Below are 48,127 nucleotides of genomic sequence, written 5' to 3'. Positions count from 1 at the left end.
CAGCACGAGGCACATCGTCAAACTACACGGCTGTAACCTTAACTGAACGGTATTGGGGTTAGTTGCCCTTGACGTTGACGATCTGACGCAGGGTATGCACGACCTCGACGAGGTCCTTCGCGTCGTTCATGACGACGTCGATCGGCTTGTAGGCCTGCGGGTGCTCGTCAAGGAACGCGTCCGAGTTGCCCCACGCGATGCCCGACATCCACTCGTCCAGGTCCGCCCGCGTGAACCGCTTGCGGGCAGCTGAGCGCGAGAAGTTGCGCCCCGCACCGTGCGGCGATGAGCACAGCGACCCGACGTGGCCCTTACCGCGCACGACGTAGGACAGGTCGCCCATCGAGCCCGGGATGAGCCCGGGGATGCCGGCGTGCGCGTCGATCGCCCCCTTGCGCGACAGCCAGACCTCTCGGCCCAGGTGCGTCTCGCGCTCGGTGTAGTTGTGGTGGCAGTTGACCTCCTCGAGCCGCTGCACCGGCTCGCCCTGCCACGCCGAGAGGCAGTCGACGACGCGCTGCATCATCTCCTCGCGGTTGAGCAGCGCGAATCGTTGGGCCCACCGCAGAGCTGCGATGTAGGACCAGAACTCCGGGTCGCCCTCGACGAGGTAGGCCAGGTCGGGATCGGGCAGCCGGATGAATCGCCGTGCGCACTGCTCCTGCGCGATCTTGATGTGCTTCTGCGCGAGCTTGTTGCCGACGCCTCGCGAGCCCGAGTGCAGGAACAGCCAGACCGCGTCGTCCTCGTCGAGGCTGACCTCGATGAAGTGGTTGCCTGACCCCAGCGAACCGAGCTGCAGGCGCCAGCGCGGCCCGATCTCGTCGGCCTGCTCGATGCCCTCGAGCGCCTCCAGCTCGGCGACGCGCGGTGCTGCCGAGGCCACGACATGCTGGTTGTACCGCCCGGCCGACAGCGGGATCGCACTCGAGATCGCACGATGCAGTTCGGTGAGATCGCCGGTGAGATCCGCCCGCGCGAATTGCGTGCGGACGGCCATCATTCCGCAGCCGATGTCCACGCGGACTGCCGCCGGAATGATCGCGCCCTCGGTCGGGATGACGCTGCCGACGGTGGCGCCCTTGCCCAGGTGGGCGTCAGGCATGAGCGCCAGGTGGGGGCGCACGAACGGCATGCTTGCCGTGCGCTCGGCCTGGGCGCGGGTGGCGTCCTCGAGGATCGAGGCGAAGTTCGCGAGTCGGGTGATGGACATGTCTCTCATCGTCCGGCCGTGGCGCAAGCCATTAGCCCGTCCGCTGTTATTGTCTACCGGACGTATCGACAAACAAGAGTCGGTCGCCCTCCTGAAAGCAGGTATGCATGCTCTCCCGACGCGCTCGCACGCTGACCGTGTTCGCCGCCGTTCTGACGGCCGCCACCGGGCTGAGCGCGTGCTCCAGCAGCGGTAGCTCGAAGTCCGGCTCGTCGGCCGGCGCCGGCTCGACCAGCTCGTCGAACTCGTCGAGCTCGTCGGCCAAGTCCACGAGCCTCAAGCTGGTTGCCTACTCGGTGCCCAAGCCGGCTTACGACGCGCTCGGCACGGCCTTCGCCAAGACGCCTGCGGGAGCGGGCGTCTCGCTCGCCGGTGCCTACGGGCCGAGCGGCACGCAGGAGAAGAACGTCGCCGCCGGCCAGAAAGCCGACTACGTCGCGTTCTCTACCGGCTCCGACATGAACAAGCTCGAGCAGGCCGGCAAGGTCGCCGCGGACTGGGACGCGGGTCCCACCAAGGGCATCGTCGCCGACTCCGTCGTCGTCATCGTGGTCAAGAAGGGCAACCCGCTCGGCATCAAGGGCTGGGCCGACCTGATCAAGCCGGGTGTCAAGATCGTCACCCCTGACCCGGCGTCGTCAGGTTCCGCGAAGTGGAACATCCTGGCCGCCTACCAGCACGTGATCCAGACCGGCGGCACGCCGGCCCAGGCGCAGGCCTACCTCAAGAGCTTCTTCTCGCACGTCGTCAGCCGTGCATCCAGTGGTGCGGTCGCAACCACCCAGTTCACCTCGGGCACCGGCAACGTGCTGATCTCCTACGAGTCCGAGGCGATCCTCGCCCGGCAGAAGGGGCTCTCGCTGGACTACATCGTGCCTGACCAGGACGTGCTGATCGAGACGCCAGCCGCCGTGACCAAGGGTGCGCCCAAGGCCGCGAGCGACTTCCTGTCCTACGTCGAGAGCAGCGCCGGCCAGGCGATCTTCGCCAGCCACGGCTTCCGGCCGGTCGACACCAGCGTGAAGCCGACCGATGTCAAGGGCGCCAACGACCCCAGCAACCCGTACCCGGTTGTGCAGAAGCTGTTCACGGTCGGCTCGCTCGGCGGCTGGAGCAAGGTCAACGACGAGTTCTTCGGCGACAACGGCATCGTCACGAAGATCGAGAAGTAGGGGACATACCAGCCGTGACAGCAGTTCTCGACGACCAGCCGGCGGGCGGCGCGCAACGCTCCCGCCGGCTGCGGCGCACCCGCTCGGGGCAGCCGCTGCGGGGTTGGTCCGGTACGACGCTCGGCGTCTCCGTGCTGTGGTTGAGCCTGCTGGTGCTGTTGCCGTTGGCCGCGGTAGTGGGACGGTCGTTCGACTACGGCTGGAGCGGTTTCACTTCGGCCATCACTAACCGCGAGGCCGCCTCGGCGTTGAGACTCACGATCGGCATCTCGGTGCTGACCGCTCTGATCAACGCGGTCATGGGCCTGCTCGTCGGCTGGGTACTGGTACGCGAGCGTTTTCGCGGCGCGGGACTGCTTGAGATGGTCATCGACATTCCGTTCGCGCTGCCCACGGTGGTGGCCGGCATCGTCATGCTCACGCTCTACGGCGGTGACAGCCCCGTCGGTGTCCACCTGGGCGGCACACGCGTCGGCCTCGTGGTGACGCTGCTGTTCGTGACCTTGCCGTTCACGGTGCGCACCGTGCAGCCCGTACTGCTGCAACTCGACCGGGACGCCGAGCAGGCCGCGGCATCGCTCGGCGCGCCGCCGTCCGTCGTGTTCCGGCGGATCATCTTGCCGCAGGTGCTGCCTGCGCTGATCTCGGGCGCGACCCTGGCCTTCGCTCGAGCTCTCGGCGAATACGGCTCGCTCGTGTTCATCTCCTACAACCTGCCGTTCAAGACCGAGATCGCGTCCTCGCTCATCTACGGCAAGCTCCAGGACAGCGACAGCCCGTTGCGCGCGACCCAGCAGGCCAGCGCGATCGCCACTGTCCTGCTGATCGCCAGCGCACTGGTGCTGGTCGTGCTTGACCAACTCCAACGACGGGTGGCCCGCCGTGGTTGACATCGCCCTTGCACCGATTCCGCCGGTCGCTGCACCCGCGCCTGCGCCGGTGCAGCGCAGTTCGAAACCCGCGTCCTGGACGGTACGAACCATTGCCGTCCTATACGTCGCTGTCATCGCGCTGCTGCCGGTCGTCGTCATTCTCTACAAGACCTTCCAGCCTGGTCTGTCATCGTTCTTCGACGCCCTGACCAACACCCAGTCTGTGCACGCCTTCGAGGTCAGCGGCATCGTCGCGGGTATCGCGGTAGTGATCAACACGGTGTTCGGGGTTGGAGTCGGCATCCTGTTGGCCCGGCACCGGTTCCCCGGCAAGCGGTTGCTGAGCGCCTTCATCGACCTGCCGGTTGCGGTGTCGCCGATCGTCGTGGGGCTCGCACTGGTGCTGGTGTACGGGCACATCGGCTGGTTCGGCCCAACGCTCGAGGACCATGGCTTCCAGGTCATTTACGCGAAGCCCGGCATGGTCATGGCCACCGTCTTCGTCTCGCTCCCGCTCGTTGTTCGCGCGATCGTGCCGGTGCTCGAACAGGCCGGAACCGACCAGGAACTCGCCGCGTCGTCACTCGGCGCAAGCGCAGTCACCCGCTTCTTGCGCATCACGCTGCCGACCATCCGGATCGCGCTGACCTACGGCCTCGTCCTCACCATTGCTCGATGCCTGGGCGAGTACGGGGCGGTGCTGGTGGTATCGGGCAACATCGAGGGTCAGACCGAGACGGCGCCGCTACGCATCAGCAACCTGCTCGAGAACGAGCAGAACCCGAACGCCGCGTACGCAGTCACCTTCGTACTCATCGTTGTCGCGTTCGCCGCCATCCTGGCCGGGGCGTGGATCCGCCGTAGGGGAAGGGCCTGATCATGGGTATCGAGGTACACGGGATCGGCAAGCGCTTCGGCGACTTCGTCGCGCTGGACGACGTCAATCTGTCGGTGCGTTCGGGTGCGCTGACTGCGCTGCTCGGCCCGAGCGGCGGCGGCAAATCTACTCTGCTGCGCATCATCGCCGGGCTCGAGAACGCCGACGAGGGAACGGTGGAGATCGACGGACGGGACGCATCGCAGCTCCCGCCGCGGCACCGCGACGTCGGCTTCGTGTTTCAGCACTACGCCGCGTTCACCCACCTGTCGGTGTACCGCAACGTCGCCTTCGGCCTCGAGATCCGCAGGCGCCCGAAGGACGAGATCAGGAAGCGGGTGCACGAGCTGCTCGAACTCGTGCACCTGGAGCAATTCGCCGACCGTCTGCCGGCCCAGCTGTCGGGCGGTCAGCGTCAGCGCATGGCGTTGGCGCGCGCGCTCGCCGTCGAGCCGAAGGTGCTGCTGCTCGATGAGCCGTTCGGGGCGCTGGACGCCAAGGTGCGCAAGGAGTTGCGCGACTGGCTGCGTCGCCTGCACGACGAGGTGAGCGTGACCACCGTGTTCGTGACGCACGACCAGGAGGAGGCCCTCGAGGTCTCCGACGAGATCGTGGTCATCAACGGTGGCCGCATCGAGCAGGTCGGCAGCCCGGACGACCTCTACGACAAGCCGGCCAACGACTTCGTCATGTCCTTCCTCGGCCCGGTCACGACGCTCGGCGGGCGCATGGTGCGCCCGCACGACATCGAGATCTTCACTACGCCGCAGCCGGACGCGGTGCCGGCACGGGTGACGCGGTTGCAGCGGGTCGGCTTCGAGGTGCGGGTCGAGCTTGCCGGCGACTCGGGGGACCCCGGCACCTGGGTACAGCTGACCCGTGGCCAGAGCGAGTCGCTCAACCTGCGCGAGGGCACGCCGGTGTGGCTCGTGGTCGTCCAGAACAGCACGACCCTCGCAACGCCGGCCTGACTCGACCGACACCAGCCCTACCAGTGCGAGGATGGCGGCGTGCAGATCTCGGCCAAGACCGATTACGCCGTCCGGGCGTTGCTGAGCCTGGCCGCCCGCGAGCCCTCGCTCGTCAAGATCGACACCGTCGTCACCGAGCAGGGCATGCCCCGCAAGTTCGTTGAGGCCATCCTGGGTGAGCTGCGCCGGGCCGGCATTGTGCGCAGCCAGCGCGGTGCCGAGGGTGGCTACGCGCTGGCCCGGCCCGCGAAGGACATCGCGCTCGGCTCTGTGATGCGTGCCGTCGACGGCCCGTTGGCCGAGGTGCGGGGGTTGCGCCCGCACGAGACCACGTACGCCGGGGTCGCCGAGCACCTGCCCGAGGTCTGGGTCGCGGTGCGCGCCAGCCTGCGTCAGGTGCTGGACGAGACCACCCTCGCCGACGTGCTGAGCGGTCAGCTGCCCGCGCACGTCAAGGCACTCAACGACGCACCGGACGCCTGGCTGCCCCGGTGAGGTCGGCGTACCGTCTGTGATCATCCCCGGCCGGGCGTCCGGGTCGGATGGTCGAAAGGAGCAGCGGCATGGGTGACATCGGATCCCGGCAGGTGCGCTTCGAGGTGCTGCCCACCCTGGCGCAGCCCGAGCAGAACGTGGCGTCGGTCGAGACGCCCGCGCTGCTCGACGTGCTGGTGCCGGCCGTACGTGAGCGGGTCGTCGCCCGAGCCGAGCCCGCCCGCTCCTGATGCAGCCGTTCGCCGGCGCCGAGCCGCTCGTCGGTGAAGTCATCGCCCTGCGCACGTTTCGCGTGGAGGAGTCCGGCCTGCTCCTGCCGTTGTACTCCGAGCAGTGCTGGTCCAACGACACCAACACCGCCGCCTGCCCACGGGCGTCGCACGAGGCGCCCGCCGACGACTGCGACTGCGGGTTCTACGCCTACGGCACCCCCCAGGCCGCCGCACAGAACCGGGGCATGCGGCACGTCCAGGCCGTCGTGTCGTGCTGGGGCGGCGTCGTCGCCGGCACCCAGGGCATCCGCGCCCAGCACGCCCGCATCGACGCACTGTGGCTGCACCCGGTCGCCCCGGAGTGGTTGCGCAAGCGGGTCGCGGCTCGATACCCGTTGGTCCGGCTCTACGACGACGTCGAGCAGATGCGCGCCGCGCATCCGCTGTCGGTGCTGCCGAGCTACGACCCCGCACCGACGCGCAACCATCGGGCGTGGGCGGGGGTGCTCGCCGGGTCCGCCGTCGGCCTCGCGCTCGGCGCGCTTCCCCTGGACGTCCTGCGCTCTAGTCCTGCGCTGTGGACGGCGTGGCTTGCCGCCATCGGCATCGCCGGTGCGGTCACCCTGTGGTTGGCGCTCGGCGCGCGCTTCCCGGGCCACTTCGTGGCGGCCGCGATCGGTTTCGGACTGGTGAGCTGGTTACTGGCGCCGCTGTTCGGATTGGCCGGCTGGCTGCTGCGCATGCCGGTACTGCGTGGCGTTCTCGTCGCCACCGGCACGTACCTGTGGTCGCTGCGGCCGCGGCACTTCCCGGTCGTCGTTCCGAAGCGGGAGCGCGTCTACTACGGCGCCCGCGCCTGAGCGATCCGGCCGGGTCCGTAGGATCGCGGGATGACTTCGTCCCGTCCCGCCCAGGGGGCTGTCGTCGGCCGGGCCGTCACACGCCGCCTCGAGCGCGCCACCGGTGGGGGCGTCATCACCCGCACGACTCTGCCCGGTGGCCTGCGGATCGTCACCGAGGGCATGCCCGGCGTGCGCAGCGCGAGCGTCGGCGTGTGGGTGCCGGTCGGGTCCCGTGACGAATCGCTGTCGCTGGCCGGCACCAGCCACTTCCTGGAACACCTGCTGTTCAAGGCCACCACCTCGCGCAGCGGCCTGGACATCGCGCGGGCAATGGACGCCGTGGGCGGAGAGTTCAATGCCTTCACCGAGAAGGAGCACACCTGCTTCTACGCAACGGTGCTCGACCGCGATCTCGAGGTCGCGATAGACATCGTCAGCGACGTCGTGCTGAACGCGACGGTCACCGCGCAGGACGTCGACGTCGAGCGAGGTGTCGTCCTCGAGGAGATCTCGATGCGCGACGACGACCCGAGCGACCTCGTCCACGACGAATTCTCCACCGCCCTGTTCGGCGACGTGCCGCTCGGTCGGCCGGTGCTCGGCACGGAGCAGTCCATCGCTGGGCTGACCAGACGGCAGATCCACGGGTACTACCGTCGGCGCTACACGCCCGACGCGATGGTGGTGTCGGTGGCTGGGCACGTCGAGCACGGCGAGGTCGTGCGGTTGGTCCGGCAGGCGTTCGCCGACCGGCTGGATCCGGGCCTTGCACCGCAGCCGGTGCGCCCGGGGGGCGAACCCGCGAACCTCGTCCCCGATCGTGCCGTGCAGGTCGTCGAGGACGACACCGAGCAGGCCAACCTTGTGCTGGGCACGCATGGGCTCTCGCGCCACGACCCGCGGCGTTGGGCGCTCGGCGTCGCGTCGTCAGCGCTGGGCGGCGGCATGAGTTCGCGGCTGTTCCAGCGGGTGCGTGAGGAACGCGGCCTGGCCTACTCGGTGTACTCCTACACCACCAGCTACGCCGACGCCGGCCAGTTCGGGGTGTACGCCGGCTGCCAGCCCGGCAAGGCGGACGAGGTGCTGACGATCATGCGCGAGGAGCTGGACTCCGTCGCCGCCGGCACGCTCAGCGCCGACGAGATCGAGCGGGGCAAGGGGCAGATGCGCGGCGGCATCGTCCTCGGCCTCGAGGACGCCGGCTCCCGAATGACCCGTATCGGCAAGAGCGAGATCGCCTACGGCGACATCCTCGGGTTGGACGAGGTCCTCACGCTCATCGACGCCGTCACACCCGACGATGTCGCCGAGGCCGCGCAGCTGGTGCTGTCGCGCCCGCGTTGTCTGACCGTCGTCGGCCCCTTCGGTGAACACGACTTCGACGGTGCGGCGTGAGGAGACGACGATGACGACGAGCGAACCGATCCGCGTCGGGGTGCTGGGCGCCCGCGGTCGAATGGGTCAGCAGGTGTGCCGGGCGATCGACGCCGCCGACGATCTGGACCTCGTGGGCATGGTCGACGCGGGGGACTGGCTGTTCAGCGTCGCCGACGCCGGCTCGCAGGTGCTGGTGGACTTCACCCACCCCGACGTCGTCATGGACAACATCCGCTTCGCCATCGACCAGGGCATCCACGCCGTGGTGGGCACGACCGGGTTCACGCCCGAGCGGCTGGACACGGTGCGGACCTGGCTGCAGGACACGCCGGACCTCGGCGTGCTGGTGGCCCCCAACTTCGGCATCGGCGCGATCCTGTCGATGCGTTTCGCCGAGCTCGCAGCGCGCTTCTACGACAGCGCCGAGGTCATCGAGCTGCATCACGCAGGCAAGGCCGACGCGCCCAGCGGCACCGCGGTGCACACCGCCCGGGTCATCGCCCAGGCCCGCCGTGCGGCCGGGATGTCGCCGAGCCCCGACGCCACCAGCCAGACCCTCGACGGGGCGCGGGGCGCCGACGTCGAGGGTGTGCACGTCCATGCGCTGCGGGTGGCGGGCATGGTCGCGCACCAGGAGATCGTGTTCGGCGCCGAGGGCGAGACCCTGACCATTCGCCACGATTCCCTCGATCGCGTCTCGTTCATGCCCGGCGTGCTGCTGGCCGTCCGCCACGTCGTCAGTCGGCCGGGACTCACCGTCGGCCTGGACGCCCTGCTCGACCTCTGAGCTGAGGCTTCTCAACCGCTGTGCTGCCCGACCTCCTACGCCCTGGCGTCCGCGTGGTGATCGCGGGGACGATTGCAGCCTGGGACCGCGCTGCGCGCTCGCACTACTACGACAGCCCGGGCAACAAGTTCTACGTGCTGCTCCACGAGTCCGGGCTCGTGCCGCAGCTGTTGGCGCCGGACGAGGACGAGCGGGTCCTCGACTTCGGTGTCGGCCTGACCGACATGGTGCGCGTACGCGAGTCCGAGCCGGGGGAGCCACCGGTCTTCGACCGGGTCGGGTTCGAACGCAAGCTCCGCCGCGCGGCGCCGCAGGCCGTGGCGTTCGTCAGCAAGACAGCCGCGAATTCCTACGCCCGCAACGCCGGCCAACGGCAGGTGCGCGACTTCGGTGCGCCATCCTGGTCGGTGGGGCGGATCCCGGCGTTCGTCCTCCCCGGGCCCTCCGGGGCGAACAACGGGATGCCGTTGCCGCTGCGCATCGCTCTGTGGCGAGACCTCGGCGACTTCCTCGACACGCTGGGCTGAGAGCGCGCAACGACCACCCCTGCCGGCCGCTTTGCTCTGCTCACTCTGACTGAGCACATGCTCATTCACACTGAGCAGAGCAAAGGAGCGACGATGAGTACCTGCCGCGCGGCGCCTCAGTCGTGGCCGACGTGCGTGTCCAGCCAGGCCACGAGCGGAGCCATCGACCGCCACGCCTTGGCGATCTCGGTGCGCGCCTGCGGGGTGCTGAGCCACTCCGGCGCGCCGACCTCCTTCGACGCTGTCAACGATTTGTGCTTGAGCAGGTCGGCGCGCGGGTGACCGCGGTCGTAACCGCTGGGCACGCGGGTCAGCTGCTCGCCACCGATCCGGAACCCCTTGCGTTGCAGCGAGACCACGACCTTCTCGAGCTGCGGCCCGACGATGTCGTCGTCGATCGCTCGGCGAAGCCGGCCGACCTGGGCCGAGGAGGTGCCCCAGTACCCGGCGGCCAGGAACAGTCCGGCCGGGCCGACGTGCAGGTAGCACGATGTCTCGCCGAACCACATGCCCTGATGGGTCTTGTAGAGCGTCTTGTCCTTGCTGAACCGGACGTCGCGGTACGGCCGGAAGAATTTCGCCGACCCGAACTTCGGGCCGAGCTCCTCGGCCAACCCGAGCAGCGGCGCCTTCACCTGCTCGTCGTAGACGTGCTTGTGTTCGGACCAGAACGCCTTTGAATTGTCATTTTCCAGGTCTTCATAGAAGTCCAGGGCAGCCAAGGGAATGCCAGCAAACGCCATGACACCGACTCTATGGTTCGAGCATGGACGCTTTCGAGGCCCATCAGACCGAATGGGAGCAGCTGCATCAGCTCGCCGGTCTCATCGGCGAAGAACTCCGTGGGCTGGACGTCGAGACGGCGTCGGCGACAGTTGCGCTGCATCCAGGTCTGTCCATCAGATTTGTTGAAGTGAACCGACCTGTTTCTGATGAACTAGTCTTCGGGCGTATCACGGCGCGTACCCGAAACGATGTGGTGGTCGACGCGTCGGCGGGCTAGGCGGTTGTGCAGCTTGTCCTACAACGCCTTCGAATTGTCATTTTCGAGGTCCTCGTAGAAGTCGAGGGCAGCAAGCGGGATCCCGTCGAACGCCATGCGGCGAAGCCTACGATCCGACGCCCGGGTCCTCGACGAGCGAGGTGTGTAGCCGGATCTCGCGCAGTTCGCCGGCGCCCGTCTCGAGCGCGCGCACGAGTCCGTCCGGCGCCCAGCCGGTGGACAGCAGGAATTCGCGGGTCGGTGTGTCGCCCTCAGGGATCCACGCGATCGCGCGCGTCATGCCGTCCTCGCGGGCCAGGTCGACTGTCGCCGCGAGCAGCCGCGAGCCGTGACCCCGTCGACCCCATCTGGGTTCGACCAGTACCGGGCCGACGGCCACCGTCGTGGCGGGCTCCGGGTCGTCGTCCTCGACGTCCTCTGCCGGCCCGAAGGCGACGAAGCCGACGCGCCATTGCTGCTCCATCGCGACCAGCACGCGGTGCCGGGGCGTGGGGGCGGCGGTGATGGCCTGCTGCCAGGAGGCCTCGGCCTCGGCGAGCGACAGACCAGCCAGCACGGGCGCGGGCAGGATGTCGGCGTAGGCGAGCCGCCAGGTGTCGATCTGGATCCGTGCGAGTTCGCTGGCGTCACCACGGACCGCTGGGCGCACGCTGACATCTGCCATGTTATCGACCCTAGGTCAAGAGTCAGGTCGCTGGGCCCGTGGTCGCGGCGTCCGGGTCGCCCGACAGGCCCTGCTCGTAAGCCAGTTCGTCCGCGCGTTCCCGCTTGCGCTTACGCAGGTGCAGGGCGACGTAACCCACGACGACCACGGCCAGGATCGCCAACGGCGCCCACGTCAGCGTCGAACTCACGACGTCGAGAGCCGACGCAAAGGCATACCCCAACAGGACGCATCCGGGCGCCCAGATCAACCCGCCGGCGGCGTTCCACACCAGGAAGGTGCGGTAGCGCATGCCGCTCATCCCGGCCATCGACGGCATGAGTGCCCGCAGCAACGCGGTGAGCCGGCCGAGCAGTACGGCCTTCCCGCCGTGCTTGTGGATGACGCCGTCGACGGCAGTCCAACGTGGCTCGCCTACCCACGCGCCCAGGCGCGAACGACGCAGGGCGGGTCCGAACTTGCGACCGAACTCGTAGCCGACGGAGTCGCCGGCGATGGCGCAGAACGCAGCGATCACCATCATCACGTAGAGATTCAGGTGACCGTACTTGTGATTGCAGAAGACGCCCGCGACGAGCAGCGCCGTCTCGCCCGGCAGCACCATGCCGACGAGGATCGCTGCTTCGGCGAAGGCAAGGCCACCCGCGATGAGATAGAGCCACAAGCCCGTGGCGTCGCCGATGCTGTGCATGATGCTCTCGAACACGCGGCGATGTTCCCACGGCTGGCTGTGCGCCGCCCGTGTGGTGTCGTCGGTACCACCTCGTAATGTCCCGGGCATGGGCGGAGCAACAGCACAGCTGAGCCCCGCAGCGGCCCGTCGGATCGCCCTGGCCGCGCAGGGCTTCGCCGATCCCCGCCCGGCCGGCCGGGTGGACGTCCGCCATCTGCGTCGCGTCCTCGAGCGCGTCGGACTGCTGCAGATCGACTCCGTCAACGTCTTCTCGCGTAGCCACTACCTGCCGGTCTTCGCGCGGCTCGGGCCCTACCGGCGAGAGCTGCTCGACGAACTCACGGCCTACACCGCCAGGCCCCGGCGTCCCGAGATGTTCGAGTACTGGGCACACGCCGCGTCGCTCGTCCCGCTTGCCTACCACCCGCTCCTGCGCTGGCGCATGGCCCGCGCGCACCTCGACCCGTGGCAGAGCATCCGCCGCATTGCGCACGACAACCCGACGCTGGTCGCGGACGTCGAGCAGCTCGTCGTCGACCGGGGGCCGGTCGTCGCCGGTGACACCGGCATCCCTCGTCCGCCGCCACGGCCGGGGCACATGTGGAACTGGCACGACGGGAAGATCGCGCTTGAACACCTCTTCTGGACGGGCCGGATCACCACTGCCAAGCGCGTCCATTTCGAGCGGTACTACGACCTCGTCGAACGCGTCCTGCCGGCGGAAATCCTTGCCCTGCCGACCCCGAGCGAGCACGACGCCAAACGCGAACTGGTGCGGATCTCGGCGCGTGCCCTCGGCGTGGCGACGGAGCCGGACATCCGCGATTACTTCCGCATCCCCAGTGCCGACACCAAGCAGGCGATCGGCGAGCTCGTCGAGACCGGCGAGCTGGTGCCGGTGCAGGTCGCCGGCTGGGCACTGCCCGCCTGGCTGTGGCACGACGCGCGTCGGCCGCGCACGGTGCAGGCCCGCGCGCTGCTGTCCCCCTTCGACTCGCTGATCTGGTTCCGTGACCGCACCGAACGGCTCTTCGACTTCCACTACCGCATCGAGATCTACGTGCCCGAACTGCAACGGCGCTTCGGCTACTACGTGCTGCCTTTCCTGCTCGGCGACACACTCGTCGGGCGCGTCGATCTCAAGTCCGATCGTCAGGCCGGCGTGCTGCGGGTGCAGAGCGCCTGGATCGAGCCGGGCCGCGACCCGCGCCATGTCGCCACCGAGCTCGCCGCCGAGCTGGCCCTCGTGGCCCAGTGGCAGGGCCTCGGCGCCATCGACGTGCGCCCGCGCGGCAACCTCGCCTCGACGCTCGCCGGCGTGCTGTGACCACGACATGTTGTGCGCGTGGCGGTCCGGCACCACGACCGGTCGCGGTTAGAGTCGACCACCACCCACCAGATCACGGAGTTTGCCCATGACCGGTCCCACCCCGTTCCAGGCTGTCCCGCTGAAGGTCCAAGCCATTGCCTGGACGCACTTCGAGCCGCCGGCGGACGTGCCGTGGGAGACCGACACCGACGGCGGCGAGGCGCTCGCCGAGTTCGCCGGCCGGGCCTGCTACCAGTCGTGGAAGAAGCCGAACCCGGCCACGGCCACGAACGCCGGCTACCTGCACCACATCCTCGAAGTCGGTCACCTGTCGGTGCTCGAGCACGGCAGCGTCACGTTCTACCTGTCGGGCATCTCGCGGTCACTGACACACGAGCTGATCCGCCACCGGCACTTCAGCTACTCGCAACTGTCGCAGCGCTACGTCCCGGAGAAGGACGCGGCGATGGTGGAGCCCGACGTCATAGCGTCGGACCCCGACCTGCACGCCAAGTTCGTCGCCGCGTCCGAGGCGGCGGTCACCGCGTACACCGAGCTGCTGGAGGGCCTGGAGAAGAAGTTCGCCGACGTCTCGCACGCCACGCTGCGGCGCAAGCAGGCGCGGCAGGCCGCGCGGGCGTTGCTGCCCAACGCCACCGAGACCCGCATCGTGGTCACCGGCAACTACCGGGCCTGGCGGCACTTCATCGCGATGCGCGCGTCCGAGCATGCCGACGTCGAGATCCGCGAACTGGCCATTGCCTGCCTGCAGGAGCTGCGCCGCATCGCCCCGAACGCGTTCGCCGACTTCGAGATCACCGCGCTGCCCGACGGCACCGAGGTCGCGTCGAGCCCGATGGTCAGCGAGGGCTAGCAGGTAACCTGAGCGCCATGCCCGCCGATCCGCAGCGGCCCTTCGGCCGCGTCCTGACCGCCATGGTCACGCCGTTCGGCTCGGCTGGCGAGCTCGACCTCGCGACCGCGGTCCGGCTTGCTGAATACCTCGTCGACACCCAAGGCAACGACGGTTTGGTGCTCAACGGCACCGGCGGCGAGGCGCCCACCACCAGCGACGCCGAGAAGGCAGACTTGGTCAACGCGGTGGTTGACGCGGTGGGCGATCGCGCGCATATCGTGGCCGGCGTAGGCACCTTCGACACCGTGCATTCCGTCCACCTGGCCGAACAGGCCGCGAAGGCCGGCGCGCATGGGCTGCTGCTGGTGACGCCGTACTACTCCCGGCCGCCGCAATCCGGGCTTGTGCAGCACTTCCGGGTGGTCGCCGACGCCACCGACCTGCCGGTGCTGCTCTACGACATCCCCGGGCGCACCGGCACGGCGATCACCACCGAGACGATGCTGACGCTTGCCGCACACGAGCAGATCGTCGGTGTGAAGGATGCCAAGGGCGACTTCACAGCGTCTGGCCAGGTGCTCGCCGAGACCGATCTTGCCTATTACGCCGGTGACGACTCTGCGACGCTGCCGTTGTTGTCGCTCGGCGGCGTCGGGGTGATCGGGACCTCGACGCACTTCTGTGCCGCGCCGACCAAGGCCCTGATCCAGGCCTTCGAGCAGGGCGACGTCGCCGAGGCACGTCGCCTGCACCGCCTGCTGCTGCCGATCTACACCGGCATCTTTCGCACCCAGGGCACGATCCTGGTCAAGGCCGGGCTGCGGCTGCGCGGCCTCGACGTCGGATCGGTCCGGCTACCGCTCGTCGACGCCACCGATCACGAGATCAGCCACCTGCGCGCCGACCTCGCCGCCGCCGGCCTCTAGGCAGGCCGCGCGCCTCCGCGGCAACCCTCAACCTGACCGTTAGTTTTGTCCGGTGGCAGGAGCAACCAGAACTCGCAGCCGTCCGCCCGCGCGCAAGCCGGGCACTCGCAGCACGTCCAAGCGTGGGTCACGCGGGTCGTCGAGTCCCCGCAGCAGCGGCCCGGCGCCGCTCGCCACACCCTTGGTTGGCGCCGGCCGCGCAGTTGGCACGATCTGGCACGCGCTGGCCACCATGGCCGGCAGCAGCGCGCGGGCCGTCGGGCGCAATGCGGCCACCGCCCGCGAGCTGCCGCCCGAGCACCGTCGCGACGGTGTGGCGCTCGGGGTGTTGGCGCTCGGTCTGATCAGCGTCATGGCGGTGTGGTTCCGCGCCGCAGGACCGGTCGGGGTGTGGATCGACACCGGCTACCGCTTCGTGGTCGGCACCGGCGCATACCTGGTGCCCGTGGTGCTGCTGGCCATCGGCGCGCACATGCTGCGTCAGGCGCCGGAGCCGCAGGCACGTGGACGGCTGATTGTCGGTTCGTTCGCGATCGTCTTGGCGGTGCTGGGCCTGTTCGACCTCTGGTCCGACAACCCGACGACCAGAGACGGCCGGGCACACTCCGGCGGCATCCTCGGCTACGCGATCGGCAAACCGCTGTCGACGGGGTTGTCCCAGACGATCGCCATTCCCTTGCTGGCCCTGATCGGCTGCTTCGGCATCCTCGTCGTCACAGCCACGCCGATCAGCGTGCTGCTGGAGTTCGTCCGGCGTCCGTTCACGCGCGACGGCCTCGCTGTCGACGAGCAGCCTGCCCGGGACGGGGCGCGCAGCCGCCGCCGTCGACCCCCGGTCGCCGAGGCCGACCCGGACGCTTCGACGTCGGAGATTCCGGCCGTCGAGCCGCCTTCCGACCTGGACGTCACCCTCGACGCGGAGGAGCTCGACGAGGCGCCGGTGAAGGTGCGCAAGCCGCGGCAGCCGAAGGTTGCACCGCCCGAGCCCGATCTGCCGCCCATCGACCGGCCGATCCAGCTCGAGCTGGCCGGTGGTGGCGGCATGTACACGCTGCCTTCGATCAAGGACCTCGCGTCCGGGCCACCGCCGCTGGCACACACCAAGGCCAACGACGAGGTCATCGCCGCCCTGCAGCAGGTGTTCGCCGAGTTCGACGTCGACGCGTCGGTCACGGGCTTCAACCGTGGCCCGACGGTCACCCGGTACGAGGTGACGCTCGGGCCGGGCGTGAAGGTCGAGCGGATCACCAACCTGACCCGCAACATCGCCTACGCGGTGAAGAGCGCCGAGGTCCGCATCCTGAGCCCAATCCCGGGCAAGAGCGCGGTCGGCGTCGAGATCCCCAACGCCGATCCCGAGGTGGTCATGCTCGGCGACGTGCTGCGGAGCAACGTCGCGCAGCGCGACCAGCACCCCATGCTCGTCGCGCTTGGCAAGGACGTCGAAGGTGGCTTCGTCGTCGCCAACCTGACCCGGATGCCGCACCTGCTCGTCGCCGGGGCCACCGGTGCCGGCAAGTCGAGCTGCATCAACACCCTGATTCTGTCGATCCTGACGCGCGCAACGCCCGACCAGGTGCGCATGGTGCTCATCGACCCCAAGCGCGTCGAATTCGCGGCTTACCAGGGCATCCCGCACCTGGTGACGCCGGTGATCACAAACGCCAAGAAGGCGGCCGACGCCCTGCAGTGGGTCGTGCGCGAGATGGACATGCGTTACGAGGACATGGAGACCTCGGGCGTGCGCCATATCGATGACTTCAACCGCAAGGTGCACAGCGGCGAGCTCAAGCCGCCGCCCGGGTCCGAGCGGGTCTACCAGGCCTACCCGTACCTGCTGGTGATCATCGACGAATTGGCCGACCTGATGATGGTCGCCCCGCGTGACGTCGAGGACTCGGTCGTGCGCATCACCCAGCTCGCGCGTGCCGCCGGCATCCACCTCGTCATTGCGACGCAGCGGCCGTCCGTGGACGTCGTCACCGGGCTGATCAAGGCCAACGTGCCGTCGCGGCTGGGTTTCAAGACCTCCTCGGTCACCGACTCGCGGGTCATCCTCGACCAACCAGGTTCGGAGAAGCTGCTGGGCAAGGGCGACGCGCTGTTCCTCCCGATGGGGGCGTCGAAACCCGCGCGCATGCAGGGCGCCTACGTCACCGACGAGGAGATCAACCAGATCGTCGAGCACTGCAAGAAGCAGCTCGAACCCACCTATCGCGAGGACGTGACTGCGCCGCAGGCGGTCAGATCAGAGATCGACGAGGAGATCGGCGACGACCTCGACCTGTTCCTGTCGGCCGTCGAACTTGTCGTGTCGACGCAGTTCGGCTCGACGTCGATGCTGCAGCGCAAGCTGCGCGTCGGCTTCGCCAAGGCCGGTCGGCTGATGGACCTCATGGAGTCGCGCTCGATCGTCGGCCCGTCCGAGGGCTCGAAGGCGCGCGAGGTGCTGGTGATGCCCGACGAGTTGGCCGGGCTGCTCTACACGCTGCGCAACGGCGGGACGGCCGACGACCTGGTGTCGTCCGACGATGACGAAGACAACGAGAAGCCGATGGGTGACAACCGCCCGGTCGGGCCGGTCACCGTCGAGCCATTGCCCACCGGCACCGAACCCTTCTGAGGGACGGCAACGGCCTCCCGTCCAGTTGGGCGGGAGGCCGTGATCAGGTGCGGGAGGCTCAGTGCGAGCGGTGTCGGGCGGTATAGAACATTCGGTGCAGGGAGAAGGTCTTGCCCGCATCCGATCGGCGGTGGCGCCCTACGTAGGTGTCGTCCTCGGTTGCGATACCGGCGGACGACGGCGTCCAGGCCGTGTACCCGGTATCGATCCGGTCGATTGTCGCCATGACACTCACCTCCGTGCGCGAGACGCTAGCGCGGTGGTCGGCGGTGGTCCGGAAGGCGCGCGGTGGCGGCGTGTTCTTGATGGCAGGTCGGGTTAGGTCAGGTCGAGCAGCATGCGTGCGTTACCCAGTGTGTTGGGTTTGACGTACTCCAGGCCGAGGAACTCCGCGACGCCCGGGTCGTACGAGCGGCGCAGCGCGTCGTAGGTGTCCGGGTCCACCGGCGTGCCCTCGATCTCGACGAAGCCGGCGCGGCCGAAGAAGTCGGTGTGGAAGGTCAGCGCGAACAGCCTGGCCAGCCCCAGTTCTCGGGCGACGTCGATCAGCGCGTCGAGCAGCTGACGGCCGATGCGCCGTTCGCCGTATTCGGGGTGCACGGCCAGCGTGCGGATCTCGCCGAGGTCGGCCCACAGCACGTGCAGCGCACCGCACCCGACCACGCGTCCATCCACCTCTGCCACGAGGAAGTCCTGCACGTCCTCGTAGATCGCCACGAGCTCTTTGGCCAGCATCTTGCGCCCCGACCCGGCATACAGGTCGACGATCGCCTTGATCGCCGGCACGTCCGCCGTGCGGGCGCGGCGGATAACGGCAGGCACCGGGTCAGGTTATCGAACTGTTCAGCAGGTCAGCCGCGGCAGGTGTGCGGTGTCGAGGACGATTGATGTCGTTGGTGCCTGGCTAGCGGCCTGGGTGCCCAACACCATGCGGGTGCCCAGCGTGACGCCGGCCCCGGTGGCGTCGACGCCGGTAGCGGCCAGCGCACCGGTACGGGTGTCCAGCACGTAATACCGGGGCGCTTCGTGCTCGTCGGGCAGGAGCACGACGAACGGTCCGGAGACCGCGACGACATCTGGTTTGCCCGGGACCGATCCGGCAGCCAGCGTCCAGCTGCGTGCGTCCCCGCGGGTGTCGGTCCAGACGACTTGGTTCTGTCGATCTATCGGGATCCAGGCATAGTCGATGCCGTCCGTCACGACGGACCCGTACGTCCTCGAGATCGAGTGGTAGTCGTCGGAGCGGGTGGACGGCACCGCGGCCGGCACGCCGCGACGCGCGACTCCGCCGCCGTCCCACATGACGCCACCCGGGTCGTCGGGCTGGGCCAGCAGCCCGTGGGCGTGCGCTACGACGGTCGCTCGGTGCCGGCGCAAGTCGTAGGCGACGACGGCCCCGACAGATTGTCCGGGGTCCGTACCGTGCGGTATGGCGATCCAGTAGACGATGCCGTCGAGTACTGAGGCGGCGCGATCGGCTACCGCGGTGTCGGACAGTGTCCCGGTCAGGGGAAGGAGGTGTCGCACTGTCGAGGTGCGCAGGTTGATCGCCACGATGTCCTTGACGTTCGGGCCCCTCGCGACGGGCCCCAGGCTCAGGACCAGATCGGCGCCGTCGACGCTGGTTTGAACGGTCCAGCCGGCTGGAACTGTGTAGAGCGTTCGCACCGTTCCTCCCACCGGACGCAGGCCTATCCCGGTCGTGGTGTCCGTCTGAACGTCACCCCACACCACCACATCGCCGTACGCGGTTGCCGCGACAACACTCGCCGAAAAGCCCGGAACGGTCGAGCGAGGTGCTGCGAACGCGTCGCTCCACGCCTTCGGCAGCATCGCAGGACACGATTGCGCGTAGCCGCCGCCGGCGTGGTCCTGGCCATTGCTCCTTCCGAGGCCCCAGACCGCTACGCCACCTGCGGCCACCAGGACCGTTGCGACAGAGGCCGCGACGAGCAGCCAACGGGACCGGTCGGCGCGCCGCGGGGTGGTTTCGAGGTGCGGTGCCTCGGTGATTGTCGCGGCGCGTGCGTGCAGGGTGTCGCGCAGCAGCTGGTCGAGGTCAGTCATGACCGGAGTCCTCTCGCTTGGGCGAGGTCGGGGTGTCGGCGCAGTTCGGCGACGGCGCGGGAGGCGAGGCTGCGCACGGTGCCCTCGCGGCAGCCGAGGACCGAAGCGATCTCGCGGTCCGATAGGTCGAGGTAGTGGCGCAGCACAAGCACGGCCCGCTGCCGCTCGTTGAGACCGGCGAGCATCCGCCACATCTCGTCCTGCGCGCCGTGATCCACCGCGTCGGTGGCGGGCGCGTCGGGAAGATCGGCGAGTGTCACCTCCCCGGCCGCGCGCCGTCGGCGCTGGGAAATGTGCAGGTTCACCAGCGTCCGACGTGCGTAGGCCAGCGGCGCCGCGACGTCGAGCCGGTCGCCGAAACGCTGGTGCAGCTTGAGATAGGTCTCTTGGACGAGGTCATCGGCGGTGGCCCGGTTGCCGCAGAGGAGGTAGGCGAACCGGGTGAGGGCGACACCGTGCTGGGCGGCGAACTCGTCGAGCCCCGTGCCGGAAGCCTCGTCAGCCACGCCGGTCTCCTCGTCTGCGACTTGTGGTCGCTGCAGTGCGTGCATACCTGCTCAACGCGGTGGGCGGGCGGATCCGCTGCGAAGCGCGATGGCATGTCAGGGACCGGCCCGCGGGTACCGTGTGGACGTGCCTCAGTCCGTCCGCAGCGTTGCGCTCGTCACCTTGGGGTGCGCGCGCAACGAGGTCGACTCCGAGGAGCTGGCCGGCCGGCTCGGCGAGGGCGGTTGGTCACTGACCGAGGACGCCGACGAAGCAGACGTGGTGGTCGTCAACACCTGCGGCTTCATCGACGCGGCCAAGAAGGACTCCATCGACACGCTGCTCGCAGCCGCTGACACCGGACGCAAGGTCGTGGCCGTCGGCTGCCTGGCCGAGCGCTACGGCGAACAGCTGGCCGCGGAGCTGCCCGAGGCCGACGCGGTGCTGGGCTTCGACTCCTACGCCGACATCGCGGCGCGACTGGACGACGTCGCCGCGGGCCGGGCGTTGACCCCGCACGTACCGCGCGACCGGCGCACCCTGCTCCCGGTCGCCCCGACCCACCGGCCCGCGGCCAGCGTCGACGTCGCGGTGCCGGGGCACGCCTGGGTTCCGACGACGGCCGTCCGCACCCGCCTCGACGACGCGCCGGTGGCCTACCTCAAGCTCGCGTCCGGCTGCGATCGGCGCTGCACGTTCTGCGCCATCCCGTCCTTTCGCGGCTCGTTCGTCTCGCGCCCGCCGGCCGACGTCCTGGCCGAGGCGGCGTGGCTGGCCGCCACCGGCGTGCGCGAGCTCGTGCTCGTCAGCGAGAACTCGACGTCCTACGGGAAGGACCTCGGCGACCTGCGAGCGCTGGAAGTCCTGCTGCCCCAGCTCGCGGCCGTCGAGGGCATCGAGCGCGTGCGGGTGTCCTACCTGCAGCCGGCCGAGCTGCGTCCCGACCTGCTGCGGGTGCTGGCCACGACGCCGGGCGTCGCGCCCTACTTCGACCTGTCCTTCCAGCACGCCAGCCCGACGGTGCTGCGCCGGATGAAGCGCTTCGGCGGAACCGAGTCGTTCCTGGACCTGCTCGCCCGCGCCCGGGCATTCGCGCCCGATCTCGGCGCCCGCAGCAATGTCATCGTCGGTTTTCCGGGTGAGACCGAGGACGACGTGCTCGAGCTCGAGCGCTTCCTGTGCGAGGCCCGCCTCGACGCGGTCGGCGTCTTCGGCTACTCCGACGAGGAGGGCACCGACGCCGTGGGGTTCGCGGACAAGGTGCCGGTCGAGGTGATCGCCGAGCGGGTCGAGCGGATCAGCTCACTGGCGCACGAGCTGTCCAGCCAGCGGGCCGAGGACCGTATCGGCACCCGCGTCGAGGTGCTGGTCGAGGACGTGTGGTCCGACGAGCCGGGTGAGATCGAGCTGACCGGTCGCGGAGCCCATCAGGGCCCGGAGGTCGACGGGATCGTCCGGCTCGTCGGCGGCGAGGGCATCGAGCGCGGCCGCATCGTCGAGGCGTTCGTCACCGACTCGGAGGGGGTCGACCTCATCGCCCAGCCGATCGGCGATTCGCGATGAGCGCGGCCGAGAACGTCGACCGTGCAGTAGCAAACGGTGTCGCGAACGACGCTGTACGGCCCGGGTCGGCGAGGCCCCGCCCGACCATGCCGCGACTGACCGAGGACCCGATCGGCCACCCGCCCAGCCCGGCGTCGGCCTGGAACATCGCCAACGGGTTGACCGTCCTGCGGCTCGCACTGGTCCCGGTGTTCGTCGTCGCGCTCTTCGCCGAGGGCGGGCACCACGTCGGAGCCCGGGTGTTGGCCTGGGCGGTGTTCGCGGTCGCCTCGGTCACGGACCGCATCGACGGCGAGATCGCCCGCAAGCGTGGGCTCGTCACCGACTTCGGCAAGCTCGCCGACCCGATCGCCGACAAGGCGTTGATCGGCGGGGCGCTCATCGGCCTGTCCGTCCTCGGTGACCTGCCATGGTGGGTCACCGTGGTGATGCTGGCTCGCGAGATCGGTGTGACCCTGCTGCGCTTCTGGGTCCTACGCCATGGCGTCATCCCGGCCAGCCGGGGCGGCAAACTGAAGACGCTGCTGCAGGCCGTTGCCACCGGATTGTTCGTCCTACTGCCGATCGGTGATTGGCTGCGCCCCGTGGCCTGGGTGGTCATGGTGGCGGCGATGGTGGTCGCCTTGGTCACCGGTGCCGACTACGTCGCACGCGCCGTCCGGTTGCGCCGCGGGTCGCTCGCCGCCCGCTGACCGTCGCCGACTCGGCCCGGGAATCCAAGAGTGGTCCCGTCCGTTGGACCCGGTGTTCGCTTTGAGCGGACATCCGGGCCCGCACCCGTTGCTGTCGGCCGCTGCGGGTACCGTGAACCACACGCAATTCACCAGGCACGACGTCACCTGTACTAGGGGGTCAGCACATGCCCGTACTTCGACAGGTCGTGGGCGAGACCCTGCGTGGCCTGCGGATGCGCCAGCGTCGCACCCTGCGTGAGGTGTCGGCTAGCGCCCGCGTAAGCCTGGGTTATCTGTCCGAGGTCGAGCGTGGGCAGAAGGAGCCGTCGTCCGAGCTGCTCGCGGCCATCTGCGGTGCGCTGGACGTCGAGCTGTCCGACCTCTTCGGTGAGGTCAGTCAGACTCTGCGCCGCGAGGAGAGGTTGGCGCTGATCAATAGCCGCGTCGCCATCATCCCGGGAGCCGGTTCTGCGCGCATCTCGCCGGCTCCGAACGCCGAGCAGGCCCATGCGGCCGAGGTCAGCACGCTGTCCACTGTCGCTGCCTGAGCCAAGTCACACTCGTCCCAGCAGACTCATTCGTTTCAGATCGGGCGACCCGCCGACGTACCTCCCTCCGGTCACCCGCACGCTCGACAATTCTGGGTCGTAGCGGCGGCCCGTTCCGGCAGGTCGGCGCCGGCCCGCAGCATCGCTGCGGCCACGACGCCTAGGAGGCCGTGCCGTCCGATGAGCAGCCCGCTGTTCGACACCCTCTTCCGCCCGACGACGCCCGCCCCACGAGCGAGCACCGATGCGGCAACCGAACTGCCGCCGGCCTCCGCACGGCCCGCTGCAGCCATCGCGTCGGCGGCCCCGGTGCGCACCACCGGCACCCGCACCCGGGCGGGCAACGCGATGTCGCGCACCCGAAGCGCGCTCCTCAGCGGTGCGGCGCAGGCGGTCGCGGCGAGCGGCACGCGGATCGCCATGGCCCAGGTGGCGACCGCGGCCGGCGTGGCCAAAGCGACGCTGTACAACCATTTCCGCACCCGGGAGGCCGTGCTCGACGCCCTCGTGACCCACGAGGTCACCGCCCTGATCGAAGCGGCTGCGGGGAAGCCGATCGAACGGGCCCTGATCGACACGGCCATGGCCATCTCGCGGCACCCGGTCCGGCAAGGGCTTGCCGCCGTGGAACCGGCCGCATTGGCACGCCTGTCCGCTATCGACGACGATAGCGAGGGTTGGTGTCTCGCTCGAGCTGCGGTTGCTGAGCAGCTGGCGCAATCCGGTCGAGGCGGTGCCGACACGGTCGTGCGGTGGCTGGGTTCGTTCCTGCTTAGCCCGGCGTCGTCCAGCGCGATCGTTGCCGACGTGGTCATTGTGGTGGCTGGTCTGCCCGTGCTGCCAGCCGCCGACGGCTCCGTCGCACGCTCGGCCTGACCGGTCGCTACCTGACCGTTCGCCACTGGCACCACGTGCCGGTGACGACCACCATGGACTCATGGCCTGGTTGCGACGCGAACCCGACGACGCCTCGGCCGGGCAGACCGCCGATCGCATTCGGGCAGCGATCGTCGACCTCACCGAGCGGCGCGACGAGGCTGCTACCGCAACCTCAGCCGCGCTGTTGGGTCAGGTCGAGGTGCAGCACGCGCTGCGCGATCAGCACCGGCGCCTACAGCTGGCTTTGACCCAGCTCGACCATGCGCTGACCCTGGCCAGGCGGGTGGCCGAGGACACGGCCCGGGACGAGGGAGAGCTCGCCGCCCTGCCGTTCCGCGGCAACGTCGAGGGCCTGGGCGTCCAACGTGACGTCGTCGTCGCCGCGATCGCGCAGCTCGACCAGCTGCAGGACGCGTCCCGGTCTCATGTCGGAGCTGCCCGCGACGTGCTGGGGCGCTCCCGCGCGGCCTTCGACCTGGCGCTGCGCGAACAGCTGCGCCTGCTGGTCGCGCTGGAGCGGCTGGAACGTTCGCGCGTGCTGTTCGCGGCTCGCGCCGCCCGGGGGCAGGAGCGGCCATGACGGACGGTCTCGTGCGACTGGACCCCGCGTCGGCGAGCGCGCCGTTCGATCAAGTGCGCGGCCAACTCGCCGCGCGGATCACGGACGGCCGGCTGGTCGCGGGCGCCCGGTTGCCGACCGTCCGTGGCCTGGCTGAACAATTGGGGATCTCGGTCAACACCGTGGCTCGCGCGTACCGCGAGCTCGAGACGGCCGGGCTCATCGAGACCCGTGGTCGCGCCGGCACCGTCGTCTCGGCGCGCGGTGACGTTGTGCGCGCACGTCTGCAGGCTGCAGCGCAGCGCTACGCCGCGCAGGCCCACGCCGCGGGCATCAACGTCGACGAGGCGCTCGCGATCGTCCGGGCCGCACTGGGCTGACCTCAGCGCGCTGCAGGCTGGCAGGTCGGGCACCAGTAGGTGCCGCGAGCGCGTGGTGATTTGCCCTGATCCGCGCGCTGAATGGGTGTGCGGCAACGCAGGCACGGCGCGCCGCTGCGCTCGTAGACCCAGTGCTCGCGCCCGCGACCCAGCATGCCCGTTGTCGACTGCTCGGGGTGGTCGCGGTTGACGCGCAGCAGGCGCTGGGCGGCGTTCACTAGGGAGGTGAGATCGCGGACCTTCCCGGTGGGTGTCCACGGGTGGACGTGCTCGACGAAGAGCACCTCGCACTTGTACATGTTGCCGACACCTGCCAGGTTGCGCTGGTCCAGCAGCGCCTCGCCGATCGTCTCGTCCGGCGCGGCCAGCAGGTTGGTCACTGCCTGCTCCGGGTCCCAGTCCGGACCGAGCAGGTCCGGTCCCAGGTGGCCGACCAGGGTGGCCTCGCCACTCCGGGTGACGATGCGCAGGTCATGCACGCGGTACCCGGTCGCCGTCCACTCCTCGTTGCCGACCCGTGCGCGGATCATGTGCTCCGGGTACCGGCGTGGTCGAGGCCCGCCGGTTCGCGACAGGTACCAGGAACCGTCCATGCGCAGGTGGCTGTGCAACGTGAGGTCGTTACCGAACCGCGTCAGCAGGTGCTTGCCCCGCGCGAGCACTTGGGTGACCGTCTCACCCTTGAGGTCGGACGTGGCCAGTTCCGGCACGCGGAGATCGAAGATCGTGACGGCTCGGCCGGCCAACGCCTGATGCAGTCTGCGGGCGGTCAACCACGCAGTGTCACCCTCGGGCACGCGGTTTCAGCCCGCCGTCAGGCGCGCAGACGCAGGCCGCGCGGCGTCGGTCGGAACCCGGCCGCCGCGAGCGCCTCACCCAGCGCCGAACCAGTGACCGGAGCGCCGTCGGCCTTCTCGACGGCTAGCTTGCCCAGGGCTCCGTCGCGCACGGCCAGGGCGAGTGCATCGGCTGCCGGCTGCAACACCTGGACGTCGTCGGTGAACGACAGCAGCGTGCGTCCACCGCGCTCGACGTAGAGCACGAGCGCACCGTCGACCAGGACCACGAGTGCGCCGGCCTTGCGGGCCGGCTGGTGCCCGCGGCCGCCCTTCTCGGTCGCGGAGGCGTCGGGACGGGGGGCCTCGGGCCAGGGCAGCGCCCCGCCGTAGGGGTTGGCCGGGTCGGTGGCGGCCAGCACCAGCGCGGCCGAGCTGTCACCCGAACGCGCATCGGCAGGTCGGCCCTCGGCCCGCAGCCGGTCGACGGCGCCGGGCAATGCGAACTGCGCCGCGCCGAGGCCTTCGACGAAGTAGCCGCGCCGGGCCCGGCCGGACTCCTCGGCCGTCTTGAGCACCGGGTACACGGCCGAGAAGCCGCCGGTGATCCGCTCACCGGCCACCGAGCCGCGGGTGACCACGCCGTAGCGGTCGAGTAGTACGTCGGCAGCGGCCAGTGCCCGGCGGGTGGGGTCGAGGTCGCGGGCCGGCACGGCCGCCCAACGCCCGCCCATTCCGTACGGCGTAGGTCGCAGCGCCGAGGCCGCACCGCCCGGCGCCCTCAACCCGGCGTACCGCCCGCGGCGCCGCGGCGGTGCCTGCGGCTTGCGAGCGTGCGCGGTCTTGCCGCCCGTGAGCCGAGCTCGGATCGGCGCGAGCGTGTCGTTGGTCAGCAGGCCGGCCCAGACGAGTTCCCACACCGCGCGGGTGATCGCCTCATCTGTCTCGAATCCGCCTTCGGCCGTTGCGCGGGTCACCAGCGAGGTGAAGAACAGTGCCTCGTCGCCGGCCAGCGCATCGCGGACCGCACCGGCGAGCGGGTCGTCGACCTCGTCGGCCACCGGCAGGATCAGCCCGGCGATCTCGGCCGGCGCCAGCGTGATCCAGCCGTCGTTGCCGGCCAGCGATCCGGCGCCGGCCCACACGACTTCGCCGGCAAGGGTCAGCTCATCGAGCAACGCGGGCGAGTAGCCGGCGACCCGGCTCGGCAGCACCAGCGTCTCGAGCGCGCTGGCGGGCACCGCCACGCCGGCCAGCTGCTCCACCGCGCGCAGCAGCGCGTCGACACCTCGCGACGAGCGCAGGCCGAGCCCCTGCCAGGCCGGGATGAAGCGGGCCAGCGCCTCGTGCGGAACGGGTTCGACCTCCTTGCGCAGCGCGGCCAGTGAGCGACGCCGGATCGCGCGCAGCACCTCGGCGTCGCACCACTCTGTCGCGATGCCACCGGGTCGGAACTCGCCCTGCACCAGCCGGCCCGACGCACCGAGTCGGGCCAACGCCGTCGAGACCACAGCCACCCCGAGACCGAGGCGCCAGGCCACCTCCTGCGCGACGAACGGGCCGTGCGTGCGGGCGAAGCGTGACACGAGGTCGCCCAGCGGGTCGCGGACCGGCTCGGTGAACGCCTCGGGTACGCCGACCGGCAGGGCAGCACCCAGCGCGTCGCGCACCCGACCGGCGTCCTCGATGGCCAGCCACCGTTCCTGGCCGGCGATGCGAACGCGGATCACCCGACGCGACTCCTCGAGCCCAGCAAGGTCCTGCGCGGTGGCGCCGCGGGCCATCGCCTCGTCGGTGCTCAGGTCGCCGATCGCGCGCAGCAGGTCGTGCACACCGTCGGGCCCCCGCGCGTGCCGGTCCTCGGTGAGCCGGGCGATGTCGGACTCGACCTGCGCGATCGACTCGGGGTCGAGCAGCTCGCGCAGGTCGGTGGCCCCGAGCAGCTCGGCCAACAACGCGGTGTCGAGCGAGAGCGCCTGCGCGCGCCGCTCGGCCAGCGGGGCGTCGCCCTCGTACAGGAACAGGCCGACGTAGCCGAACAGCAGCGAGCGCGCGAACGGTGAGGCCGACGGCGTCTCGACCTCCACCAGCTTCACCGTGCGGCCGGCGAGGTCGCGCATCAGCCCGATGAGCCCCGGCAGGTCGAAGACGTCCTGCAGGCACTCGCGCATGGCTTCGAGCACCACCGGGAAGTCGCCGTACTCGGCCGCCACCTGCAGCAGCTGATTGGCGCGCTGGCGTTGCTGCCACAGCGGCGTGCGTCGACGCGGGTCGCGACGCGGCAGCAGCAAGGAGCGCGCCGCACACTCGCGGAAGCGGGACGCGAACAGGGCCGACCCGCCGACCTCAGAGGTCACCAGCGCCTCGATCTCATCGGGCTCGAACACCGCGATGTCGCCGGCTGGCGGCTCGGCGTCGGTGTCGGGCAAGCGCAGCACGATGCCGTCGTCGGAGTGCATGGACGACACCTCGAGCCCGTACCGCTCGCGCAACCGGGCCGAGATGGCCATCGCCCACGGGGCGTTCACCGGAGCGCCGAAGGGGGAGTGCACGACGAGGCGCCAATCGCCCAACTCGTCGCGGAAGCGCTCGACGAGGATCGTCCGGTCGTCGGGCAGGTGGTGGGTCGCTGCCTTCTGCTCGGCGAGATAGGTCAGCAGGTTCGACGTACCCCAGTCGTCGAGCCCCGCAGCGCGGGCCCGCGCCTCGGCGACGCCGGGTTCGGCGTGCGCGACCTCGCGAAGGAACGCTCCCAGGGCCCGCCCGAGCTCGGCCGGCCGACCGGGCTGGTCGCCCTTCCAGAACGGCATCTTGCCGACCTCGCCCGGCGCCGGCGTGACCAGCACCTGGTCGTGGGTGATGTCCTCGATGCGCCACGATGACGAGCCGAGCAGGAAGACGTCGCCGACCCGCGACTCGTAGACCATCTCCTCGTCCAGCTCGCCGACCCGCCGGCCCGGCCCCTCGCCCGAGGCCAGGAACACGCCGAACATGCCGCGGTCGGGGATGGTGCCGCCGCTGGTGACGGCCAGGTGCTGCGCCCCGCGACGTGCGGTGAGCTCGCCCGTCACGCGGTCCCAGACCAGACGTGGCCGCAGCTCGGCGAAGGCGTCGGACGGGTACCGCCCGGCCAGCATGTCGAGCACGGCCTCGAGCGCCGACCGGGGTAGCCCGGCGAAGGGGGCCGCACGGTGCACGAGCTCCTCCACCTCGTCGACGGTGACCGTATCGAGCGCGACCATCGCCACGATCTGCTGGGCCAGCACGTCGAGCGGGTTGCGCGGATAGCGCATCGACTCGATGAGCCCATCGCGCATCCGCTCGGCCACCACTGCGCACTCGAGTAGGTCGCCGCGGAACTTCGGGAAGATGACACCGCGGGAGACGGCACCGACCTGGTGCCCGGCCCGGCCCACGCGCTGCAACCCCGCGGCGACCGATGGCGGTGACTCGACCTGCACCACGAGATCGACGGCGCCCATGTCGATGCCCAGCTCGAGTGAGGAGGTGGCCACCACCGCAGGCAGCAGACCGGCCTTGAGTTCCTCTTCCACGATCGAGCGTTGCCCGCGGGACACCGACCCGTGGTGGGCACGAGCCACGACGATGTCGCCGGCCGGGCGCCCGGAACCCGACTGCGCCATCAATTCCGCCGGTGCTCGCCCCGATTCGTCGGCAGCGACGCCGGCGCGTTCGGTGGCCAGCTCGTTGAGCCGGGCCGTGAGCCGTTCGGCCAACCGCCGCGAGTTCGAGAAGACGATGGTGGAGCGGTGCGCCTCGACCAGGTCGAGCACCCGCTCCTCGACGTGCGGCCAGATCGACGCGCGGCGCTGGGCACCGGCCGCCGCGCCGGTGAGGTCGTCGGTGGGCTCGCCGATCGCCGACATGTCCTCGACGGGCACCACCACCTGCAACTCGATCGTCTTCTGCGACGTGGGTTGCACGATCGTGACGGCCCGACCGCCGGCCAGGAAGGTAGCCACCTCGTCGACGGGACGCACTGTGGCCGAGAGTCCGATGCGCTGCGCCGGGCGCTCGAGCAGGCCGTCGAGGCGTTCGAGCGAGACCGCCAGGTGAGCGCCGCGCTTGGTGGAGCACACCGCGTGCACCTCGTCGACGATCACCGTGTCGACGCCGCGCAACGACTCGCGAGCCGCCGAGGTCAGCAGCAGGAACAACGACTCTGGGGTGGTGATGAGGATGTCGGCCGGCCGCCGGTTGAAGAGACGACGCTCATCGGCCGGAGTGTCGCCGGAACGCATGGCCACGGTGATGTCCGGTTCGGGCAGACCGAGCCGCAAGGATGCCTGTCGGATACCGGCCAACGGCCCCCGCAGGTTGCGCTCGACATCGACGGCCAACGCCTTGAGCGGGCTGATGTACAGCACCCGGCAGCGGCGCTTCGGATCCTCGGGAACCGACTCGGCGGCCAGCCGGTCGAGCGCCGACAAGAAGGCAGCGAGGGTCTTGCCCGACCCGGTCGGCGCAACCACCAGCGTGTGATCACCCGACGCCACGGCATCCCATGCACCCAGCTGTGCGGCTGTCGGCGCGGCGAACGCGCCGTCGAGCCAGGCCTGGGTGGCGGGGGAGAACTGGTGCACACTGCCATCCTGCACTCGCCCACCGACAACGTCGGTCGTTTGGGCGTCCTCCCTGGCGCTGTTACCCTGGGAAGGCGACCAATCCCCGGCCAGCCGGGGATGTGCAAGCGGAAGCTCTCGAGCCTCCCACCCGAGCCGTCTGCCTCATTCGACGAGCCGGGTCCGGTCACGGTATCCGGCTTCGGCCGGGCGCCGTGCGTTGCCCTCCTCGGGTGACGTCGACCGGTCGGTGAGTCAACGACGGCCCCGTGTGCACGAAGCGCAGCGGGGCCGTTCGTCATGTTCGGGCCCGAGCAGCACCGACAGAGCACTACGTACGAGACCCAGGGAGGTCCCATCAGCTCCGAACCCAGGATCAACGACCGGATTCGCGTACCAGAAGTTCGACTCGTCGGACCCGAGGGCGAGCAGGTCGGCATCGTGCCGATCGGCAAGGCCCTCGAACTCGCCGCCGAGAACGACCTGGATCTGGTCGAGGTCGCCCCGATGGCGCGTCCGCCCGTCTGCAAGCTCATGGACTACGGCAAGTTCAAGTACGAGAGCGCGCAGAAGGCTCGCGAGGCGCGACGCAATCAGGCGTTGACCGTCATCAAGGAAATGAAGCTGCGCCCCAAGATCGACTCGCACGACTACGAGACCAAGAAGGGTCACGTCGAGCGGTTCCTGAAGGCCGGCGACAAGGTCAAGATCACGATCATGTTCCGTGGCCGCGAGCAGTCCCGCCCCGAGCTGGGGTTCCGGCTGCTGCAGCGATTGGCCGAAGACATCACCGAGCTCGGTTTCGTCGAGTCCTCGCCGAAGCAGGACGGCCGAAACATGGTCATGGTCGTGGCCCCGCACCGCTCGCCCGGCAAGACCGTCCGGGTCGGACGCCCCGAGCCGACCGAACCGACCGAACTGACCGAATAGCAACGAAGGATTCCGATGCCCAAGAACAAGACGCACAGCGGCACCAAGAAGCGCATCAAGATCACCGGCAGTGGCAAGCTGCGCTCGCAGCACGCCGGCATGCGCCACAACCAGGAGCACAAGTCCTCGACGCTCACCCGGCGCCTCACCGGCACCAAGGGCATCGCTCCCGCCGACGTCCCGCGCGTGAAGCGCCTGCTCGGCCGCTGACCCTCTACCTACCTCGCGCGCCGCGTCAGCGGAGCGCCCCGAGAGCAAGGAACACACCGTGGCACGCGTCAAACGGGCAGTAAACGCCCAGAAGAAGCGCCGGAGCGCCCTCGAAGCCGCCAGTGGTTACCGCGGCCAGCGTTCGCGGCTCTACCGCAAGGCCAAGGAGCAGCTGCTCCACTCGGCCACCTACCAGTACCGCGACCGCAAGCAGCGCAAGGGCGACTTCCGGCAGCTGTGGATCACCCGCATCAACGCGGCGGCCCGCGCGAACGACATGACCTACAACCGTTTCATCCAGGGTCTGCGCCTGGCTGAGGTCGAGGCCGACCGCAAGGTGCTGGCCGACCTCGCCGTCAACGACCCGGCGGCCTTCACCGCCCTCGTCGAGGTCGCCCGCGCAGCCGTGCAGGCAGAGGGCATCGGCGGCGCGGCTGCCCAGTCCCCGGTTGCCTGAGGCCCGTCCTGCTCAGTAGCACCAACGCCCGGCTCGTCGCCGCGCGCCGCCTCACCCGGCGGTCCGCGCGGCGTGACACCGGGCGTTTCCTTGCCGAGGGCGCCCAGGCCGTACGAGAAGCGCTGGCGGCCGGCGCGGTGCTCGAGTCGTTCGCGACCGCCGAGGCCCTCGCGCGGCACCCCGAGCTCACCGCTGACGCGGCCGAGGTCTCGCCGAGGGACGCCGCGTCGCTGTCGGAGACGGTGACGCCGCAGGGTCTCGTCGCGGTCTGCCGGCTCGAACAACCGGCGCTGTCCACGGTCCTCGACCGGGCTCCGACCCTGCTCGCCGTGCTCGTCGAACCCGCCGAGCCGGGCAACGTGGGCGCGATCATCCGCACCGCCGACGCAGCCGGGGCCGACGCGGTAGTCCTCGTCGGCGGGGTCGACGCGTACAACGGCAAAGCCGTCCGGGCCAGCGCCGGAAGCCTGTTCCATCTGCCCGTCGTGCACGTCACCGACCCGCCCGCCGACGTCTTGGTCTCGTTGGCGACCCGGGTCGCCACACTGGCCACGACGGGTGACGCAAAGGTCGACCTCGACACCCTCGCCGAGGACGGCACGCTCGACGGGCCGACGGCCTGGCTGTTCGGGACCGAGGCGCACGGCCTGCCGCGCGACGTCCTGGCACGCGCCGCGCAGACCGTCCGCGTGCCCATCCACGGCCGCGCCGAGAGCCTGAACCTCGCCGCGGCCGCGGCGATCTGCCTCTACGCCAGCGCACGGGCGCAGCGACGCAGCCGGTAAGGTGCGGTCGTGACCTGGTGCAGCTCTTCGCCCTTCGGCGCGCGGCTTGCGGCCGCTCCCACCGCGCTCGCTTGATCACCCGGCGCGCGTCCGCCCGCCCCACCGCTCACGCAAGGACCTGACGACGCATGCCTTCGCACAACTTCGACCCGGTCGAGGTCGCCGCACTGCAGCCTGAGAACGTCCAGGCCGCGGTCGACGCCGCGCTCGAGGCGTTCACAACCTCCACCACCCTCGACGACCTGAAGACCGCGGTCCTCGCCCACGACGGTGACCGCTCGCCGCTCGCCCTGGCCAACCGCGAGATCGGCGCCCTGCCGCCCGCCGCGCGCAAGGCCGCGGGGCAGCGCATCGGTCCGGCGCGCGGACGCGTCAAGCAGGCCGCCGCAGCCCGGCAGTTCGAGCTCGAGGCCGAGCGAGACGCGCGCGTGCTCGTCGAGGAACGCGTCGACGTCACCCTGCCGACGACGCGCCGACCGGTCGGTTCGCGGCACCCGATCACCACCACCATGGAGCGCATCTGCGATGGCTTCCTAGCCATGGGTTGGGAGATCGCCGAGGGCCCGGAGGCCGAGGGCAGCTGGTTCAACTTCGACGCGCTGAACACGCCCGCCGAGCACCCTTCACGCGATCTGACCGACACGTTCTACGTGGGCGCCGAGGGCAGCCACGTCGTCCTGCGTACGCAGACCTCGCCCGTCCAGATCCGCACCATGCTCGAGCGCACGCCGCCGATCTACATCGTCTGCCCCGGCAAGGTGTTCCGCACCGACGAACTCGACGCCACGCACACGCCGGTGTTCCACCAGCTCGAGGGGCTGGCCGTCGACGAGGGCCTGACGATGGCCCACCTGCGCGGCACCCTCGATCACATGGTCGCCGACATGTTCGGGCCGGGCATCGCCACCCGGTTACGGCCGCACTACTTCCCGTTCACCGAGCCGAGCGCTGAGATGGATCTACAGTGCTTCGTCTGCCATGGCGAGTCGGTGGGCAATCCCGAGCGTCCGTGTCGCACCTGCAAGAGCGAGGGTTGGATCGAGTGGGGCGGCTGCGGCATGGTCGACCCGCGCGTGTTGACCGCGTGCGGCATCGATCCCGTGCGCTACAGCGGTTTCGCGTTCGGCATGGGCATCGAACGCACTCTGATGTTCCGCAACGGCGTCGAGGACATGCGCGACATCGTCGAAGGCGACGTGCGCTTCAGCGCCGCGTTCGGAGTGGAGGCGTAGTGAAGATCCCGATCAGCTGGCTCGCCGAGCGCGTCGAGCTGCCGGCCGGTCTCACCCCGCGCGAGCTCGCCGAGGCGCTCATCCGCGTAGGCATGGAGGTCGAGGGAGTTGAGTCGGCGGCCGACGGGTTGTCCGGCCCCATCGTCGTCGGACGCGTGCTGTCGGTGCAGCCCGAGCCGCAGAAGAACGGCAAGACGATCAACTGGTGCTTGGTCGACGTCGGGCCGCAGCACGCGACTGACGAGGGCGGCCCCCGCGGCATCGTCTGTGGCGCGCACAACTTCGGGGTCGGCGATCTGGTCGTCGTCTCGCTGCCGGGCGCCGTGCTGCCCGGCGGCTTCGCCATTGCCGCGCGCAAGACGTACGGCCACATCTCCGACGGGATGATCTGCTCCGTCCGCGAGCTGGGGATCGGTGACGATCACGACGGGATCCTCGTGCTGCCCGTCGATTCGGCGCTGCCCGGCGCCGACCCCATGGCGTTGCTCGGCCTCGACGACGCGGTGCTCGACGTCGCCATCACCAGCGACCGCGGGTACTGCCTGTCGGTGCGCGGCCTGGCCCGCGAGGCGGCTTGTGCGCTCGTCGTCCCGTTCCATGAAATCTTCGCTGATGTGCCCGAACCCGACGGCGGCGCCTACGACATCCACGTCGACGACCCGACCGCGTGCGACCGGTTCTCGGCCCGCGCGGTGACGGGCCTCGACCCGACCGCGCCCACCCCGGAGTGGCTCGCGACGCGGCTGCGGCTGGCCGGCATGCGCTCGATATCGCTCGCCGTCGACATCACCAACTACGTCATGCTCGAGACGGGCCAGCCGCTGCACGCCTTCGACCGGGCCCGCCTGTCGGGCCCGATTCGCGTGCGTCGCGCTCGACCCGGGGAGAAGCTCACCACGCTGGACGATGCGGTCCGGGCGCTCGATCCGAGCGACGTAGTCGTCGCCGACGACTCCGGGGCGGTGGCGCTTGCCGGCGTCATGGGCGGTGCCTCGACGGAGATCGGCGCGACGACGACCGACATCGTGCTCGAGGCCGCGCACTGGGACCCGGACACGGTGGCCCGCACGGTGCGGCGGCACAAGCTGCCCAGCGAGGCCGCGCGGCGCTTCGAGCGCGGCGTCGATCCCGAGATCGCGGGCGTTGCGCTGGCGCGCTGCGTCGAACTGCTCGTCGTACACGGCGGTGCCGGGGACGCCGGCGGGTACACGGTCGTCGGCGAACGGGTGCCGTTGTCGACGATCGAGCTACCGGTCACCCTGCCCGAACGCACGGCCGGTATGCCGATTGCGCCGGCCGACGTGGTTGCGCACCTCACGGCCGTCGGTTGCTCTGTCGAGAACGGCGACGTCCTGCGCGTGCGGCCGCCCTCGTGGCGCCCCGACCTGCTGCTGCCCGCCGACCTCGTCGAAGAGGTCGTCCGCCTCGCGGGTTACGAGAACCTGCCGTCGGTGCTGCCCACGGCTCCCGCCGGTCGCGGGCTCACCGCACGCCAGCAGCTCGAACGTGACATCTCACGTGCCGTCGCCGCCTGGGGTCTGACCGAGGTGCTGACGTACCCGTTCGTGTCACCGGCCGTGCACGATGCTTTCGGGCTGGACGCTGACGACCCGCGCCGCCGCGGCTTGCGGCTTGCGAACCCGCTGTCCGAGGACGAGCCCGAGCTGCGCACGTCGTTGCTGCCCGGGTTGCTGTCGACGGTCACCCGCAATCTCGGGCGGGGCACCCGCGACCTGGCGATCGTCGAGACCGGCCTGGTGTTCCTGCCGCACGACGCCCAGCAGGCTGCGGAGCTGCCGGGCATCGCCGCCCGTCCGAGCGACGCCCAACTCGCGGCCCTCGACGCGGCCCTGCCCGCTCAGCCCAAGCACCTGGGAGCCGTGCTCGCCGGAGCGCTGGAGCCCAAGGGCTGGTGGGGCGACGCACGCCCCGCGACGTGGGCCGACGCGGTCGAGGTCGCGCGCGTCGTGGCCCGTGCGGCCCGCGCCGAGCTGACCGTGCGGCCCGCCGAGTACGCACCCTGGCACCCGGGACGCTGCGCCGAACTGCTTCTCCACGAGGCCGTGATCGGGCACGCCGGCGAATTGCATCCGCGAGTGACCGCGGCTCTCGGCCTGCCCGAACGCACGTGTGCGGTCGAGCTCGACCTCACGGCCTTCACTGCGGCCGAACCGGCGCAAGCGCCCGTCATCTCCGGCTACCCACCGGTGCTGCTGGACGTCGCGCTCGTCGTCGATGAGGGCGTCGCGGCGGCCGACGTGCAGACGGCGCTGGTCGACGGCGCCGGCGAACTGCTCGAGGACGTCCACCTCTTCGACGTCTACGGCGGTGACCGGCTCGGCACTGGCGTGAAGTCGCTGGCGTTCGCGCTGCGCCTGCGTGCCCCCGACCGCACCCTCACCGTCGAGGAGGCCACCGTCGCCCGCAACGCCGCAGTAGCCGCCGCGACCGCCGCTACCGGAGCCCAGCTGCGCTAGTAGGACTGTTCTGTCGGTAGCCGCTCCTAGCCTTCTGATTATCAAACCAGGAGGCACACATGTGCGATTGCTGCGACTTCATCGCCGCCCGAGGCGGCCGTCCCGACGACCCACGACTGGTCAACGAATACCAGCGCGTCTGGCGCGCGGGCACCAAGGCGAAGATCCGCGAGCACGGGCGCTCGCTCGTGTACGTAGAGACCAGGCCGACGCTGACCTACACCATCGGTTTGTGGTCCGCCGGCCATGCTGAACTCGCCGTCTTCGGTCTCGAGCCGCACGTCGCCGGGCCGCTGCTCAACACCATCGGCGATCAGCTCTCCGCGCGACGCGAGACGCTGGGCGCGGGATCTTTGCTCGTCGAGTCCGGTTGGGAACTGAAGGCGTTCCAGCTGCCCCGCCCGTACGAGGTTGCGCCCCAGATCGATCACTTCTACCGGCGGCGCCCGCAGCAGACCGTCCCCGTCCTGCAACTCGTGTACCCCGACGTCCATGGTGTCTGGCCCTGGGAGCCGGGATGCCACCAGTTCCCGGGTCAGCAACCGATGCCCGGCACCTGGGTGGCATGAGCGACCCTGCTTCGTATGAAATTGCAGTCTCGTGCATAATCGTGCGCATGGGAGTCAGGGTTGCCGTCGCCGGAGCCAGCGGTTACGCCGGGGGAGAGCTGCTGCGTCTCGTGGCGGCGCACCCCGATCTCGAGGTCGTCGCGGTCACCGCGCACGCGAACGCCGGTCAATCGCTCGGCGCGGTGCACCCGAATCTGCGTTCGCTGGCGCACCTCGTCTTCGGCGAGACATCGCCCGAGACCCTTGCCGACGCCGACCTGATCTTCCTCGCGCTGCCACACGGCGCGTCTGCCGACCTGGCTGCGCACCTGCCGCAGTCCGTGAAGATCGTCGATCTCGGCTCCGACCATCGCCTAGCGGACGAGGCGGCGCACTCGCGCTACTACGGCGGCGATTACCACCAACCCTGGACGTACGGCCTACCCGAGCTGGCCGGTCAACGGACGGAGATCACCGCCGCACAGCGCGTCGCGAACACCGGCTGCCACGCCGTGGCTGCCATCCTGCCGATCGCTCCGCTGGTTGCGGCTGGCCTGGTCGAGCCGGCGGACGTCGTCGTCACCTCGGCCAGCGGGACGTCCGGGGCCGGCCGATCCGCCTTGGTCAATCTGCTCGGCAGCGAGGTTATGGGCGACCTGTCCGGTTACAAGGTCGGGGCGCACCGCCACGTGCCCGAGATCAAGCAGGCGAGTGGGGTCACCAGTCTGACCTTCGTGCCGGTGCTCGCGCCCATGCCTCGCGGCATCTTGTCCACCGTGGCCGTCCGGCCGGTGGCCGGCGCCACCGAGGTCGACGCGCGCGCCGCGTTGGTCGCTGCGTACGCCGACGAGCCGTTCGTCTACCTGCTGGACGCTGGTCAGCAACCGCACACGTCCGCCACCGCAGGCTCGAACAGCGCGCACCTCCAGGTCGTCACCGACCAGGACTCCGGCCGCTTCGTGCTCACCTGCACGATCGACAACCTCGGCAAGGGCGCGGCCGGCCAAGCGCTGCAGAATGCCAACCTCATGCTGGGCCTCGACGAGACCGCAGGACTTTCGGCGAACGGAGTGAGCCCGTGAGCGTCACCGCGGCCAGGGGTTTTCGGGCAGCGGGCGTGGCCGCCGGACTCAAGGCCCGCGGCGGACTTGACGTTGCGCTCGTCGTCAACGACGGCCCGCGCAGTGACGCCGCCGCGGTATTCACGAGCAACCGGGTGAAGGCCGCGCCAGTGCACTGGACTCAGCAGGCCGTGTCCGACGGACGCCTGCGCGCGGTCGTCCTGAATTCCGGCGGGGCCAACGCGTGCACCGGCCCCGACGGCTTCGCCGACACACACCGGACGGCCGAGTACGTCAGCTCTGCGGTCGATGTCGATGCAGGCGACGTCGCGGTCTGCTCCACCGGTCTGATCGGCGAGCGGTTGCCGATGAAAGAGCTGCTCAGCGGGGTCGACGCGGCCGCGGCTGCCTTGTCTGCGGATGGCGGCGCCGACGCAGCAGAGGCAATCCGCACCACCGACACGCGCGCCAAGCAGGCCGTCGTGCACGGCGACGGTTGGATCGTCGGCGGCATGGCCAAGGGCGCGGGCATGCTGGCGCCGGGCCTGGCCACCATGCTCTGCGTCCTCACCACCGACGCGCTGGCCGACAGCCACACGGTCCGTGTCGCGCTGGAGGACGCCACCCGCACCACCTTCGACCGCATCGACGCCGACGGCTGCATGTCCACCAACGACACCGTCGTCCTGCTGGCCAGCGGCGCCTCCGGCGTGGCCCCACGCCCAGAGGAGCTCGCCGCCGCAGTGCAGGCCGTGTGCACGGACCTCGCTGCCCAGCTGCTCGCGGACGCAGAGGGCGCTACCAAAGAGGTCCGCATCGAGGTCGTCGGCGCTGCCACCGAGGCCGATGCCGTCGAGGTCGGGCGCAGCATCGCCCGCAACAACCTGCTCAAGTGCGCGCTGTTCGGCAGCGACCCCAACTGGGGGCGGGTGCTCGCCGCGGTGGGCACGACGCAGGCCGTCTTCGAGGCCGACGAACTCGACGTCGCCATGAATGGCGTGCAGATCTGCCGCAACGGCGCCGCGGGTGACGACCGCGACCTCGTCGACCTCACCGGCCGCGACATCCACATCTTGGTCGATCTCAACGCCGGCCGGCAGACGGCGACGGTGTGGACGAACGACCTCTCGCACGCCTACGTCGAAGAGAATTCTGCGTACTCGTCATGAGCGGCACGACGGGTCTGACACGAGACATCGCGCAGGCCAAGGCTGCTACGCTCGTCGACGCATTGCCGTGGCTGCAGCGGTTTCACAACAAGATCGTGGTCATCAAATACGGCGGCAACGCCATGATCAGCCCGGACCTGCAGGCGGCATTCGCCGAGGACGTCGCGTTCCTGCGCTATGCCGGCCTGCGCCCGGTGGTGGTGCACGGCGGTGGCCCGCAGATCACCGAGCACCTGACGCGACTCGGGATCGAGTCGGAGTTCCGTGGCGGGTTGCGGGTCACCACGCCGGAAGCCATGACGATCGTACGGATGGTGCTCACCGGCCAGGTGAACGCGGACATCGTCAACCTGCTCAACGACCACGGGTCGATGGCCATCGGGCTGTCCGGTGAGGACGCCAGCCTACTCACGGCCGAACGTCGCGGCACCGTCGTCGACGGCGTCGAGGTGGACCTCGGGCAGGTCGGCGACGTGGTGGCCGTCGAGCCGTCGGCGGTGCACGCCCTGCTCGACGCGGGCCGCATCCCGGTCATCGCCACCGTCGCCCGCGGGCTCGACGGCCAGACCTACAACGTCAACGCCGACACCGCCGCGGCCGCGATCGCGGTGGGACTCGGGGCGGAGAAGCTGATCGTGCTCACCGACGTCGAGGGCCTCTACGCCGACTGGCCGGCCAGCACCGACATCGTGCGCGAGATCGACACCGACGCACTGACCGCACTGTTGCCCGAGCTTTCGAGCGGCATGGTGCCCAAGATGGCGGCCTGCGTACGGGCGGTCGACGGCGGCGTCCCGCGCGCCACCGTGCTGGACGGTCGCCTCGAGCACGCGATCCTGCTCGAGATCTTCACCAGCGAGGGCATCGGGACGATGGTCGTCCCGGCCGAGGGAGTGCAAGCATGACGTTCGACAGCCGCTGGCAGGCCGTGATGATGAACAACTACGGCACGCCGCCCATCGCCCTCGACCACGGCGACGGCGTCCGCGTTTGGGACACCGACGGCAACGCCTACCTCGACTTCGTCGGCGGCATTGCGGTGTCGGCTCTCGGGCATGCCCACCCGGCCATCGTCGCCGCGGTCACCGAGCAGGTCGGCAAGTTGGCGCACACGTCCAACCTGGTCATGCACGAACCGGGCATCACGTTGGCCGAGCGCCTCGTGCACTTGCTCGGGATGCCGGCGCGGGTGTTCTTTGCCAACAGCGGTGCCGAGGCCAACGAATGCGCGCTGAAGCTCGCTCGCCTGCACGGCAACCGTTCCGGCCGCAGCACGATCGTCTCCTGCACGAGCAGCTTCCACGGCCGCACCCTCGGCGCACTGTCGGTCACGGGCAACGCGGCGAAGCGCGAGCCGTTCGCGCCGCTGCCCGGTCCGGTCGTGTTCGTCGACTACGGCGACCTCGACGCGCTCGCGGCCGCCGTCGACGACACGACCGCCGCCGTCATCGTCGAACCGACCCTCGGCGAGGGTGGCATCGTGCCACCGCCGTCGGGGTTCCTGGCCGGCGTCCGCTCCCTCTGCGACGCCGCTGGCGCGCTCATGATCGTCGACGAGGTGCAGTCCGGCATCGGCCGCACCGGCAACTGGTTCGCCAGCCAGGCCGAGGGCGTGCGTCCTGACGTGATCACGCTCGCCAAGGGCCTTGGCGGCGGGCTGCCGATCGGCGCCTGCCTCGGCATCGGGGCTGCCGGCGAGCTCTTCGCACCGGGCGATCACGGGAGCACCTTCGGCGGCAACCCGGTGTCGTGCGCAGCGGCGTTGGCCGTGCTCGACACCATCGCCGACCAACAGCTGCTCGACCAGGTCAAGCGGGTCGGCCAGCACCTCGCGGATGCGCTCGGCTCACTCGACAGCCCACTGATCACCGAGGTCCGTGGCTCCGGTCTTTGGCTCGGCGTCGGCCTCGACGGCGCGCACGCACCCGCCGTCGAGCAGGCCGCGCGGGCCCACGGCCTGCTCGTCAACGCCGTCCGTCCAGACACCATCCGGCTGGCCCCGCCGCTCATCACCACCGAGGCCGAGGTCGACGAGGCGGTACCGCTGTTCGCCGCCGCGTTGGCCGAGGTGTCCGGTGCCTAGACACTTCCTGCGCGACGACGACCTCGCGCCGGACGAACTGCTGGCCGTTCTCGACCTTGCCGACGAGATGAAGGCCGACCGGCACCGCTACCGCCCGCTCGCCGGGCCGCAGGCCGTCGCGCTGATCTTCGACAAGCCGACGCTGCGCACCCAACTGTCGTTCTCGGTCGGCATCAGCGAGCTCGGCGGTCAGCCGGTCGTGGTCGACGGGCGCCTCGCCGGAATCGGTCAACGTGAGTCGATCGCTGACGTCACCCGCGTCGTCTCCCGGCAGGTCGCGGCGATCGTGTGGCGCACCTTCGGCCAGGACAGCATCGAGGAGATGGCCGCGCTCAGCCCTGTCCCGGTGATCAATGCGCTCACCGACCAGTTCCACCCGTGCCAGATCCTCGCCGATCTGCAGACCGTCCGCGAGCACAAGGGGCACCTTGCCGGACTCTCGTTTGCCTACGTCGGCGACGCGGCCAACAACATGGCGCACTCCTACCTGCTGGGCGCCGCGGCGGCGGGCCTGGACGTGCGCCTGGCCGGACCGCCGGAGTATCAACCGGACCCGCGCATCGTTGCCGACGCAGAACGGATCGCCGCCGGCACGGGCGCCTCGATCACCGTCACCGACGTCGTCGAGAAGGCACTCGACGGCGCCGACGTCGTCGTCACCGACACCTGGGTCTCGATGGGCCAGGAGGCCGAGAAGGACGCACGTGAGGCGCCGTTCCTGCCCTATGCGGTGACCGCCGACAGCCTGGAACACGCGGCGTCCGACGCCATCGTGCTGCACTGCCTGCCCGCTTACCGGGGCAAGGAGATTTCAGCCGAGGTTCTGGACGGCCCGCGCAGTGTCGTGTGGGACGAGGCCGAGAACCGCCTGCACGCCCAGAAGGCGCTGCTGGCCTTTCTATTGGAGCGCTCCGTATGAGCGACGTGCGCGCCCTACGCGGCGCGCCCACGAGGGCCTCCCGGCACGCCCGGATCGTCTCTGTCATCGCCGAACACACCGTCCGTTCGCAGGCCGAGCTCGCAGTGCTGCTCGACGCGGCAGGCGTCCACGTCACCCAGGCCACCTTGTCGCGCGACCTCGATGAGCTCGGCGCGGTGAAGCTTCGGCCGGCCGACGGCGGCGCCCCCGCGTACGTCATCCCCGAGGACGGCTCACCGCTCGTCAATCGCTCGGTCGACGACGATCCGCCACACCGTCTGGCCCGGATGCTCGGCGAGCTGCTCGTCAGCGCCGAGGCCAGCGCCAACCTGGTGGTGCTGCGCACGCCTCCGGGCGCGTCGGACTTCCTGGCCAGCGCCCTCGACCGCGCCCGGATACCCGAGGTGCTGGGCACGGTGGCCGGCGATGACACGATCCTGGTCATCAGCCGGGCACCGGATGGTGGCGCGGCCCTCGCCGACCACCTGCTCGACCTGGCCCGCCCGCACGCCGATCCCTTGGAGACGCACCAACCATGAGCAAGGTCCTGACGTCTCTCCCGGCCGGCCAACGCGTCGGCATCGCCTTCTCCGGTGGGCTCGACACCTCCGTGGCCGTCGCGTGGATGCGCGAGCGCGGCGCCGTGCCGTGCGCGTACACCGCCGACATCGGCCAGTACGACGAGACCGACATCTCGACCGTCCCTGACCGGGCCCGGCAGTACGGCGCCGAGATCGCGCGGGCGGTCGATTGCCGCCGGGAGCTCGTCGAAGAGGGGCTGGCCGCGCTTGCGTGCGGCGCCTTCCACATCCGCTCCGCCGGCCGTGCCTATTTCAACACCACCCCGCTCGGCCGGGCCGTCACCGGCACCATGCTGGTGCGGGCGATGCGCTCGGACGACGTCCACATCTGGGGCGACGGCTCGACGTTCAAGGGCAACGACATCGAGCGCTTCTACCGGTACGGGTTGCTGGCCAACCCGTCGTTGCGTATCTACAAGCCCTGGTTGGACGCCGATTTCGTCACCGAGCTGGGCGGCCGGGCCGAGATGAGCCAGTGGCTCGTGGAGCACGACCTGCCCTACCGCGACAGCTCGGAGAAGGCGTACTCCACCGACGCCAACATCTGGGGGGCGACGCACGAGGCCAAGACCCTCGAGCACCTCGACACGTCGCTCGAGACCGTCCAGCCGATCATGGGCGTGCGCTTTTGGGACCCCGAGGTCGCCATCGACGCCGAAGACGTCACGGTCCGCTTCGACGCCGGTCGCCCGTCGGCGATCAACGGCGTCCACTATGACGACCCGGTCGAACTCGTTCAGCAGGCCAACGCCGTCGGCGGACGCCACGGGTTGGGGATGTCCGACCAGATCGAGAACCGCATCATCGAGGCCAAGTCCCGCGGCATCTACGAAGCGCCCGGAATGGCGCTGCTCTGGATCGCCTACGAGCGCTTGCTCAACGCCGTCCACAACGAGGACACCATCGCGAACTATCACAGCGAGGGGCGCCGCCTCGGCCGCTTGCTCTACGAGGGCCGCTGGCTCGACCCGCAGGCGCTCATGCTGCGCGAATCCATTTATCGCTGGGTGGCGTCGCTGGTCACCGGCGAGGTGACGCTGCGACTGCGCCGCGGCGAGGACTACTCGGTGCTCGACACCCGCGGCCCAAGCTTCAGCTACCACCCGGACAAGCTGTCGATGGAGCGGACCGCGAACGCTGCCTTCGGTCCCGTCGACCGAATCGGGCAGCTGACCATGCGCAACCTCGACATCGCCGATTCGCGCGCCAAGCTCGAGCAATACGCCGGCCAGTCCGAGATCCTGCTCGGTCGCACGTACCTGTTCGGCGACCTCGAGCGAGGCGGTCTCACCGCGGGCGGGGCCGACGAGATCGCCTCCGGCGCCCGAGAGGGAGCCGACGAGGTGGTGCTCGATCACGCCGCCATGGAGAGCGGCAATGACTGATCCGGCCACCGAAGCCCAGGCAGGAACGGCCGCGCTCTGGGGCGGTCGCTTCACCGGTGGGCCGTCCGACGCGCTCGCCGCGTTGTCGCTGTCGACTCACTTCGACTGGCGTCTCGCCCGGCACGACCTCGCCGGATCGCGCGCGCACGCCCGGGTGCTGCACTCAGCCGGCCTGCTCACCGACGAGGAGCTCGCCGGCATGCTCGGCGGGCTTGACAGGCTCGAGGACGACGTCGTCGCCGGCACCTTCGGACCCGTCCCCGCCGACGAGGACGTGCATACCGCGCTTGAACGCGGCCTCCTGGATCGCGTGGGGGTCGACCTCGGCGGCCGGTTGCGAGCCGGCCGGTCACGCAACGATCAGATCGCCACGTTGATCCGGATGTACCTGCGTGACGAGGCCCGTGCCCTGGCCCGCGGTGTGCTGGACGTCGTCGAGGCGCTCGCGGGCCAGGCGCGCGCGCACCTCGGCGTGGCCATGCCCGGGCGCACCCACCTGCAGCACGCCCAGCCCGTCCTGCTGTCCCACCACCTGCTCGCGCATTGCTGGGCGCTGACGCGCGACGTCGCGCGATGGCGGGATTGGGACGCCCGCGCGGCCCGCAGCCCCTACGGCGCCGGTGCGCTCGCCGGGTCGTCGCTCGGCCTCGACCCGGCCGCTGTAGCCGCCGAGCTCGGCTTCGACGGGCCCAGCGAGAACTCGATCGACGCCACCGCGGCCCGCGACGTCGTGGCCGAGTTCTCGTTCGTCTGCGCGATGCTGGCCGTCGACCTCTCGCGGATCGCAGAAGAAGTCATCCTCTGGGCCACCAAGGAGTTCTCCTTCGTCGCCCTCGACGACGCGTACTCCACCGGCAGCTCGATCATGCCGCAGAAGAAGAACCCGGACGTCGCCGAACTGACGCGTGGCAAGGCGGGTCGGTTGATCGGCGACCACGCCGGCCTGCTGGCCACGCTCAAGGGCCTGCCGCTCGCCTACAACCGCGATCTGCAGGAGGACAAGGAGCCGGTGTTCGACGCCGCCGACACGCTGCACCTGCTGCTTCCGGCGATGAGCGGCATGCTCGCCACCCTCGTCTTCGACACCGAGCGCCTCGAGTCGCTCGCGCCGCAGGGCTTCTCGCTGGCCACCGACGTCGCCGAGTGGCTGGTCCGGCGCCGGGTCCCGTTCCGCGTGGCACACGAGGTGGCGGGGGCATGCGTCCGGGCCTGCGAACAGCGCGGCATCGAGCTCGCCGACCTCTCCGATGACGACCTGATCGCGATCTCGCCCGACCTCACCCCCGCAGTGCGCGACGTCCTCACCGTTCGCGGCTCGATCGACTCGCGGTCGGCGGTCGGCGGCACCGCGCTGCCCAGGGTGCGCGAACAGCTCGAGCTGTTGCAGGTCACCGTCCGCGAGCAGGCGGCGTGGGCTCAGGCCTGACCGTCGACCGCGCTCGGCTGGAGCCGTCCGCGCTGGTGCTCGCGCCCCGGCTGATCGGCGCCGTGGTGGTGTCCGACGTCGGCGGTCACGAGGTCGCCGTCCGGCTGACCGAGGTGGAGGCGTACGAGGGGACGGACGACCCCGCGTCGCACGCGTTCCGCGGCCCGACGCCGAGAACGACCGTGATGTTCGGACCACCCGGTCATCTGTATTGCTACTTCACCTACGGCATGCACTGGTGCGCGAACGTCGTGTGCGGTCCGGATGGCACCGCGTCGGCAGTGTTGCTGCGAGCAGGGGAGGTCATCCGCGGTATCGAGCACGCGTTCGCGCGTCGACCGGCTGCGCGCCGCGAACGCGACCTGGCAAGGGGGCCGGCACGGCTCGCCTCCTGCCTGGCCCTCGATCGGGACACCAACGGCGTCGATGTGTGCGACCCGTCCTCTCCGGTGCGGGTCGAGTCCCTACCGACGCGCCGACGCCCGGGCGTGGTCAGCGGCCCGCGGGTCGGCATCCGGACGGCCACCGAGCGTCCCTGGCGCTTCTGGCTGGCCGGCGACCCGACCGTCTCGACGTTCACGGCAGGCAGTCGAAACCGCTCGGCGACACCCGGCAGACTGGACGGATGAGTAGCGACCCACGCGCCGACCTGCCCCCGGACCTGCGGGACGCCTACGAGATCCTCAGCAGCGGCGCGGCGCAGATCCTGCCGGCCGACGGACTCGTGGAGCGGTTGCTCGCTGCGCGGGCCGAGAACCGGCCGCTGCGCGTGAAGCTGGGCATCGACCCGTCGGGTACCGACCTCACGCTCGGGCACGCGGTGGTGCTGCGCAAGCTGCGGCAGTTCCAGGACCTCGGCCACACCGCGGTGCTCGTCGTGGGTGGGTTCACCGGCCAGGTGGGCGACCCGTCCGGGCGGACAGCGACCCGGGTGGCGCAGACCGCCGATGACGTCATAGCCAACGCGCAGGGCTACTTCGACCAGCTCATGCGCATCCTGGACGAGAAACGCACCGAGGTGGTGAACAACGCCGACTGGCTCGGGTCGATGAGCCTTGCCGGCATCCTCGACTACACCCGCCAGGTCACCGTCGCCCAGCTGCTCGAACGCGACGACTTCTCCCGCCGCTTTCAGGCCAAACAGCCGATCAGCTTGTCGGAATTCATCTACCCCTTGTTGCAAGGCATTGACTCGGTCGAGATCCGCGCCGACATCGAACTCGGCGGCACCGATCAGACGTTCAACAACCTTGTCGGTCGCGAGCTCCAGCGTTCGCGCGGCCAGGCCCCGCAAGCGGTGTTGACGGTGCCGTTGTTGGTAGGCACCGACGGCGTCGAAAAGATGGGCAAGTCCCTCGGGAACTACGTCGCGATCGCCGAGCCGGCAGCCGAGCAGTTCGGCAAGCTCATGAGCATTCCCGACGGGGTGGTCGGCATGTACGCGCGGCTGTGCACGGCGTTGCACCCCCGGGAGGTCGACGAACTGCAGAGCGCCGTCGCCAGCGGGGGAGCGGACGCCAACCGGGCGAAGCGAGCGGTTGCCCGTGCGATCGTCTCGCTCTACCACGGGTCGGACGCGGCTGCCGCGGCCGAGGGCCGGTTCGACGCGGTGTTCAAGCGCGGGGAGGTCCCGACCGAGGTGCCGGAGCTGGGACTGCCGGACACCGACCCGGTGCACCTGCCCGCGCTACTGGTTGCCGGCGGTCTGGCAGGCAGCTCCAGCGCGGCGCGTCGCGACATCGACGCGGGCGCGGTGAAGCTCGACGGCGTCACGGTCCCGGCGCATAGCTACGACCTACCGCGCAGCCAACTGATCAGTCGCGTCCTGACCTCGGGCAAACGTAAGGCTGCCCGCCTCGTGTGAGCGCCGGTTCCGCCGGATACCGGTGGGGTCGTGGGCCAGGTCACAAACTTTCCACCTGGTGTTTCCGCCAGGTTTCCGGCGTGCCGGGTTCGCGTGACGCCCGGATTTGCTGGGGTAACTGCGCGTGGGGGGCAAGTTTGCATCCCGCTTAGGGGCTGGCTAGTGTTCATCTTGTTCGCGCAACGGAGTCACGAACTGCACCGGGCCCACGCAATACCGCATGATCAGGGGCCGGAGCTAGTGAAGCCGGGTGAATGATTGCCCCCAAGCACGAGGTACTGCTCATAGAGCACCCCGACCAAGTGGGAGTTCTGGGTGGTGCCGGTCGTGTTTGACCGCGCGAGACCAACCGGGTAACGTATTTCAGGTTGCCCCCTGACCGACCGGAGACGGTCGTGACGGTGCGGATCCGCTCCTTGAGAACTCAACAGCGTGCCGAAAGTTAGTGCCATATTTTATTAACTCTCGTCTCGTGCTCCGGTTCGCCGGACACGGAAGAGATTCCTTTGGTACATCGAGCAAATAATTCCGTTTCCTGCTCATGCAGGAAATAGTCAGCTCGTATGAACCAGTGATTGAAACCGTCGCAGGACGGTGACTTTCCGAGTCGACACTCCGGCGTTGTTCGCAATGTCGGTCGTCATATAAACATTCACGGAGAGTTTGATCCTGGCTCAGGACGAACGCTGGCGGCGTGCTTAACACATGCAAGTCGAGCGAGGCTCCCTCCTTCGGGAGGGATGTCCTAGCGGCGAACGGGTGAGTAACACGTGGGCAATCTGCCCCTAGCTCTGGGATAACCCCGGGAAACCAGGGCTAATACCGGATACGACCTCAGAAGGCATCTTCCGAGGTGGAAAGGGTTTACTGGCTAGGGATGAGCCCGCGGCCTATCAGCTTGTTGGTGGGGTAATGGCCTACCAAGGCGACGACGGGTAGCCGGCCTGAGAGGGCGACCGGCCACACTGGGACTGAGACACGGCCCAGACTCCTACGGGAGGCAGCAGTGGGGAATATTGCACAATGGGCGAAAGCCTGATGCAGCGACGCCGCGTGAGGGATGACGGCCTTCGGGTTGTAAACCTC

47 protein-coding genes, 1 rRNA gene and 1 pseudogene are annotated in these 48,127 nt (G+C 69.9%); 39 read left to right on the top strand and 10 right to left on the bottom strand.

Annotation, left to right across the window (positions count from 1 at the left end; translation table 11 throughout):
* Window positions 1-58: 58 nt before the first annotated feature.
* Window positions 59-1,213 (bottom strand): RtcB family protein, encoded by a 1,155-nt coding sequence (locus ACFFC4_RS17940; RefSeq protein ID WP_375503369.1) that lies wholly within the window; start codon window positions 1,211-1,213, stop codon window positions 59-61.
* Window positions 1,214-1,320: 107 nt separating this feature from the next.
* On the opposite strand from ACFFC4_RS17940, the gene ACFFC4_RS17935 reads away from it, so the two are divergent.
* From ACFFC4_RS17935 to ACFFC4_RS17890, 10 genes are all read left to right on the top strand, one after another.
* Window positions 1,321-2,385 (top strand): substrate-binding domain-containing protein, encoded by a 1,065-nt coding sequence (locus ACFFC4_RS17935; protein ID WP_375503367.1) that lies wholly within the window; start codon window positions 1,321-1,323, stop codon window positions 2,383-2,385.
* A 14-nt stretch (window positions 2,386-2,399) separates the two neighbouring features.
* Window positions 2,400-3,275 (top strand): sulfate ABC transporter permease subunit CysT, encoded by an 876-nt coding sequence (cysT, locus tag ACFFC4_RS17930; RefSeq protein ID WP_375503365.1) that lies wholly within the window; start codon window positions 2,400-2,402, stop codon window positions 3,273-3,275.
* 49 nt (window positions 3,276-3,324) lie between these two features.
* Window positions 3,325-4,134 carry a sulfate ABC transporter permease subunit gene (locus tag ACFFC4_RS17925; protein WP_375503363.1) on the top strand — a complete coding sequence of 270 codons (810 nt, stop codon included), beginning with the start codon at window positions 3,325-3,327 and terminating at the stop codon, window positions 4,132-4,134.
* Window positions 4,135-4,136: 2 nt separating this feature from the next.
* Window positions 4,137-5,105, top strand: a complete 969-nt coding sequence (locus tag ACFFC4_RS17920; protein ID WP_375503361.1) for a sulfate/molybdate ABC transporter ATP-binding protein — start codon at window positions 4,137-4,139, stop codon at window positions 5,103-5,105.
* Between the two features lie 39 nt (window positions 5,106-5,144).
* Window positions 5,145-5,600, top strand: a complete 456-nt coding sequence (locus ACFFC4_RS17915) for an RrF2 family transcriptional regulator (RefSeq protein WP_375503359.1) — start codon at window positions 5,145-5,147, stop codon at window positions 5,598-5,600.
* A 68-nt stretch (window positions 5,601-5,668) separates the two neighbouring features.
* Window positions 5,669-5,830, top strand: coding sequence for a hypothetical protein (locus ACFFC4_RS17910; protein WP_375503357.1), 162 nt, complete (start codon window positions 5,669-5,671; stop codon window positions 5,828-5,830).
* Complete coding sequence (locus ACFFC4_RS17905) at window positions 5,830-6,672, top strand: hypothetical protein (RefSeq protein WP_375503355.1); 843 nt, start codon at window positions 5,830-5,832, stop codon at window positions 6,670-6,672. Before ACFFC4_RS17910 ends, ACFFC4_RS17905 begins: the two co-directional genes overlap by 1 nt.
* A gap of 30 nt (window positions 6,673-6,702) precedes the next feature.
* Window positions 6,703-8,049, top strand: a complete 1,347-nt coding sequence (locus ACFFC4_RS17900; protein ID WP_375503353.1) for a M16 family metallopeptidase — start codon at window positions 6,703-6,705, stop codon at window positions 8,047-8,049.
* A gap of 10 nt (window positions 8,050-8,059) precedes the next feature.
* Complete coding sequence (gene dapB, locus ACFFC4_RS17895) at window positions 8,060-8,818, top strand: 4-hydroxy-tetrahydrodipicolinate reductase (RefSeq protein WP_375503351.1); 759 nt, start codon at window positions 8,060-8,062, stop codon at window positions 8,816-8,818.
* 20 nt (window positions 8,819-8,838) lie between these two features.
* On the top strand, window positions 8,839-9,345 hold the full coding sequence (locus tag ACFFC4_RS17890) for a mismatch-specific DNA-glycosylase (protein WP_375503349.1): 507 nt from the start codon (window positions 8,839-8,841) through the stop codon (window positions 9,343-9,345).
* A 116-nt stretch (window positions 9,346-9,461) separates the two neighbouring features.
* Here the strand turns inward: ACFFC4_RS17890 and ACFFC4_RS17885 are convergent, their stop codons facing one another.
* The gene (locus ACFFC4_RS17885; RefSeq protein ID WP_375503347.1) at window positions 9,462-10,088 is read right to left on the bottom strand and encodes a DUF2461 domain-containing protein; all 627 of its coding nucleotides are present in this window, start codon (window positions 10,086-10,088) and stop codon (window positions 9,462-9,464) included.
* Between the two features lie 23 nt (window positions 10,089-10,111).
* Between ACFFC4_RS17885 and ACFFC4_RS17880 the strand changes: the two genes are divergently transcribed.
* Window positions 10,112-10,348 carry a hypothetical protein gene (locus ACFFC4_RS17880; protein WP_375503345.1) on the top strand — a complete coding sequence of 79 codons (237 nt, stop codon included), beginning with the start codon at window positions 10,112-10,114 and terminating at the stop codon, window positions 10,346-10,348.
* A 106-nt stretch (window positions 10,349-10,454) separates the two neighbouring features.
* On the opposite strand, the gene ACFFC4_RS17875 is transcribed toward ACFFC4_RS17880, so the two are convergent.
* Both ACFFC4_RS17875 and ACFFC4_RS17870 read right to left on the bottom strand, forming a co-directional pair.
* Window positions 10,455-11,012 carry a GNAT family N-acetyltransferase gene (locus tag ACFFC4_RS17875; RefSeq protein ID WP_375503343.1) on the bottom strand — a complete coding sequence of 186 codons (558 nt, stop codon included), beginning with the start codon at window positions 11,010-11,012 and terminating at the stop codon, window positions 10,455-10,457.
* 22 nt (window positions 11,013-11,034) lie between these two features.
* Window positions 11,035-11,718 carry a DedA family protein gene (locus tag ACFFC4_RS17870; protein WP_375503341.1) on the bottom strand — a complete coding sequence of 228 codons (684 nt, stop codon included), beginning with the start codon at window positions 11,716-11,718 and terminating at the stop codon, window positions 11,035-11,037.
* 73 nt (window positions 11,719-11,791) lie between these two features.
* Here ACFFC4_RS17870 and ACFFC4_RS17865 point away from each other — a divergent pair, with 73 nt between their 5' ends.
* From ACFFC4_RS17865 to ACFFC4_RS17850, 4 genes and pseudogenes are all read left to right on the top strand, one after another.
* Window positions 11,792-13,012, top strand: coding sequence for a winged helix-turn-helix domain-containing protein (locus tag ACFFC4_RS17865; RefSeq protein ID WP_375503339.1), 1,221 nt, complete (start codon window positions 11,792-11,794; stop codon window positions 13,010-13,012).
* An 88-nt stretch (window positions 13,013-13,100) separates the two neighbouring features.
* Complete coding sequence (gene thyX / locus ACFFC4_RS17860; RefSeq protein WP_375503337.1) at window positions 13,101-13,868, top strand: FAD-dependent thymidylate synthase; 768 nt, start codon at window positions 13,101-13,103, stop codon at window positions 13,866-13,868.
* 17 nt (window positions 13,869-13,885) lie between these two features.
* Window positions 13,886-14,776: a 4-hydroxy-tetrahydrodipicolinate synthase gene (dapA, locus tag ACFFC4_RS17855; RefSeq protein WP_375503335.1), complete on the top strand. Its 891-nt coding sequence runs from the start codon at window positions 13,886-13,888 to the stop codon at window positions 14,774-14,776.
* A 52-nt stretch (window positions 14,777-14,828) separates the two neighbouring features.
* A pseudogene (locus ACFFC4_RS17850) lies at window positions 14,829-17,276 on the top strand (DNA translocase FtsK 4TM domain-containing protein); the annotation flags it as partial.
* A gap of 181 nt (window positions 17,277-17,457) precedes the next feature.
* Here ACFFC4_RS17850 and ACFFC4_RS17845 read toward each other — a convergent pair.
* From ACFFC4_RS17845 to ACFFC4_RS17830, 4 genes are all read right to left on the bottom strand, one after another.
* On the bottom strand, window positions 17,458-17,625 hold the full coding sequence (locus ACFFC4_RS17845) for a hypothetical protein (protein ID WP_375503333.1): 168 nt from the start codon (window positions 17,623-17,625) through the stop codon (window positions 17,458-17,460).
* A 92-nt stretch (window positions 17,626-17,717) separates the two neighbouring features.
* Window positions 17,718-18,209 carry an amino-acid N-acetyltransferase gene (locus tag ACFFC4_RS17840; protein ID WP_375503375.1) on the bottom strand — a complete coding sequence of 164 codons (492 nt, stop codon included), beginning with the start codon at window positions 18,207-18,209 and terminating at the stop codon, window positions 17,718-17,720.
* A 33-nt stretch (window positions 18,210-18,242) separates the two neighbouring features.
* The gene (locus ACFFC4_RS17835) at window positions 18,243-19,466 is read right to left on the bottom strand and encodes a hypothetical protein (RefSeq protein ID WP_375503331.1); all 1,224 of its coding nucleotides are present in this window, start codon (window positions 19,464-19,466) and stop codon (window positions 18,243-18,245) included.
* Window positions 19,463-19,972, bottom strand: coding sequence for a SigE family RNA polymerase sigma factor (locus tag ACFFC4_RS17830; RefSeq protein ID WP_375503329.1), 510 nt, complete (start codon window positions 19,970-19,972; stop codon window positions 19,463-19,465). The genes ACFFC4_RS17835 and ACFFC4_RS17830 overlap by 4 nt, the downstream gene beginning before the upstream one ends.
* A 127-nt stretch (window positions 19,973-20,099) precedes the next feature.
* On the opposite strand from ACFFC4_RS17830, the gene rimO reads away from it, so the two are divergent.
* From rimO to ACFFC4_RS17800, 6 genes are all read left to right on the top strand, one after another.
* On the top strand, window positions 20,100-21,515 hold the full coding sequence (rimO, locus tag ACFFC4_RS17825) for a 30S ribosomal protein S12 methylthiotransferase RimO (RefSeq protein ID WP_375503327.1): 1,416 nt from the start codon (window positions 20,100-20,102) through the stop codon (window positions 21,513-21,515).
* A gap of 86 nt (window positions 21,516-21,601) precedes the next feature.
* The gene (gene pgsA / locus ACFFC4_RS17820) at window positions 21,602-22,207 is read left to right on the top strand and encodes a CDP-diacylglycerol--glycerol-3-phosphate 3-phosphatidyltransferase (RefSeq protein WP_375503325.1); all 606 of its coding nucleotides are present in this window, start codon (window positions 21,602-21,604) and stop codon (window positions 22,205-22,207) included.
* Window positions 22,208-22,374: 167 nt separating this feature from the next.
* A complete protein-coding gene (locus tag ACFFC4_RS17815) occupies window positions 22,375-22,737 on the top strand; it encodes a helix-turn-helix domain-containing protein (protein ID WP_375503323.1) in 363 nt (120 codons plus the stop codon).
* A gap of 180 nt (window positions 22,738-22,917) precedes the next feature.
* Window positions 22,918-23,613 carry a TetR/AcrR family transcriptional regulator gene (locus ACFFC4_RS17810; protein ID WP_375503321.1) on the top strand — a complete coding sequence of 232 codons (696 nt, stop codon included), beginning with the start codon at window positions 22,918-22,920 and terminating at the stop codon, window positions 23,611-23,613.
* A gap of 61 nt (window positions 23,614-23,674) precedes the next feature.
* Window positions 23,675-24,196: a hypothetical protein gene (locus ACFFC4_RS17805; RefSeq protein WP_375503319.1), complete on the top strand. Its 522-nt coding sequence runs from the start codon at window positions 23,675-23,677 to the stop codon at window positions 24,194-24,196.
* Window positions 24,193-24,555 (top strand): GntR family transcriptional regulator, encoded by a 363-nt coding sequence (locus tag ACFFC4_RS17800; protein ID WP_375503317.1) that lies wholly within the window; start codon window positions 24,193-24,195, stop codon window positions 24,553-24,555. The genes ACFFC4_RS17805 and ACFFC4_RS17800 overlap by 4 nt, the downstream gene beginning before the upstream one ends.
* A gap of 2 nt (window positions 24,556-24,557) precedes the next feature.
* On the opposite strand, the gene ACFFC4_RS17795 is transcribed toward ACFFC4_RS17800, so the two are convergent.
* Window positions 24,558-25,352, bottom strand: coding sequence for an Fpg/Nei family DNA glycosylase (locus tag ACFFC4_RS17795; protein WP_375503315.1), 795 nt, complete (start codon window positions 25,350-25,352; stop codon window positions 24,558-24,560).
* A gap of 17 nt (window positions 25,353-25,369) precedes the next feature.
* On the bottom strand, window positions 25,370-30,028 hold the full coding sequence (locus ACFFC4_RS17790; protein ID WP_375503373.1) for an ATP-dependent helicase: 4,659 nt from the start codon (window positions 30,026-30,028) through the stop codon (window positions 25,370-25,372).
* Window positions 30,029-30,214: 186 nt separating this feature from the next.
* Between ACFFC4_RS17790 and infC the strand changes: the two genes are divergently transcribed.
* The 18 genes from infC to ACFFC4_RS17700 all read left to right on the top strand — a co-directional run.
* Window positions 30,215-30,844 carry a translation initiation factor IF-3 gene (infC, locus tag ACFFC4_RS17785; RefSeq protein WP_375503313.1) on the top strand — a complete coding sequence of 210 codons (630 nt, stop codon included), beginning with the start codon at window positions 30,215-30,217 and terminating at the stop codon, window positions 30,842-30,844.
* A 15-nt stretch (window positions 30,845-30,859) separates the two neighbouring features.
* Window positions 30,860-31,054, top strand: a complete 195-nt coding sequence (gene rpmI, locus ACFFC4_RS17780) for a 50S ribosomal protein L35 (RefSeq protein ID WP_375503311.1) — start codon at window positions 30,860-30,862, stop codon at window positions 31,052-31,054.
* A 58-nt stretch (window positions 31,055-31,112) separates the two neighbouring features.
* On the top strand, window positions 31,113-31,511 hold the full coding sequence (gene rplT, locus ACFFC4_RS17775) for a 50S ribosomal protein L20 (RefSeq protein WP_375503309.1): 399 nt from the start codon (window positions 31,113-31,115) through the stop codon (window positions 31,509-31,511).
* A gap of 8 nt (window positions 31,512-31,519) precedes the next feature.
* Entirely contained in the window at window positions 31,520-32,296 is a 777-nt protein-coding gene (locus tag ACFFC4_RS17770) for a TrmH family RNA methyltransferase (RefSeq protein ID WP_375503371.1), read from the top strand.
* A 128-nt stretch (window positions 32,297-32,424) separates the two neighbouring features.
* Complete coding sequence (pheS, locus tag ACFFC4_RS17765; RefSeq protein ID WP_375503307.1) at window positions 32,425-33,528, top strand: phenylalanine--tRNA ligase subunit alpha; 1,104 nt, start codon at window positions 32,425-32,427, stop codon at window positions 33,526-33,528.
* Window positions 33,528-36,005: a phenylalanine--tRNA ligase subunit beta gene (pheT, locus tag ACFFC4_RS17760; RefSeq protein ID WP_375503305.1), complete on the top strand. Its 2,478-nt coding sequence runs from the start codon at window positions 33,528-33,530 to the stop codon at window positions 36,003-36,005. Before pheS ends, pheT begins: the two co-directional genes overlap by 1 nt.
* A 59-nt stretch (window positions 36,006-36,064) precedes the next feature.
* Window positions 36,065-36,574, top strand: a complete 510-nt coding sequence (locus ACFFC4_RS17755; RefSeq protein ID WP_375503303.1) for a DUF4262 domain-containing protein — start codon at window positions 36,065-36,067, stop codon at window positions 36,572-36,574.
* 47 nt (window positions 36,575-36,621) lie between these two features.
* On the top strand, window positions 36,622-37,635 hold the full coding sequence (gene argC / locus ACFFC4_RS17750) for an N-acetyl-gamma-glutamyl-phosphate reductase (RefSeq protein ID WP_375503301.1): 1,014 nt from the start codon (window positions 36,622-36,624) through the stop codon (window positions 37,633-37,635).
* Window positions 37,632-38,783, top strand: a complete 1,152-nt coding sequence (argJ, locus tag ACFFC4_RS17745) for a bifunctional glutamate N-acetyltransferase/amino-acid acetyltransferase ArgJ (RefSeq protein WP_375503299.1) — start codon at window positions 37,632-37,634, stop codon at window positions 38,781-38,783. Before argC ends, argJ begins: the two co-directional genes overlap by 4 nt.
* Window positions 38,780-39,688, top strand: a complete 909-nt coding sequence (gene argB, locus ACFFC4_RS17740; RefSeq protein ID WP_375503297.1) for an acetylglutamate kinase — start codon at window positions 38,780-38,782, stop codon at window positions 39,686-39,688. The genes argJ and argB overlap by 4 nt, the downstream gene beginning before the upstream one ends.
* Entirely contained in the window at window positions 39,685-40,866 is a 1,182-nt protein-coding gene (locus ACFFC4_RS17735) for an acetylornithine transaminase (RefSeq protein WP_375503295.1), read from the top strand. Before argB ends, ACFFC4_RS17735 begins: the two co-directional genes overlap by 4 nt.
* On the top strand, window positions 40,859-41,785 hold the full coding sequence (argF, locus tag ACFFC4_RS17730) for an ornithine carbamoyltransferase (protein ID WP_375503293.1): 927 nt from the start codon (window positions 40,859-40,861) through the stop codon (window positions 41,783-41,785). Before ACFFC4_RS17735 ends, argF begins: the two co-directional genes overlap by 8 nt.
* Window positions 41,782-42,324, top strand: coding sequence for an arginine repressor (locus ACFFC4_RS17725; RefSeq protein ID WP_375503291.1), 543 nt, complete (start codon window positions 41,782-41,784; stop codon window positions 42,322-42,324). The genes argF and ACFFC4_RS17725 overlap by 4 nt, the downstream gene beginning before the upstream one ends.
* Window positions 42,321-43,751: an argininosuccinate synthase gene (gene argG / locus ACFFC4_RS17720; RefSeq protein ID WP_375503289.1), complete on the top strand. Its 1,431-nt coding sequence runs from the start codon at window positions 42,321-42,323 to the stop codon at window positions 43,749-43,751. Before ACFFC4_RS17725 ends, argG begins: the two co-directional genes overlap by 4 nt.
* Window positions 43,744-45,177 carry an argininosuccinate lyase gene (gene argH / locus ACFFC4_RS17715; protein WP_375503287.1) on the top strand — a complete coding sequence of 478 codons (1,434 nt, stop codon included), beginning with the start codon at window positions 43,744-43,746 and terminating at the stop codon, window positions 45,175-45,177. The genes argG and argH overlap by 8 nt, the downstream gene beginning before the upstream one ends.
* Window positions 45,162-45,806, top strand: coding sequence for a DNA-3-methyladenine glycosylase (locus tag ACFFC4_RS17710; protein WP_375503285.1), 645 nt, complete (start codon window positions 45,162-45,164; stop codon window positions 45,804-45,806). Before argH ends, ACFFC4_RS17710 begins: the two co-directional genes overlap by 16 nt.
* Entirely contained in the window at window positions 45,803-47,041 is a 1,239-nt protein-coding gene (gene tyrS / locus ACFFC4_RS17705) for a tyrosine--tRNA ligase (RefSeq protein WP_375503283.1), read from the top strand. Before ACFFC4_RS17710 ends, tyrS begins: the two co-directional genes overlap by 4 nt.
* 651 nt (window positions 47,042-47,692) lie before the next feature.
* Window positions 47,693-48,127 (top strand): 16S ribosomal RNA (locus tag ACFFC4_RS17700); the annotation flags it as partial.

The sequence above is a fragment of the uncultured Jatrophihabitans sp. genome (genome assembly GCF_964244045.1).
Lineage (GTDB): Bacteria > Actinomycetota > Actinomycetes > Mycobacteriales > Jatrophihabitantaceae > Jatrophihabitans.
The sequence above is the reverse complement of the archived record's forward strand: the minus strand, read 5'-3'. Positions and strand labels throughout refer to the sequence as shown.

What these genes read in the sequence shown, in the direction of transcription:
- ACFFC4_RS17940 (WP_375503369.1), bottom strand. Translation starts at nt 1,213, where the DNA reads ATGTCCATCACCCGACTCGCGAACTTCGCCTCGATCCTCGAGGACGCC.
- ACFFC4_RS17935 (WP_375503367.1), top strand. Translation starts at nt 1,321, where the DNA reads ATGCTCTCCCGACGCGCTCGCACGCTGACCGTGTTCGCCGCCGTTCTG.
- ACFFC4_RS17920 (WP_375503361.1), top strand. Translation starts at nt 4,137, where the DNA reads ATGGGTATCGAGGTACACGGGATCGGCAAGCGCTTCGGCGACTTCGTC.
- ACFFC4_RS17910 (WP_375503357.1), top strand. Translation starts at nt 5,669, where the DNA reads ATGGGTGACATCGGATCCCGGCAGGTGCGCTTCGAGGTGCTGCCCACC.
- ACFFC4_RS17905 (WP_375503355.1), top strand. Translation starts at nt 5,830, where the DNA reads ATGCAGCCGTTCGCCGGCGCCGAGCCGCTCGTCGGTGAAGTCATCGCC.
- ACFFC4_RS17900 (WP_375503353.1), top strand. Translation starts at nt 6,703, where the DNA reads ATGACTTCGTCCCGTCCCGCCCAGGGGGCTGTCGTCGGCCGGGCCGTC.
- dapB (WP_375503351.1), top strand. Translation starts at nt 8,060, where the DNA reads ATGACGACGAGCGAACCGATCCGCGTCGGGGTGCTGGGCGCCCGCGGT.
- ACFFC4_RS17885 (WP_375503347.1), bottom strand. Translation starts at nt 10,088, where the DNA reads ATGGCGTTTGCTGGCATTCCCTTGGCTGCCCTGGACTTCTATGAAGAC.
- ACFFC4_RS17880 (WP_375503345.1), top strand. Translation starts at nt 10,112, where the DNA reads ATGGACGCTTTCGAGGCCCATCAGACCGAATGGGAGCAGCTGCATCAG.
- ACFFC4_RS17875 (WP_375503343.1), bottom strand. Translation starts at nt 11,012, where the DNA reads ATGGCAGATGTCAGCGTGCGCCCAGCGGTCCGTGGTGACGCCAGCGAA.
- ACFFC4_RS17865 (WP_375503339.1), top strand. Translation starts at nt 11,792, where the DNA reads ATGGGCGGAGCAACAGCACAGCTGAGCCCCGCAGCGGCCCGTCGGATC.
- thyX (WP_375503337.1), top strand. Translation starts at nt 13,101, where the DNA reads ATGACCGGTCCCACCCCGTTCCAGGCTGTCCCGCTGAAGGTCCAAGCC.
- dapA (WP_375503335.1), top strand. Translation starts at nt 13,886, where the DNA reads ATGCCCGCCGATCCGCAGCGGCCCTTCGGCCGCGTCCTGACCGCCATG.
- ACFFC4_RS17845 (WP_375503333.1), bottom strand. Translation starts at nt 17,625, where the DNA reads ATGGCGACAATCGACCGGATCGATACCGGGTACACGGCCTGGACGCCG.
- ACFFC4_RS17835 (WP_375503331.1), bottom strand. Translation starts at nt 19,466, where the DNA reads ATGACTGACCTCGACCAGCTGCTGCGCGACACCCTGCACGCACGCGCC.
- pgsA (WP_375503325.1), top strand. Translation starts at nt 21,602, where the DNA reads ATGCCGCGACTGACCGAGGACCCGATCGGCCACCCGCCCAGCCCGGCG.
- ACFFC4_RS17815 (WP_375503323.1), top strand. Translation starts at nt 22,375, where the DNA reads ATGCCCGTACTTCGACAGGTCGTGGGCGAGACCCTGCGTGGCCTGCGG.
- ACFFC4_RS17810 (WP_375503321.1), top strand. Translation starts at nt 22,918, where the DNA reads ATGAGCAGCCCGCTGTTCGACACCCTCTTCCGCCCGACGACGCCCGCC.
- ACFFC4_RS17805 (WP_375503319.1), top strand. Translation starts at nt 23,675, where the DNA reads ATGGCCTGGTTGCGACGCGAACCCGACGACGCCTCGGCCGGGCAGACC.
- ACFFC4_RS17800 (WP_375503317.1), top strand. Translation starts at nt 24,193, where the DNA reads ATGACGGACGGTCTCGTGCGACTGGACCCCGCGTCGGCGAGCGCGCCG.
- infC (WP_375503313.1), top strand. Translation starts at nt 30,215, where the DNA reads ATGTTCGGGCCCGAGCAGCACCGACAGAGCACTACGTACGAGACCCAG.
- rpmI (WP_375503311.1), top strand. Translation starts at nt 30,860, where the DNA reads ATGCCCAAGAACAAGACGCACAGCGGCACCAAGAAGCGCATCAAGATC.
- pheS (WP_375503307.1), top strand. Translation starts at nt 32,425, where the DNA reads ATGCCTTCGCACAACTTCGACCCGGTCGAGGTCGCCGCACTGCAGCCT.
- ACFFC4_RS17755 (WP_375503303.1), top strand. Translation starts at nt 36,065, where the DNA reads ATGTGCGATTGCTGCGACTTCATCGCCGCCCGAGGCGGCCGTCCCGAC.
- argC (WP_375503301.1), top strand. Translation starts at nt 36,622, where the DNA reads ATGGGAGTCAGGGTTGCCGTCGCCGGAGCCAGCGGTTACGCCGGGGGA.
- argB (WP_375503297.1), top strand. Translation starts at nt 38,780, where the DNA reads ATGAGCGGCACGACGGGTCTGACACGAGACATCGCGCAGGCCAAGGCT.
- ACFFC4_RS17735 (WP_375503295.1), top strand. Translation starts at nt 39,685, where the DNA reads ATGACGTTCGACAGCCGCTGGCAGGCCGTGATGATGAACAACTACGGC.
- ACFFC4_RS17725 (WP_375503291.1), top strand. Translation starts at nt 41,782, where the DNA reads ATGAGCGACGTGCGCGCCCTACGCGGCGCGCCCACGAGGGCCTCCCGG.
- argG (WP_375503289.1), top strand. Translation starts at nt 42,321, where the DNA reads ATGAGCAAGGTCCTGACGTCTCTCCCGGCCGGCCAACGCGTCGGCATC.
- argH (WP_375503287.1), top strand. Translation starts at nt 43,744, where the DNA reads ATGACTGATCCGGCCACCGAAGCCCAGGCAGGAACGGCCGCGCTCTGG.
- tyrS (WP_375503283.1), top strand. Translation starts at nt 45,803, where the DNA reads ATGAGTAGCGACCCACGCGCCGACCTGCCCCCGGACCTGCGGGACGCC.